The 55470-nt window shown below is 68.9% G+C and carries 51 protein-coding genes and 1 other RNA gene (1 of these 52 running past the window's edge); 34 read left to right on the plus strand and 18 right to left on the minus strand.

Annotated elements, in window-relative coordinates; translation table 11 throughout:
* Positions 1-296 carry the final stretch of a DUF1013 domain-containing protein gene (locus AC1PZ7_RS06780; protein ID WP_482358729.1) on the plus strand. Its footprint begins 412 nt before the window's first position, so only the last 296 of its 708 coding nucleotides appear in the window; its start codon lies off the left edge, out of view; the stop codon is at positions 294-296.
* A gap of 122 nt (positions 297-418) precedes the next feature.
* On the opposite strand, the gene AC1PZ7_RS06785 is transcribed toward AC1PZ7_RS06780, so the two are convergent.
* On the minus strand, positions 419-2347 hold the full coding sequence (locus AC1PZ7_RS06785; protein ID WP_482358730.1) for a propionyl-CoA synthetase: 1929 nt from the start codon (positions 2345-2347) through the stop codon (positions 419-421).
* A 220-nt stretch (positions 2348-2567) separates the two neighbouring features.
* Entirely contained in the window at positions 2568-2744 is a 177-nt protein-coding gene (locus AC1PZ7_RS06790) for a YdcH family protein (RefSeq protein ID WP_482358731.1), read from the minus strand.
* Between the two features lie 214 nt (positions 2745-2958).
* Between AC1PZ7_RS06790 and AC1PZ7_RS06795 the strand changes: the two genes are divergently transcribed.
* Positions 2959-3165, plus strand: coding sequence for a YdcH family protein (locus tag AC1PZ7_RS06795; protein WP_482358732.1), 207 nt, complete (start codon positions 2959-2961; stop codon positions 3163-3165).
* A 126-nt stretch (positions 3166-3291) separates the two neighbouring features.
* On the opposite strand, the gene AC1PZ7_RS06800 is transcribed toward AC1PZ7_RS06795, so the two are convergent.
* Positions 3292-3777 carry a redoxin family protein gene (locus tag AC1PZ7_RS06800; RefSeq protein WP_482358733.1) on the minus strand — a complete coding sequence of 162 codons (486 nt, stop codon included), beginning with the start codon at positions 3775-3777 and terminating at the stop codon, positions 3292-3294.
* Between the two features lie 137 nt (positions 3778-3914).
* On the minus strand, positions 3915-4748 hold the full coding sequence (locus AC1PZ7_RS06805) for a protein-disulfide reductase DsbD domain-containing protein (protein WP_482358734.1): 834 nt from the start codon (positions 4746-4748) through the stop codon (positions 3915-3917).
* Positions 4749-4894: 146 nt separating this feature from the next.
* On the opposite strand from AC1PZ7_RS06805, the gene AC1PZ7_RS06810 reads away from it, so the two are divergent.
* Entirely contained in the window at positions 4895-5521 is a 627-nt protein-coding gene (locus tag AC1PZ7_RS06810) for a YqgE/AlgH family protein (protein WP_482358735.1), read from the plus strand.
* A gap of 78 nt (positions 5522-5599) precedes the next feature.
* Here the strand turns inward: AC1PZ7_RS06810 and AC1PZ7_RS06815 are convergent, their stop codons facing one another.
* The 3 genes from AC1PZ7_RS06815 to AC1PZ7_RS06825 form a co-directional block, all read right to left on the minus strand.
* Positions 5600-8878: an EAL domain-containing protein gene (locus AC1PZ7_RS06815; protein ID WP_482359585.1), complete on the minus strand. Its 3279-nt coding sequence runs from the start codon at positions 8876-8878 to the stop codon at positions 5600-5602.
* 217 nt (positions 8879-9095) lie between these two features.
* Positions 9096-10058 (minus strand): tetratricopeptide repeat protein, encoded by a 963-nt coding sequence (locus AC1PZ7_RS06820; RefSeq protein WP_482358736.1) that lies wholly within the window; start codon positions 10056-10058, stop codon positions 9096-9098.
* Positions 10059-10189: 131 nt separating this feature from the next.
* Positions 10190-11080: a thiamine phosphate synthase gene (locus tag AC1PZ7_RS06825; RefSeq protein WP_482358737.1), complete on the minus strand. Its 891-nt coding sequence runs from the start codon at positions 11078-11080 to the stop codon at positions 10190-10192.
* Between the two features lie 43 nt (positions 11081-11123).
* Here AC1PZ7_RS06825 and AC1PZ7_RS06830 point away from each other — a divergent pair, with 43 nt between their 5' ends.
* Positions 11124-13622: a carbohydrate-binding family V/XII gene (locus tag AC1PZ7_RS06830; protein ID WP_482358738.1), complete on the plus strand. Its 2499-nt coding sequence runs from the start codon at positions 11124-11126 to the stop codon at positions 13620-13622.
* A gap of 190 nt (positions 13623-13812) precedes the next feature.
* Here AC1PZ7_RS06830 and AC1PZ7_RS06835 read toward each other — a convergent pair whose 3' ends face one another.
* From AC1PZ7_RS06835 to tkt, 4 genes are all read right to left on the minus strand, one after another.
* Positions 13813-14838, minus strand: a complete 1026-nt coding sequence (locus AC1PZ7_RS06835) for a class I fructose-bisphosphate aldolase (protein ID WP_482358739.1) — start codon at positions 14836-14838, stop codon at positions 13813-13815.
* A 133-nt stretch (positions 14839-14971) separates the two neighbouring features.
* Positions 14972-16171 carry a phosphoglycerate kinase gene (locus tag AC1PZ7_RS06840; RefSeq protein WP_482358740.1) on the minus strand — a complete coding sequence of 400 codons (1200 nt, stop codon included), beginning with the start codon at positions 16169-16171 and terminating at the stop codon, positions 14972-14974.
* Positions 16172-16250: 79 nt separating this feature from the next.
* Positions 16251-17261: a type I glyceraldehyde-3-phosphate dehydrogenase gene (gap, locus tag AC1PZ7_RS06845; RefSeq protein ID WP_482358741.1), complete on the minus strand. Its 1011-nt coding sequence runs from the start codon at positions 17259-17261 to the stop codon at positions 16251-16253.
* A gap of 157 nt (positions 17262-17418) precedes the next feature.
* Complete coding sequence (gene tkt, locus AC1PZ7_RS06850) at positions 17419-19410, minus strand: transketolase (RefSeq protein WP_482358742.1); 1992 nt, start codon at positions 19408-19410, stop codon at positions 17419-17421.
* 349 nt (positions 19411-19759) lie between these two features.
* Between tkt and AC1PZ7_RS06855 the strand changes: the two genes are divergently transcribed.
* From AC1PZ7_RS06855 to AC1PZ7_RS06880, 6 genes are all read left to right on the plus strand, one after another.
* On the plus strand, positions 19760-20056 hold the full coding sequence (locus tag AC1PZ7_RS06855) for a DUF4164 domain-containing protein (protein ID WP_482358743.1): 297 nt from the start codon (positions 19760-19762) through the stop codon (positions 20054-20056).
* Between the two features lie 9 nt (positions 20057-20065).
* Positions 20066-20449 carry a cell division protein ZapA gene (locus tag AC1PZ7_RS06860; protein ID WP_482358744.1) on the plus strand — a complete coding sequence of 128 codons (384 nt, stop codon included), beginning with the start codon at positions 20066-20068 and terminating at the stop codon, positions 20447-20449.
* Between the two features lie 243 nt (positions 20450-20692).
* Positions 20693-21484 carry an inositol monophosphatase family protein gene (locus AC1PZ7_RS06865; RefSeq protein ID WP_482358745.1) on the plus strand — a complete coding sequence of 264 codons (792 nt, stop codon included), beginning with the start codon at positions 20693-20695 and terminating at the stop codon, positions 21482-21484.
* 132 nt (positions 21485-21616) lie between these two features.
* The gene (locus tag AC1PZ7_RS06870) at positions 21617-22672 is read left to right on the plus strand and encodes a flagellar motor protein MotA (protein ID WP_482358746.1); all 1056 of its coding nucleotides are present in this window, start codon (positions 21617-21619) and stop codon (positions 22670-22672) included.
* Complete coding sequence (locus AC1PZ7_RS06875) at positions 22672-23706, plus strand: peptidoglycan -binding protein (RefSeq protein ID WP_482358747.1); 1035 nt, start codon at positions 22672-22674, stop codon at positions 23704-23706. The genes AC1PZ7_RS06870 and AC1PZ7_RS06875 overlap by 1 nt, the downstream gene beginning before the upstream one ends.
* A 10-nt stretch (positions 23707-23716) precedes the next feature.
* On the plus strand, positions 23717-24202 hold the full coding sequence (locus AC1PZ7_RS06880; protein ID WP_482358748.1) for a GNAT family N-acetyltransferase: 486 nt from the start codon (positions 23717-23719) through the stop codon (positions 24200-24202).
* A gap of 17 nt (positions 24203-24219) precedes the next feature.
* Here the strand turns inward: AC1PZ7_RS06880 and AC1PZ7_RS06885 are convergent, their stop codons facing one another.
* Positions 24220-26037 carry an ABC transporter transmembrane domain-containing protein gene (locus tag AC1PZ7_RS06885; protein ID WP_482358749.1) on the minus strand — a complete coding sequence of 606 codons (1818 nt, stop codon included), beginning with the start codon at positions 26035-26037 and terminating at the stop codon, positions 24220-24222.
* Positions 26038-26139: 102 nt separating this feature from the next.
* On the opposite strand from AC1PZ7_RS06885, the gene rpmE reads away from it, so the two are divergent.
* Entirely contained in the window at positions 26140-26364 is a 225-nt protein-coding gene (rpmE, locus tag AC1PZ7_RS06890) for a 50S ribosomal protein L31 (protein WP_482358750.1), read from the plus strand.
* Positions 26365-26507: 143 nt separating this feature from the next.
* On the opposite strand, the gene AC1PZ7_RS06895 is transcribed toward rpmE, so the two are convergent.
* Positions 26508-26996, minus strand: a complete 489-nt coding sequence (locus AC1PZ7_RS06895; protein WP_482359586.1) for a DUF1465 family protein — start codon at positions 26994-26996, stop codon at positions 26508-26510.
* Positions 26997-27348: 352 nt separating this feature from the next.
* Positions 27349-27552: a DUF1192 domain-containing protein gene (locus AC1PZ7_RS06900; RefSeq protein WP_482358751.1), complete on the minus strand. Its 204-nt coding sequence runs from the start codon at positions 27550-27552 to the stop codon at positions 27349-27351.
* 155 nt (positions 27553-27707) lie between these two features.
* Between AC1PZ7_RS06900 and AC1PZ7_RS06905 the strand changes: the two genes are divergently transcribed.
* The 5 genes from AC1PZ7_RS06905 to AC1PZ7_RS06925 all read left to right on the plus strand — a co-directional run bounded on the left by AC1PZ7_RS06905 (position 27708) and on the right by AC1PZ7_RS06925 (position 31266).
* Positions 27708-28688 carry an NAD(P)H-quinone oxidoreductase gene (locus AC1PZ7_RS06905; RefSeq protein ID WP_482359587.1) on the plus strand — a complete coding sequence of 327 codons (981 nt, stop codon included), beginning with the start codon at positions 27708-27710 and terminating at the stop codon, positions 28686-28688.
* Between the two features lie 126 nt (positions 28689-28814).
* Positions 28815-28971: non-coding RNA, 6S RNA (ssrS, locus tag AC1PZ7_RS06910), on the plus strand.
* A 10-nt stretch (positions 28972-28981) separates the two neighbouring features.
* Positions 28982-29587 carry a 5-formyltetrahydrofolate cyclo-ligase gene (locus tag AC1PZ7_RS06915; RefSeq protein WP_482358752.1) on the plus strand — a complete coding sequence of 202 codons (606 nt, stop codon included), beginning with the start codon at positions 28982-28984 and terminating at the stop codon, positions 29585-29587.
* Between the two features lie 3 nt (positions 29588-29590).
* Positions 29591-30406, plus strand: coding sequence for a TIGR00282 family metallophosphoesterase (locus AC1PZ7_RS06920; RefSeq protein ID WP_482358753.1), 816 nt, complete (start codon positions 29591-29593; stop codon positions 30404-30406).
* Positions 30407-30519: 113 nt separating this feature from the next.
* Positions 30520-31266 carry a YebC/PmpR family DNA-binding transcriptional regulator gene (locus tag AC1PZ7_RS06925; protein WP_482358754.1) on the plus strand — a complete coding sequence of 249 codons (747 nt, stop codon included), beginning with the start codon at positions 30520-30522 and terminating at the stop codon, positions 31264-31266.
* A 130-nt stretch (positions 31267-31396) separates the two neighbouring features.
* Here AC1PZ7_RS06925 and AC1PZ7_RS06930 read toward each other — a convergent pair whose 3' ends face one another.
* Positions 31397-32143, minus strand: coding sequence for a sulfite exporter TauE/SafE family protein (locus AC1PZ7_RS06930; protein WP_482358755.1), 747 nt, complete (start codon positions 32141-32143; stop codon positions 31397-31399).
* A gap of 233 nt (positions 32144-32376) precedes the next feature.
* On the opposite strand from AC1PZ7_RS06930, the gene AC1PZ7_RS06935 reads away from it, so the two are divergent.
* From AC1PZ7_RS06935 to glmM, 16 genes are all read left to right on the plus strand, one after another.
* Entirely contained in the window at positions 32377-33306 is a 930-nt protein-coding gene (locus tag AC1PZ7_RS06935) for a DMT family transporter (protein WP_482358756.1), read from the plus strand.
* Between the two features lie 114 nt (positions 33307-33420).
* Complete coding sequence (ruvC, locus tag AC1PZ7_RS06940; protein WP_482358757.1) at positions 33421-33936, plus strand: crossover junction endodeoxyribonuclease RuvC; 516 nt, start codon at positions 33421-33423, stop codon at positions 33934-33936.
* Positions 33933-34550 carry a Holliday junction branch migration protein RuvA gene (gene ruvA, locus AC1PZ7_RS06945; RefSeq protein ID WP_482358758.1) on the plus strand — a complete coding sequence of 206 codons (618 nt, stop codon included), beginning with the start codon at positions 33933-33935 and terminating at the stop codon, positions 34548-34550. The genes ruvC and ruvA overlap by 4 nt, the downstream gene beginning before the upstream one ends.
* The gene (gene ruvB, locus AC1PZ7_RS06950; RefSeq protein WP_482358759.1) at positions 34547-35584 is read left to right on the plus strand and encodes a Holliday junction branch migration DNA helicase RuvB; all 1038 of its coding nucleotides are present in this window, start codon (positions 34547-34549) and stop codon (positions 35582-35584) included. Before ruvA ends, ruvB begins: the two co-directional genes overlap by 4 nt.
* Positions 35585-35641: 57 nt before the next feature.
* Positions 35642-36277, plus strand: coding sequence for a TetR/AcrR family transcriptional regulator (locus tag AC1PZ7_RS06955; RefSeq protein ID WP_482358760.1), 636 nt, complete (start codon positions 35642-35644; stop codon positions 36275-36277).
* Positions 36278-36423: 146 nt separating this feature from the next.
* A complete protein-coding gene (locus tag AC1PZ7_RS06960; RefSeq protein WP_482358761.1) occupies positions 36424-36840 on the plus strand; it encodes a DUF2852 domain-containing protein in 417 nt (138 codons plus the stop codon).
* Between the two features lie 88 nt (positions 36841-36928).
* Positions 36929-37438, plus strand: coding sequence for a tol-pal system-associated acyl-CoA thioesterase (ybgC, locus tag AC1PZ7_RS06965; protein ID WP_482358762.1), 510 nt, complete (start codon positions 36929-36931; stop codon positions 37436-37438).
* A gap of 422 nt (positions 37439-37860) precedes the next feature.
* Entirely contained in the window at positions 37861-38538 is a 678-nt protein-coding gene (tolQ, locus tag AC1PZ7_RS06970) for a protein TolQ (protein ID WP_482359588.1), read from the plus strand.
* 5 nt (positions 38539-38543) lie between these two features.
* Entirely contained in the window at positions 38544-38999 is a 456-nt protein-coding gene (gene tolR, locus AC1PZ7_RS06975) for a protein TolR (RefSeq protein ID WP_482358763.1), read from the plus strand.
* A 5-nt stretch (positions 39000-39004) separates the two neighbouring features.
* On the plus strand, positions 39005-39979 hold the full coding sequence (locus AC1PZ7_RS06980; protein ID WP_482358764.1) for a cell envelope biogenesis protein TolA: 975 nt from the start codon (positions 39005-39007) through the stop codon (positions 39977-39979).
* A gap of 26 nt (positions 39980-40005) precedes the next feature.
* On the plus strand, positions 40006-41376 hold the full coding sequence (tolB, locus tag AC1PZ7_RS06985) for a Tol-Pal system beta propeller repeat protein TolB (protein WP_482358765.1): 1371 nt from the start codon (positions 40006-40008) through the stop codon (positions 41374-41376).
* Positions 41377-41533: 157 nt separating this feature from the next.
* A complete protein-coding gene (pal, locus tag AC1PZ7_RS06990) occupies positions 41534-42028 on the plus strand; it encodes a peptidoglycan-associated lipoprotein Pal (RefSeq protein WP_482358766.1) in 495 nt (164 codons plus the stop codon).
* A gap of 177 nt (positions 42029-42205) precedes the next feature.
* Entirely contained in the window at positions 42206-43135 is a 930-nt protein-coding gene (gene ybgF / locus AC1PZ7_RS06995; RefSeq protein ID WP_482358767.1) for a tol-pal system protein YbgF, read from the plus strand.
* Entirely contained in the window at positions 43122-44147 is a 1026-nt protein-coding gene (tilS, locus tag AC1PZ7_RS07000; protein ID WP_482358768.1) for a tRNA lysidine(34) synthetase TilS, read from the plus strand. The genes ybgF and tilS overlap by 14 nt, the downstream gene beginning before the upstream one ends.
* Positions 44148-44301: 154 nt before the next feature.
* Positions 44302-46221 (plus strand): ATP-dependent zinc metalloprotease FtsH, encoded by a 1920-nt coding sequence (ftsH, locus tag AC1PZ7_RS07005; RefSeq protein ID WP_482359589.1) that lies wholly within the window; start codon positions 44302-44304, stop codon positions 46219-46221.
* Between the two features lie 233 nt (positions 46222-46454).
* Entirely contained in the window at positions 46455-47798 is a 1344-nt protein-coding gene (gene glmM / locus AC1PZ7_RS07010; RefSeq protein ID WP_482358769.1) for a phosphoglucosamine mutase, read from the plus strand.
* 161 nt (positions 47799-47959) lie between these two features.
* Here glmM and choV read toward each other — a convergent pair whose 3' ends face one another.
* The 3 genes from choV to AC1PZ7_RS07025 form a co-directional block, all read right to left on the minus strand.
* Positions 47960-49156 (minus strand): choline ABC transporter ATP-binding protein, encoded by a 1197-nt coding sequence (choV, locus tag AC1PZ7_RS07015; protein WP_482358770.1) that lies wholly within the window; start codon positions 49154-49156, stop codon positions 47960-47962.
* A gap of 4 nt (positions 49157-49160) precedes the next feature.
* The gene (choW, locus tag AC1PZ7_RS07020; RefSeq protein WP_482358771.1) at positions 49161-50012 is read right to left on the minus strand and encodes a choline ABC transporter permease subunit; all 852 of its coding nucleotides are present in this window, start codon (positions 50010-50012) and stop codon (positions 49161-49163) included.
* A 206-nt stretch (positions 50013-50218) separates the two neighbouring features.
* A complete protein-coding gene (locus tag AC1PZ7_RS07025) occupies positions 50219-51178 on the minus strand; it encodes a choline ABC transporter substrate-binding protein (protein ID WP_482358772.1) in 960 nt (319 codons plus the stop codon).
* Positions 51179-51638: 460 nt separating this feature from the next.
* On the opposite strand from AC1PZ7_RS07025, the gene betB reads away from it, so the two are divergent.
* Together betB and betA are read left to right on the plus strand one after the other, a co-directional pair.
* A complete protein-coding gene (gene betB / locus AC1PZ7_RS07030; RefSeq protein ID WP_482358773.1) occupies positions 51639-53789 on the plus strand; it encodes a betaine-aldehyde dehydrogenase in 2151 nt (716 codons plus the stop codon).
* On the plus strand, positions 53789-55459 hold the full coding sequence (gene betA / locus AC1PZ7_RS07035; protein WP_482358774.1) for a choline dehydrogenase: 1671 nt from the start codon (positions 53789-53791) through the stop codon (positions 55457-55459). The genes betB and betA overlap by 1 nt, the downstream gene beginning before the upstream one ends.
* Positions 55460-55470 lie beyond the last annotated feature (11 nt).

Genomic DNA, 55470 nt, shown 5'->3' on the forward strand with positions numbered 1-55470 from the left:
TCAAGGAGCGCACCCACTGGAACGCGCCCAACCTGACGCCGATGGACCCCGTGACGCTCGGCCTGTGCTCGCAGATCGATCTCGACATCGAGGTGCAGCGCGCTTCCAAGGACCGTCCGGCCGCCGCGCCCGGCGCCGACAGCGGCGTCACCCTGCTTCCGGTCGACGTTTCCACCGGCGTGGCGCCGGAGCCCTTCGTGCCCGCTCGCAAGCCGCGCGAGGAGGCGATCGACCTCGAGACCGTGTTCGCCAAGCTCGGCGGCTCGCGCAAGAGCGAGGCCGAGGACGAGGAATGAGCCATCGGTCGGCTCGTCTCCATCGGCGCTGAGCGCCGGAGACGAGCCCATCGCAGACACACGAAAAAGCCCGGAGCGGACGCCGCTCCGGGCTTTTCAATTTCCGGCCGCTTGCGATGGGCCTATGCCGCCGACGCCTTGGCGAGCCCGCGTGCGCCGAGGGCGACGGCGATCTCGTCCAGCGAGGCGGGATCATCGATCGTCGCCGGCATGTTCCACGGCTCGGCGTCGGCGATCTTCTTCATCGTGCCGCGCAGGATCTTGCCGGAGCGCGTCTTGGGCAGGCGGTTCACGGTTATGGCGAGGCGGAACGCCGCCACCGGGCCGATGCGCTCGCGCACCAGCGCGACGATCTCGGTCTCGATGTCGGCAGGAGAGCGCGCGACGCCCGCCTTCAGCACCACGAAACCGCAGGGCACCTCGCCCTTGAGCTCGTCATGGATGCCGATCACCGCGCATTCGGCGACATCGGCATGGGCGGCGAGCACTTCCTCCATGCCGCCGGTGGAGAGGCGATGACCGGCGACATTGATGATGTCGTCGGTGCGACCCATGATGAAGAGCTGGTCGCCGACATCCTTGAAGCCGGCATCCGCCGTCTTGTAGTAGCCGGGGAATTCCACGAGGTAGCTCTCGAGGAAACGCTCGTCCTGCCGCCACAGCGTGGGCAGGCAGCCGGGCGGCAGCGGCAGCTTGATGGCGATGGAGCCCATGCGGTCGGCGCCGACGGGGTGCCCGCCCTCATCGAGGATGTCGACCTGGTAGCCGGGCATCGGCACGCCGGTCGAGCCGACGCGGATCGGAAGGGCGCCGAGGCCGACCGGATTTCCGGCGATCGCCCAGCCCGTCTCCGTCTGCCACCAGTGGTCGACCACCGGCACGCCGAGCTTGGCTTTCGCCCATTCCACGGTGTCGGGGTCGGCGCGCTCGCCGGCAAGGAACAGCGTGCGCAGGCTGGAGCGGTCGTAATCGCGCATCAGCAGCCCTTCCGGGTCTTCCTTCTTGATGGCGCGGAGCGCGGTCGGCGCGGTGAACAGCGCCGCGACCCGGTATTCCTCGATCACCCGCCAGAAGGCACCGGCATCGGGCGTGCCGACGGGCTTGCCCTCATACAGCACGGTGGTGCAGCCGGCGAGCAGCGGCGCGTAGATGATGTAGGAGTGACCGACCACCCAGCCGATGTCGGAGGCGGACCAGAACACCTCGCCGGGCTCCACGCCGTAGAGCCCCTCCATCGACCAGCGCAGCGCCACCATGTAGCCGCCCGTGTCGCGAACGACGCCCTTCGGTTTCCCGGTCGTGCCGGAGGTGTAGAGGATGTAGAGCGGATCGGTCGCCTCGACCGGCACGCAGTCGGCCGCGGTGCCCTCGGCGATGATCCGCTCGCGCATCTGTGCCCAGTCACGGTCGCGGCCGGGCTGCAGCTTGGCTTCCACCTGCGGGCGCTGGAAGATCACGCAGGCGTCGGGCTGGTGCTTCGCCATGGTGAGGGCGAGGTCGAGCAGCGGCTTGTAGGTGACGATGCGCGAAGGCTCGATGCCGCAGGAGGCGGAGAGCACGACCTTGGGCTGCGCGTCCTCGATGCGGCTGGCGAGTTCCGCCGCGGCGAAGCCGCCGAACACGACCGAATGGACGGCGCCGATGCGCGCGCAGGCGAGCATGGCGAACACCGCCTCGGGGATCATCGGCATGTAGACGACGACCCGGTCGCCCTTGCCGACACCGAGTTCGCGCAGCATGCCGGCGAGCACGCTCACCTCATCCTTCAGTTCGTCAAAGGTGACGGTGCGCTTCGCCCCGGCGACCGGGCTGTCGTAGAAGATCGCCGGCTGCGCGCCGCGTCCGGCCGCGACGTGGCGGTCCACCGCATTGTGGCAGACATTGGTGGTCCAGCCGGGGAACCAGCGTCCGTAAACGCCGAGGTCTTGGTCGAATACCCTCCGGCCTTCCTCCATCCAGTCGATGGCACGGGCGGCATCGCGCCAGAAGGCCTCCGGGTCACGGATCGACTGGGCGTAAATGTCGGGGTAGCGGCTGCCGGAAGCGGTCATCGCTGGCGTCTCCCAAGGATATCATTTTTGTTATCCGCGACATTCCCGTGTCTCGGGCCGCGTTGCAAGAACGCTCAATTGCTTACGTCCTTCGTCGAGTGCCGTGTCTCGCAAGGATCGAGGATTTCAGGGGCCCGAAATGCGAACCGCCGGCGTAACGCCGGCGGCCGAGGATCGTCCCGGTTGATGCGGTCGACCCGGAGTGTCCGGATGGCCCGGCCTAATGGAGCGTCGCCCCTTTCAGCCGCGCGATTTCATCCTTGAGGTGCAGTTTGCGCAGCTTGAGGTCGGCGACGCGTACGTCATTGGTCGACGGTCGGGTGACCTCGTCACGTAGTTGCTTCTCCAGTGCCTGGTGGCGTCGTTCCAACTCCGCAACATGCGACTGCATGGACATGGACACGATCTCCTGTCTTCCGAAGTGAACGTCATCAGTCTGTCACGAGCGCACCCGGCTGTCGACGAAACGATGCGCTGCGCTGCACCATGGTAGCCGATGGTAGGGCGGGTGGTGACGGGCGGTTGCAGCCGGCCATCAGCGCGGCAATACTCTCGCCGGCTCCCGCAATGGCCGGGGCGAGTCGGGGTTTTGGGTCGAGCGTTTGACACAGATGACGGCGGATGAGGAACGCGAGTTCCTGGCTCTTCTCGAGCGCCTGCGGCAGGAACATCGCGATCTGGATGTCGCGATCGAGGCGTTGCAGGAAATGCCCGGCAGCGACCAGTTGCAGCTCGCGCGGTTCAAGAAGCGCAAGCTGCTGCTCAAGGATCGCATCGGTTATATCGAAGACCAGATCTGTCCCGACATCATCGCCTGACGGCGCTGGCCGCGGCTCTTGCTGCTTCATTCCGGACGGCTGCAGGCCGGTCAGGCATTGCTCCGCGGACGCAGAACGATCCCGGCGCGACGGCTGCGCCGTCGGCCGGGATGATGATTGACCGGCTCAGAACTGCGTGAGCAGCACGTCGGCATTGGTCTTGTCGGCTTTGCTGGGCACGTCCTCGACATTGAGGATCAGCACCTCGCCGTCGTCGACCAGCATGGAATAGCGCTTGGAGCGCACGCCGAGACCGGCGGCCGCGGCATCGAAGTCGAGGCCGAGCGCCTTGGCGAACTCGCCATTGCCGTCGGACAGGAACACGATCTTGCCGCCGGCGTTCGACGCCTTCTCCCACGCCTCCATGACGAAGGGATCGTTCACCGCCGTCACCGCGATGGTGCTGACACCCTTGGCGAGAATTTCTTCCGCGCGGGCGATGAAGCTCGGCAGGTGGTTCTTGTGGCAGGTGGGTGTGAAGGCGCCGGGAACCGCGAACAGGACGACCTTCTTGTTGTTGAAGATCTCCTCGGTGGATTTCGGCACCGGGCCGTCCGCGGTGGCGACGCGGAAGGTGACGCTCGGCAGCTGGTCGCCGACCTTGATCGTCATGGGATGTTTCCTTTCATACGCTGTAAATCGGGCGGGAAACGGAGCCCGCCGCATGGCCGCGCGGAAAGGCGCCCACCGCGACCGGCGGGCCCGGTCGAGGGGTAGAATAGCCATTTCCCGCGTATCGGGAAGCCGTGTCAGCGTGCGGAAAGGGGGGCATCCACCTCGATCGCACGGTCGCCGTCGACGAGGGTGAAGCGCAGCCGTGCGCCGGCGATATCCGATCCCTTTGGCACGCCATCGACGGGAAGCCGGAAAGTCGTGAGCCCGTCCGGGCCGGTCTCGCGCTCCGGCAGGGGCAGCGCCCAGTCCTCGTTGGGGCCCTCGATGAAGAGGTCGGCCTTGCCGGCGTCGAGGACCTGCGTCTCGACGCGGATCGACGGGCCGTTCTCGCCCTGGCTGAGCACGGCGGCAGAGATCCCCGGCTCGCCCGCCTTGCCGAGCGCGGCGCGGCGCGGCACCGCGGCCAGTGCCTCGGTGAGCGCGGAAGGGGAGGTCGCGGCGCCTTCGGCCGGAAGGTTCAGCGCGAGCGAGGCATTGGCCGGCTGGCAGATCTTGCCGCAGACGGCGAAATCGAGATTGAGCTTGAGCTCGACCGGCTTGCCCGGATCCTTCGGCGTGATGCGCAGCGGTAGCACCACGTCCTTCTTGTAGCCGATGGAGAAGGAACCGCCATCGTCGAAGCGTATCGGCGCCGGCCACAGGACCTCGATGTCCGCGACGTTCTGCGAGCCGGCCCAGTCGAAATGCGGCGGCACGCCGCTGTCGCCGGGATAGCGCCAGTAGGTCTTCAGGCCAGGTGTAAGCCGGATTTCCACGCCGCCGAGCAGCGTCCCGCCGTCGGATGCGCCGGCAACGAGCCGCGCGGCGGTGCCGCCGGGCGAGGACCAGTCCGACATCGGCTCGGCCCAGGCAGCGCTCACGCCCATCAGGGGCGCGGCGGCAAGCGTGCAGACGGCGAGGGATCTCAAGCACAAAAGCATGGCAATGCCGTAGCGCCTCGCGGCCGGATGGGAAAGCGCTCGCGGTCGCACTTTCATGTGAGGCTGGCCGTGCGATCGAGGCTGCGAGTCTGAGCGGGCTTGAAAATGCCTCGGCGGGGGGTAGGTTTTCCCTTATGTGGATCGGACGAGAACGTTGCATGGGTTCCGGTGACCAGTCGGGCGGGACTTTTCTCGACGGACAGATGCTGGTTGCCATGCCGGGCATGCGCGACGAGCGTTTTGCCCGCGCCGTGATCTATCTGTGCGCGCATTCCTCGGAAGGCGCGATGGGGATCGTCGTCAACCAGCCGGCGCATCATGTGAGCTTCTCCGACCTTCTGGTGCAGCTCGACATCATCCCGCAGGATCAGCGCATCCATCTGCCGCGCGATGCCGGCGGCGTGAAGGTGCTGCGCGGTGGGCCGGTGGAGACCGGGCGCGGCTTCGTGCTGCACAGCGCCGATTTTTTCATCCAGGATTCGACCCTGCCGATCGACGACGGTATCTGCCTCACCGCGACGCTCGACATATTGAAGGCGATCGCCACCGGCGACGGCCCGGCGAGCGCGGTTCTTGCGCTCGGCTATGCCGGCTGGGCGCCGGGTCAGCTCGAGAACGAGATCCAGCAGAATGGCTGGCTGCATTGCCCGGCCGATTCGGCGCTGGTGTTCGATGCCGAGGCGAACGAGAAATATGATCTCGCCCTGCGCAAGATCGGCATCGATCCGGGCATGCTCTCGACCGAGGCCGGCCACGCCTGATCGGGCGGGCACCGGGCCTCCTTGAGCCGCCATCTCCAGGAAATTCCGGGCCGCCCCGTGCCGCCCCGTCAGGGGCGGCTACGTGTCTGACGTCGGTGTCGTGGAAGCCGGCGCCGTGGAGGCCGGCGTCGTCGGCGCGAGGGGCCGCGGCGCGGCCGGGCGCGGCATTTGCGATGCCTGCCGGGCGAATTGCTGCGGCTGGGCGCCTGATGGGCTCCCGGCCTGCTGCATGCGGGCCATAGCCGCACTCTCCGACGCCCCGGCCGGTGCCGCCTCGGACCCCGGAGCCGCGGTATCGGCGGCGTCGGCTCCAACCGCCTCACGGACCGATTCCGCCGGCCTGGCGGCGGCCTTGGCGGCGGCGCCGGTCAGGGGGGCGGCCGCCGACGTCACGGCGGCGCGCGCGCCGCGCGAGAGCTGGCGCCCGCGCTCGAGCAGCGAGGTCGGCGCCTGCTCGGGCTGAAGACGCTTGCGGGCGTCCTCGGCGCTCATCGGCTCGCCGAACAGCCGGCCCTGCCCATAGCGGCAGCCGAGCTTGCCGAGAGCGGCGGCGACCTGCTCGGTCTCGATTCCCTCGGCGATGATGTCCATGCCGAGGTCGTGCGCCATGTTGATGATGGTGCGCAGGATGATCGGCCGCTGGGATTTGTTGCCGCTGCGCCCCAGCGCCTTCATGAAGGTGCGGTCGACCTTGATGCTGTCGAACGGGAAACGCTGGAGATAGGCGAGCGAGGAATAGCCGGTGCCGAAATCATCGAGCGTCAGCCCGGCGTCGAGCTCGCGGATGCGCATCAGGATCTGCGAGGCGTATTCCGGGTTCTCCATCGCCAGCGATTCCGCCAGTTCCAGCTTGAGCGTGCCGGGCGCCACGACATTGCGGGCGAGGACCGCCTTGAGGTCCTGCAGGAGGTCGTGGCGCAGCATGTGCCGCGAGGAGATGTTGACCGAGACGAAGATCGGCTCGCCGCGCAAGGTGCGCTGCCACACGCCGAGCTGGCGCGCGGCGGTGTCGAGCACGAAGAGGCCGAGATCGACGATCAGGCCGGTTTCCTCGGCGAGGCCGAGGAAGTCGTCCGGCCCGAGCGTGCCGAGCGTGGGGTGCTGCCAGCGCACCATGGCCTCGAATCCGGCGATGGCGCGGGTCGTGAGGTCGACGACCGGCTGGTAGATCACGCTGATCTCGTTGCGCTCCAGCGCCTGTCGCAGGTCCGCTTCCATCGTCAGGCGGTCGAGCTTGTGGGTGCGCATGGAGGGACGGAACACCTCGATGCGGTCGCCGCCGACACGCTTGGCGAAATACATCGCCAGTTCCGCGTCCTTCAGCATCTCGTTCGGGGTGCGCTTCTGGCCGTCGGCCAGCAGCAGCCCGATCGAGGCGGTGATGAAGATCTCGCGGTCGCCGAAGGTGATGGGTGCCCGCAGCGTGCGCCGCAGCGTGTCGGCGAAGGCGGTGATGCGCTCGGGGTCGCGCTCGGACAGCAGGATCAGCGCGAAATGGTCGCTGCCGAGGCGGGCGAGCGTGTCCTGCTGCTTGACGAGACGCATCAGCCGGCGGGCGACGGTCAGCAGGATGGAATCGCCGGCCGGCATGCCGAGGCTGGCATTGACCTGCTTGAAGCGGTCGAGATCGATCAGCATCACCGTTGGGCGGATCTGCTCGTCGGTGCGGGCGAGGCCGTTGGCGGCGGAGAGGCGGTCGAGGAACAGCTCGCGATTCGGCAGGCCGGTGAGATTGTCGTGCACCGCGTCGTGCAGCATGCGTTCTTCGGCGGTGCGGCTGTCGGTGACGTCCGACAGCGTGCCGATGCAGCGCACCACCTCGCCATCCGTGCCGACCACCGGCCGGGCACGCAGGTTGAACCAGAGATAATGGCCGTCATGGGCGCGCAGCCGGAAATCCTGGTCGATGCGCCCGCGCCGCTGGTCCAGCAGCCCGTCGAGCGTGGCGCGGAAACGGTCGCGGTCGCCGGGATGGATGATGTCGAGCCAGCCGGCGGCCTCGGTCTCCAGCGTGCCCTGCTTGAGACCCAGCATGTGCTCGGCCTCGGGGCTGACATGGATGCGGTCGGTATCGACGTCCCAGTCCCACACGATGTCGCCCGAGCCCGCCACCGCGAGCGCGCGGCGCTCCAGCTCCTGCGCGCTACCGGCTATCGAGCCGATGCCGGCGAAGGCGTGCTGCATCACGGTGAAGCCGATCAGCATGACGATCAGCACGAGGCCACCGAGCAGAGCCGGAGCGACGAGATCGTTGCCGATGCGGCCGGAGACCGCCATGCCGGCGGTGATCACCCACACGACCAGCAGGAACAGGGTCGGGATGATCAGGACCGCGCGGTCGTAGCGGTGCAGCGCCAGCCACACCACCACGCCGAAACCCATGAAGGACACGATGAGCAGCGAGGGGCGGGCGATGCCCGCCGCCGCCGAGGGATCGAGCAAGGCGAGGCCGACGATGGCGGCGAGGAAGACCAGCCAGCCGGCGGTGACATGGGCGTAGCGCACATGCCAGCGGTTGAGGTTGAGATAGGCGAACAGGAACACCACCAGCGTCGCAGCGAGGATCGCCTCGCCCGCCGCGCGCCAGAATTGCTGCGCCAGCGGCGAGATGCCGAACACCTTGCTCCAGAAGCCGAAATCGAGGCCGATATAGCCGAGCACCGCCCAGGCCAGCGCCGCGGCGGCCGGGAACATCGCGCTGCCCTTCACCACGAACAGGATGGTGAGGAACAGGGCCAGAAGGCCGGCGATGCCGATGACGATGCCGTTGTAGAGCGTGAAGCTGTTGACCTTGTCCTTGTAGGCTTCCGGCTCCCACAGATAGAGCTGCGGCAGGCCGCCATCGCCGAGCTCGGCCACCAGGGTCACCGTGGTGCCGGGGTCGAGCGTGATGAGGAAGACATCCGCGTCCGGTGCGTTCTGGCGCTCGGGGCGGAAGCCCTGGCTCGCCGTCACGTTGAGGATGCGCCGGTTGCCGAGGTCCGGCCAGAACACGCCCGAGCCGACCATGCGGTAGTGCGGCGCGACGATCAGCCGGTCGACCTGTTCGTCGGTGTTGTTGGCGAGGGCGAAGATCGCCCATTTGCTGCCGTCCGGTCCGGGCGCCACCGAACGTACCTCGATGCGACGGACAATGCCGTCCGCGCCGGGCACGGTGGAGACCTGGATACGGTCGGTGTCGCTGGTGCGGCGCTCCACGGCAGGTGCGAGATCGACAACCAGCGCGTCAAGCCGGATCGCCACCGCTTCCAGTGCCTGGGCCTTGGGCGCGCCGAGCAGCAACGTCGCCAACAGCAGCGTCGCCACCACCGCGAAAAGCCGGGAAAAATCCGGCCGGACGGGGGCAAGGCGCAGCATTTCCCGCGACGAGACTGGACGAACGATGGCCAAGCGACTTCCTCTGAATGCTGCTCTTGAACGCCCCCTGGAGGCCGCGTCGCCGGCTCCCCACGACGACGCGCCCCGATGAGTAACGGCGCCGCGCGGCCGGAGCAAGGCATGGCCGGCACCGCCTGCCGGCAGCACCGATGCCCGGTTGCCGCCGCTAGGCAGCTAATCCTCTGGAATTGGGTCGTTATTTGGACGCTTGCACCGGCAGCCAATAGGGCTCGGGGGGAGACCAAATTTTGACCCGGGCCTGGGCTTCGGCGCGTTGCTCCGGTGTCAGGCCGGCGACAAGCTTGTCGAGCATCGGGTCGTCGAGATTCTGCGCCTTGGCCGCGAGGTGCCACGCGGCGGCGGAGACCACGTCCTTGGGCGCGCCGCGGCCGGCGGAAAGGATGCGAGCGTAGCGGTTCGCGGCGATGGCGTTGCCATGCAACGCCGCCTTCCGGAACAGCTCGGCGGCGCGTTCCTCGTCCTTCGGCACGCCCATGCCGTTGAACACCGCGATGGCGAGTTCGGTGGTGGCGACGGCATTGCCGACTTCGCTGGCACGCTGCAGCAGCCGGGCCGACTCGATCAGGTCCTTCGGTACGCCATTGCCGTCGCGATAGAGCGAGGCCAGCGCATAGAGCGCGTCCGGCTGGTCGCGATCGGCGGCGCGCCTGAACCACTCGGCGGCGATGGCGGGCTCCTTCGGGGCCACCTGCCCCTGCAGGTAGATCAGGCCGAGATTGTAGGCCGCGCGCGCGCTGTCCTGCTCCGCCGCCTTGCGGAACATGTCAACGGCCTCGTCCTTGTTGGTCACCGAGGGTGAGGTCATCAGGATCGAGCCGAGGACGAAGAGTGCGTCCGGATTGCCCTTGCCCGCCGCGGCCTCGTACCACTGGCGCGCGGCGTCGGGGTTCTGGCGCACGCCGTAGCCCTGCGAGAGCAACTCGCCCGCCAGCACCATGGAAACGGCGTCGCCCTGTTCGTTGGCACGCTGCACGGCGAGGTCGAGCGCTGTCCTGTAGTGGCCACGCTGATAGGCGGCATAGGCCGGATCCGGCACCGGCGCGGCGCCAGTGGCCTCGGCGGGCTTGGCCGCGTCCCGCTTGGCCGCGCCCGGCTTGGCCGCAGTCCCCGGCTTGGCTTGCCCGGCCGGTTTGGGCACCGCGGGCTTCGGTGCTGCGGGGGCGGGTTGCTCCGGAGATTGCGCCGTCGCAGGCGCGGCGAGGGCCGCGAGAAGGCCGAGGATTCCCGCCAGTCTGACGGCAGCCGCGCCGACGGTGTGCGGCTCGCGCATCAGACGTCCCCGCTCGCGGCAAGGCGCTGGGCCAGGGCGCGGGCGCCTTCGCCCGGCGCGTCGAGCACGAGGTTGTCGACGGCGATGAAATCCGCGCCGGCCTCGACCAGCGCGTCGATCTCCTCCAGCGTACGGGCATAGGCGACGCAGGGCGGCTCGAAGAGCTGTGCCCACCATTCCGTGCGTTCCAGCGTCGCCTCGAAGGCCGGCCGGCGGCCCTCCGCGTCGGGCTCGCCGAACATCACATAGTCCGTCCCGTTCTCCGCCGCCGTCATGGCGTCGTGCTTGCTGCGCAGTCCGCCCGCCCCGACGATCCCGTGCGGGCGCAGGGCGGATGCTGCGGATTTCAGTGCGGCGACGCCTTCCAGGTGCGCGCCGTCGGCGCCGATGGCGACTGAAAGCGCGGCGTTGCCGTCGATCAGGCAGGCGGCGCCGACTGCATGGCATGCTGCCACCAACGGCTGCAGCTTCGCCCCTTCGGCGGCTGCAACACCGGGACGGAGCAGCACGGCGGCGACGTCGACCACCCCCCCGACGACGCCCAGCGCCTCGGCGCGCGCGGTGATGTCGGCCTCCGTCTCGCAAGGCGGTACCAGCACATAGAGCCGCGGCGCGGATCGCGCGGATTCGGTTTCGTGTCGGACGGGCGTACGAGCCATGAGAATCCAGCCAAGTGACGAGCTAAGAGGAAGCCATTCCGCAGGATGGCGGCGAAAGCGCGGCACGCCGCGTTTCTCTAGCGCGTCCGCCCCTCGCCGGTCCAGAGATTGCGCCGCTTCCGTCCCGCCCCAATGCGGTACTATTTTGATGTCAGGAATCGATCCCGCCGTTTTGCGAACGGTGCCTGTCTTATCGCCGTGAAGTGGCGGTGATATGGATTTGATGCCCATCCTGCCGGCTGTCGTCCGGCCCTCGCCGCCTGTTGGGGGAAATATGCTCCTTCGTCCTGCCCGATTTGCCCTTCTCACGGCCGCCGTCGCCATCGCCGCCACGCCGGTGCTCGCGCAGCAACCGGCCGCTCCTGCGACGCAGGCCGGCACGGCCACGTCGTCGTCGGCCATCCCGCCCGCGCTCGCCTGGCCGCGCAGCTTCGACCTCGGCGACAAGCTGCTGCAGGTCTACCAGCCGCTGATCGAGCAGTGGAACGGCGACCAGCTTTCCGGCCGCGCTGCCGTCGCCATCGGCCTGAAGCCGACCGGCTCGGCCTCGACCACGCCGACCTACGGCATCGCCCGCTTCACCGCGCGGGTGGCGGTCGACAAGCCGTCCAAGCTGGCGCAGCTCAGCAACATCGTCATCACCTCGGTCGACGTGCCGACCGATCCGTCGCAGGACGCGGTGCTGCTGAACGCGCTGCAGTCGCGCATCTCGCCGCAGGGCATGACCTTCGCGCTCGACCACCTGCTGACCAGCTACGCCGCCACCAAGCAGCTGGACAAGGAGATGACGCAGCCGGTCGAGAACACCCCGCCGCGCATCATCTTCGCCAACAAGCCGACCCTGCTGGTGCTGGTCGCCGGCAAGCCGGTGCCGCGCGCCATCGACGGCGTGCAGGGCTTCCAGCGCATCGTCAACACGCAGGTGCTGATGCTGGTCGACAGTGCCGGCCTCTATCATCTGCAGGCCGCCGGTACCTGGTACCAGGCGCCCGCCGTCGAGGGGCCGTGGACCGTCACCGCCCAGCCCGATCCCTCGCTCGAGGCGGCCGGCGGCACGGCGACCTATGAGGAGCCGGCGCAGACCATGCTGCCGGCGAACGGCCAGAAGCCGGCCACGCCGCCGGCGATCGTGGTTTCGACCACGCCGACCGAGCTGGTGATCACCGCCGGCGAGCCGCAGATGGTGCCGGTGGGCGGCACGGCGCTGCTGCGTGTCAGCAATGCCGACCACGCGATCATCCTCGATCCCACGAACAACCAGTATTACGTGCTGATCTCCGGCCGCTGGTTCCGCGCCGCCGGCTATGCCGGGCCGTGGAGCTTCGTGCCCGGCACCAGCCTGCCGGCGAGCTTCGCCAAGATCGCGCCGACCGATCCGGCCGCGAATGCCCTGGTGTCGGTGCCCGGCACGCCGCAGGCCAAGGAGGCGGTGATCGCCGCCTCCGTGCCGCAGACCGCGACCATCAAGCGCGATACCAAGCTCACCATCCAGTATGATGGCGGCGCGCCGAAATTCGAGCCGATCAAGGGCACCATACTGAGCTATGCGGTGAACACCCGCACGCCGGTGATCCAGCTCGACGCCACGCGCTACTACGCGCTGTTCCAGGGGGCGTGGTTCGTCTCCGGGACGCCGTCCGGCCCGTGGTTCGTCGCCGATGTGGTGCCGGCCGCCATCTACACCATCCCGGTGTCGTCGCCGCTGCACTACGTCACCTATGTGCGGGTCTACGCCTCGACCGCCGACGTCGTGACGGTCGGCTACACCCCTGGTTACATGGGCGTGGTGATCGAGCCGGGCGGCACGGTGGTGTACGGCACCGGCTACAACTGCATCGGCTATGTCGGCACCTACTGGTATGGCTGCCCCGCCACCTATGGCTATGACGCGGCCTTCGCCTGGACGACCGGCTTCGCCTTCGGCTACGACGCGGCCTTCGGCTGGGGGGCGATGTATCCCTGGTGGGGGCCGTACTGGCGTCCCGGCCCGTGGGGTGGCCCCTGGGCCGGCGTCGACCTCGCCCGGACCAACATCTACGGCGCCTGGGGCGGCGCGGCCACCTGGGACCACGCCTGGGGCGTCGGCCCCTATGGCACGGCCTGGGCCGGCAACGCCGTGCATGGCGTGACCGGCTGGGGCACCGGTTTCGCCGGCCGTTCGGGCGCGGCCTTCAACCCGTGGACCGGCAATTACGCCGCCGGCCGCTCGGCCGCGTTCTTCAACCCCTATACGGGCGCGCATGGCGAGGCGCGCGCCGGCGTCGAGGGCAATGCCTATACCGGCAACGCCGTCGCAGGCCGGGAATCGGCCGGGTACAACCCGACGACGGGTGTTGGCCATGCCTCGCAGACCGGCGTGAGCGATGTCGACGGGCATGTGCAGGCCGACAGCCGTGGCGTCGCCGGCGATGCCAAGACCGGCAATGCGGTGGCGTGGAACAACGGCCACGTCTACACCGACCACGACGGCAGCATTCACCAGTACGACGCCAATAATGGCTGGCAGCACCAGTCCATCGACGGCTGGAAGGGCGATACCGATGCCGACCAGGTCGGCCGGCTCGACCAGCAGCGCCAGTTCCAGGGCTATGGCGACCAGCGCGCCGACAGCTTCGCCCGCGCCGGCGGCTATGACAGCTTCGGCGGCGACCGTTTCGGCGGTTATGGCGGCGGCTATGGTGGCGGCTTCCACGACGATTTCGGCGGCGGTGGCGGCTTTGGCGGCGGCTTCCGCGGTGGCTTCGGGGGAGGCTTCGGCGGCGGGCGCCGCTGAGCCGGCTTTCCCGGTCGCCGGACGATCACGAGCGCCGCCCTTCGGGGCGGCGTTCTCTTTTCCGGTGCGTGCCGTGCTCGCGCCCGCGGTTCGGCGGCGGCGTCGCCGGTCCGGAGCGGGCGGCACCAACAAAAACGCCGCCCCGGAGGGCGGCGTTTCCATCTTGGGGTACCCGAAAGACGATGGCGGCTCAGGCCGCCTTCTTCTGCTCCAGCTCGGGCGTCCACTGACCCAGCGCCGCCAGATAGTTCATCTTCGCGCGGTGGGTGAAGGCGGCCTGGCCGGCGGCGATGTTCTCGGGCTTGCCGGACCATGCCTTCTGCGGCGCCGCCTGCAGGGCGCGGCCATAGGAGAAGGTGAGGTTCCAGGGCAGCCCGCCGCCGCGGATCATGGCGTCGAGATGGGCCGTGGCCTCCTCGTCGGACTGGCCGCCGGAGAGGAAAGCGACGCTCGGAATGGCGGTCGGCACGCAATTCTTGAGGCAGCGCACGGTCTTTTCCGCGACTTCCTCGACCGAGGCCTGCTTCTGCGACTTCCGGCCGGCGATGACCATGTTCGGCTTCAGCACGGTGCCTTCGAGCTTCACGCGGCCGTAGAAGAGCTGCTGGAACACCTCCTTCAGCACCCATTCGGTCACGTCGTAGCAGCGGTCGATGTCGTGGTCGCCGTCCATCAGCACTTCCGGCTCGACGATCGGCACGATGCCGGCCGCCTGCGCCAGCGCCGCATAGCGGGCGAGCGCCTGCGCATTGGCGAGGATCGAGGTGTAGCTCGGGATGTGGCTGCCGATGTCGATCACCGCGCGCCACTTCGCGAAGCGGGCGCCGAGATCGTAATATTCCTTGAAGCGCTGGCCGAGGCCGTCGAGGCCCTCGGTGATGGTCTCGCCCGGGCAGCCGGGCTGCGGCCGGGCGCCGAGATCGACCTTGATGCCCGGAATGGAGCCGGACCGCTCGATCAGCTGGACCAGCGTGGTGCCGTCCTGGGCCTGCTGGCGAATGGTCTCGTCGAAGAGGATGACGCCGGAGATGTACTGCGACATCGCCTCTTCGGACCGGAACAGCATCTCGCGATAGTCGCGCCGATTCTCGAAGGTGGACTCGACCCCGATCGCGTCGAAGCGCTTCTTGATCGTGCTGGCACTCTCGTCGGCGGCGAGGAGGCCCTTGCCGCCCGCCGCCAGCTTGTACGCAACCTCTTCGAGGCTTGCCGTCATATCTCTCTCCCGCGCGAAACAGACCGGACGGCTCCGCGGCCGGATCGAGCGCGGGGCCGGACCAGTCGGATGTATAGCACCCGGGCGGCGAAATCCCGAAACGCGGGACGGCGCGTCGCCCGGGTGCGGTTCTTCAGCGTCTCAGGGCTTCGACCCCCGGCAACGCCTTGCCTTCCAGCCATTCGAGGAAGGCACCGCCCGCCGTCGACACATAGGTGAAGCGGCCGGCGACGCCGGCATGGTTGAGCGCCGCCACCGTGTCGCCGCCGCCGGCAACCGACAGAAGCCGGCCGGCGTCGGTGAGTTCCGCCGCCGCCTTGGCGACCGCCACGGTGGCGGTGTCGAAGGGCGGCAGTTCGAAGGCGCCGAACGGGCCGTTCCACACCACCGTCTTCGCCGTCTTCAGCCGGGCGACGACGTTGGCGACGGAGGCCGGGCCGGCGTCGAGCATCATCTCGTCGGGCTTGATGTCGTCCACCGAGGCGACGCGGTGCGGGGCGTTGGCCTTGAACTCGGTCGCCGCCAGCGCGTCGACCGGCAGCACGATCTCGCAGCCCGCAAGCGTGGCCTTTTCGAGGATCTCGCGCGCCGTGCCGGCGAGGTCGTGTTCGCACAGCGACTTGCCGACATTCTTGCCCTGCGCGGCGAGGAAGGTGTTGGCCATGCCGCCGCCGATGACGAGGATGTCGACCTTGGCGACGAGATTGCCGAGCAGGTCGAGCTTGGACGAGACCTTGGCGCCGCCGACCACGGCGAGCACCGGACGCTCCGGCTTCTCCAGCGCCCTGGCCAGCGCCTCAATCTCCTCCTGCATGCAGCGGCCGGCATAGGCCGGCAGCTTGTGCGCGAGGCCCTCGGTCGAGGCATGGGCGCGGTGGGCGGTGGCGAAGGCGTCGTTGACATAGAGGTCGCCGAGCCGGGCCAGCGCCGCGACGAAGTCGGGATCGTTCTTCTCTTCCCGCTTGTCGAAGCGGGTGTTCTCCAGCAGCAGCACCTCGCCGGGCTGGAGCTTCGCCACGGCGGCCTCGGCCACCTCGCCGATGGTGGCGGGGGCGAAGGCGACGGGCTTGCCGAGCCGGCTCGCCACTTCAGCGGCGATGGGGGCCAGTGACAGCGCCGGGTCCTCGCCCTTGGGGCGGCCGAAATGCGCCAGCAGGATCACCTTGCCGCCCTTGTCCGAAATCTCGCGGATGGTGGGCAGCACGGCCTGGATGCGGGTGTCGTCGGTGACGCGGCCGTTGTCGACGGGAACATTGAGGTCGACGCGCACGAGCACGCGCTTATTGGCGACGTCGGCGTCATCGAGCGTACGAAAGGCGGAAGCCTCGCTCATGGTCTTCTCCCTTGGATTGTTGATCTTGGATGCGAAACGGCCGGACCTCCTTGGCGGGAGGCCCGGCCGGGCCGAATGTTCAGATCAGCTTTCCGAGGGCGACCGCCGTGTCGGACATGCGGTTCGAGAAGCCCCATTCATTGTCGTACCAGGACAGCACCCGGACGAAATTGCCTTCCAGCACCTTGGTCTGGTCGAGGTGGAAGATCGAGGAATGCGGGTCGTGGTTGAAGTCGGTGGAGACGTTGGGCTGGTCGGTGATGCCGAGGATGCCCTTGAGCGGGCCGCTCGCGGCCGCCGCCTTGATCGCCTCGTTGATCTCCTCCTTCGTCACCTTCTTCCGGGCGACGAACTTGAAGTCGACCACCGAGACGTTCGGGGTCGGCACGCGGATCGAGGTGCCGTCGAGCCGGCCGGCGAGTTCCGGCAGCACGAGGCCCACCGCCTTGGCGGCGCCGGTGGTGGTCGGGATCATCGACAGCGCCGCGGCGCGGGCGCGGTAGAGATCCTTGTGCATGGTGTCCAGCGTCGGCTGGTCGCCGGTGTAGGAGTGGATCGTCGTCATGAAGCCGTGGTCGATGCCGACGGCGTCGTTCAGCACCTTGGCCACCGGCGCGAGGCAGTTGGTGGTGCAGGAGGCGTTGGAGACGACGAGGTGGTCCTTCGTCAGCTTGTCATGGTTGACGCCGTAGACGACCGTCAGGTCGGCGCCTTCCGCCGGGGCGGAGACGAGCACGCGCTTGGCGCCGGCGGTCAGGTGCGCGGCGGCCTTGTCGCGCGCGGTGAAGATGCCGGTGCATTCGAGCGCGATGTCCACGCCCAGCGCCGCGTGCGGCAGTTCGGCCGGATTGCGCACCGCCGTCACCTTGATCGGCCCGCGGCCGACGTCGATGGTGTCGCCGTCGACCTTCACCTGGCCGGGGAACCGGCCATGGACACTGTCGAAGCGGAACAGGTGCGCGTTGGTCTCGACCGGACCGAGGTCATTGATGGCGACGACTTCGATATCGGTGCGGTCGGACTCGATGATGGCCCGCAGCACATTGCGACCGATGCGTCCGAAGCCGTTGATGGCGACCTTGAGCGTCATGCGTTTTTCCCCAGGTAAGCTGTCTCATCACGATCCGCGCGAGGGCCTCATAGCGCGGCGGACGCTACGACACCAGTCGCACTTTTGACGCTGCTAGCTGGGCGCAGAGCTGGCGCATGTTGCATGCGCCAGCTGCATGGCTTGTCTTCGGAACGGCTCAGCGCTTCAGGCGGCTGAGCGCGGTCGCGACGACGGCTTCGGGGGTGATGCCGAAATGGGCGAACACCTCGGGCGCCGGGCCGGAGGCGCCGAAGCCCCTCATGCCGATGAAGGCGGCGTCCGAACCGACGATCTCGTCCCAGCCCTGGCGGATCAGCGCCTCGATGGCGATCTTCACCGGCGCCTTGCCGACCACCTGGCGGCGGCTCTCCTCGGGCTGGTTCAGGAACAGCTCGAAGCACGGCACGGAGACCACGCGGGTCGGCACGCCCTGCGCCTCGAGGGTCTCGCGCGCCTTCATGGCCAGCGAGACTTCCGAGCCGGAGGCGAAGAGCGAGACCTGCGCCTCGTCGGAGGCGCTCGCCAGCTCATAGGCGCCGCGCGCGGTGAGGCAGCGTTCGGTCTCGTCGGTGCGCAGCAGCGGCAGGTTCTGGCGGGTCAGCGCCATCACGCTCGGGCCGGTCTTGTGCTCCAGCGCCAGCTTCCATGCCTCGGCCGTCTCCACCGTGTCGCAGGGACGGAACACCAGCAGGTTCGGAATGGCGCGCAGCGCGGCGATCTGCTCCACCGGCTGGTGGGTCGGGCCGTCCTCGCCCACGCCGATCGAATCATGGGTGAAGACGTAGACCACCCGCACGCCCATCAGCGCCGCGAGGCGGATCGAGGGGCGGCAATAGTCGGAGAAGACGAGGAAGGTGCCGCCATAGGGGATGAAGCCGCCATGCAGGGCGATGCCGTTCATCGCCGCCGCCATGCCGTGCTCGCGAATACCCCAGTTCACGTAGCGGCCGTCATATTTCGGCGGCTCGACATAGACCGAGGTCGCCTTGGTCTTGGTGTTGTTGGAGTGGGTGAGGTCGGCCGAGCCGCCCACCATCTCCGGCAGCGCCTCGGTAAGGGCTTCCAGCACGATCTCCGACGACTTGCGGGTGGCCACCGCGCCGCCATCGGCACGGGCCTTGGCAATGACGGCGGCAACCGTCTCGCCGAGCTTGGAGGGCAGGTCGCCGCGCACGCGGCGCTCGAACTCGCCGCGCAGGGCGACGTCGGCCTCGTTCAGCCGCTGGTTCCAGTTCTTGTGCGCCTGGCGCGCGCGCAGGCCGGCGAGGCGCCACGCGTCGAGCACGTCGCTGGGAATGACGAAGGGCTCGTATTCCCAGTTCAGGAAGGCGCGGGCGGCGGCGATCTCGGCGGCGCCGAGCGGGGCGCCATGCACGGCATTGGTGCCGCCCTTGTTGGGCGCGCCATAGCCGATGGTGGTGCGGCAGGCGATCAGCGTCGGCTTGTCGCTGGTCTTGGCGCGCTCCAGGGCGGCGAGGATGGCGTCGGGATCATGGCCGTCGATGCGGGTCGCGTTCCAGCCCGACGCCTCGAAGCGGGCGAGCTGGTCGGTCGCCACCGACAGGGCGGTCGAGCCGTCGATGGTGATGTGGTTGTCGTCCCACAGCACCGTGAGCTTGTTCAGCTTCTGGCGGCCGGCGATCTCGATCGCCTCCTCCGAGAGGCCTTCCATCAGGCAGCCGTCGCCCGCGATCACATAGGTGTGGTGGTCGACGAGGTCGGCGCCGAACTGGGCGGCGAGCATGCGCTCGGAGAGCGCGAAGCCGACCGAGTTGGCAAGGCCCTGGCCGAGCGGGCCGGTGGTGGTCTCGACGCCGACGGTGTGGCCATATTCCGGGTGACCCGGCGTGCGCGAGCCGAGCTGGCGGAAATTCTTGATGTCGTCGATCGTCATGCCCTCATAGCCCGTGAGGTAGAGCAGGGCATAGAGCAGCATGGAGCCGTGGCCGGCGGAGAGGATGAAGCGGTCGCGGTCCGGCCAGTGTGGATCGGCCGGATCGTATTTCAGGACCTTTCCGAACAGGACAGTGGCCACGTCGGCCATTCCCATGGGCATGCCGGGATGGCCGGACTTGGCGGCTTCGACGGCGTCCATGGCCAGTGCCCGAATGGCATTGGCCATGCGATCGTGCTTCTCGCGGTTCGACATGAGGGCGGATGTCTCCGAGGGGAATGCGTTGACGTTCTTCTAAAGGTGCGGCGACGTGTAGGGCCGCGCGGGCCGAGCGGCGATGCTCCGAGGGCTGACCTGCTCAGCATGCGGGCAGAGGGCGCGCGAGTGATAGCACCACCCGGCGCGGTGTCAAAGGCGTCGCCCGGGAGCGTGGCCGGCGCGGCGCGCGTGGCCGGGAGCGGCTCGCGCCGCGCCGCGCGGTTGACGCTATGTCGGGCGGCAGGCTCAATATCGCCGGAATCACTTGGCGATATCGTCCGTTAAACATTCTATTGAACAGTCTGTTTGACGGTCTTCTGGACAGATCGGGACGAGCGGAGAGGCCATGAACGCGCCGGCAGCGGGCGAGCTGACAGTACTGGAAGCCGCGCTCAGGCGCTTCGATGGCGCGGTCGACGCGCTCGAAGCGGCGGTCGAGCGGCGGCTGGAGGTCGAACGGCAGGAAGCCGCGCTCGCCCAGCAGCTCCACGTGCTCGGGGCCGACCGGTCCCGCCTCGCCGATGCGCTTGACGGCGCGCAGGCGCGAGCGGAGCGGCTGGAAGGTGCCAATGAGGAGGTCGCGCGCCGGCTCGGCAGTGCCATGGAAACCATCCGCGCGGTGCTCGCCGCGCATGAGCGCTGAGGGGCGACAATGGCCTATGTGACCATCAGCATCGGCGGGCGCGCCTACCGCATGGCGTGCGACGACGGCCAGGAGGACCACCTCAGCGGCCTCGGCGAGGAGGTCGATGCCCGCATCGACCAGCTGCGCGCGGCCTTCGGCGAGATCGGCGACCAGCGCCTGGGCATCATGGCGGCCATCACCATCGCCGACGAACTCAGCGAGGCGCGCCGCCGCCTGCGCGCGCTGGAGCAGGAGGTGGCCTCCGAGCGCGCCGCCCGCAGCGTGGCGACGCAGCGCCTGGGCGAGACCGAGTCGCGGGTCGCCGGCGCCGTGCTCTCCGCCGCCGAGAGGCTGGAACGGCTTTCCCGCGAGCTCGGCACGAGTCCCTCCGGCGGAGTGGGGATGGGCTGAGGTCGGCTGCGGCCGGTCTTGCCAACCCTTCCCGCCATCCCGTCCCCGGCGCCGGCGCGGCGGGCCGGCGCGGTCCGATCCGGCGGATGACTCTGGCATGAATTATCACGGCGGCCCGGCCGGACGAGGCGCGCCGCCGACGGCCGCCGCGGGGGCGCTGCGCACTTGACGTGGCCAGCCGCGCGGCGCACAGGAGCACTCCATCTTTCGTTGCTCCCGCCCGCGCCGCATCTGGAATCCGACATGATCCGCACCGCCCTGATGACCGTCATGGTCCAGGCCGTCCGCAAGGCCGGCCGCTCCCTGATCCGCGATTTCGGGGAGGTCGAGAACCTGCAGGTTTCACTGAAGGGACCGGCGAATTTCGTCTCCAACGCCGACCGCAAGGCCGAGCGCATCCTGCAGGAAGAACTCACCAAGGCGCGGCCGAACTACGGCTTCATCATGGAGGAGAGCGGCGAGATCGACGGCGCCGACGAGAGCCATCGCTGGATCATCGACCCGCTCGACGGAACGACCAACTTCCTGCACGGCATCCCGCTGTTCTGCGTCTCGCTGGCGCTGGCGCGCGACGGCGTGCCGGTGGCGGGGGTGATCTACAATCCCGTCACCGACGAATTGTTCGTGGCCGAGAAGGGCGCCGGCGCCTTCATGAACGACCGTCGCATCCGGGTGGCGGCGCGGCGCAACCTGGCGGACAGCGTCGTGTGCTGCGGATTGCCGCATATGGGGCGCGGCGACTTCGGCCAGTTCGGCCGCGAATACGCCACCATCGCCCCGAAGGTGGCGGGCCTGCGGCGCACCGGATCGGCCGCGCTCGACCTCGCCTGGGTGGCCGCCGGCCGCTTCGACGCGTTCTGGGAGCGGGGGTTGAGCCCCTGGGACATGGCCGCCGGAATCGTGCTGGTGCGCGAGGCGGGCGGCTATGTGTCGGACCTCGAGGGCGGCGACAAGATGCTGGCCAAGGGCGACATCATCGTCGGCAACGAGACGGTGCGGCGCGACCTGCTGACACTGGTCAACAAGGCCCAGTAGGCGACGCGGCGGTAGAGAGATGACGTCGCCCGCGCGTGCCCCTGCGTTCCATTTCCGTCCGGCTGTGGCATAGTCCGGCGCGAAGGGCGGTCACTCGGGCCATCGCCACCCTTCGCAGGGACGGCCACCGGTATGAACGCGACGGATTCGTTTCATAAATTGTCATCGCCCCGCATCTTCCTGGTGCGGATGTTCGTCTTCATATTGCTCTGCGTGGCACTCGCCTCCGTCCTGCACGAGCCGATCTGGCGGGCCTTCCTCAACAATCCCGGACTGAACGGCGTCATCTTCGGCGTGCTGCTGATCGGCGTCATCTTCGCCTTCCGCCAGGTGGTGCGCCTGCTGCCGGAAGTCGAATGGGTGAACAGCTTCCGCATTGCCGATCCGGGCATCGAGGTGCCGCGCGCGCCGGTGCTGCTGGCGCCGATGGCGGCGCTGCTCGGCGACCGCGTCGGCCGCATGTCGATCTCCCAGGCGACGATGCGCGGCATTCTGGAATCAATCGGCACCCGCCTCGACGAGGCCCGCGACCTGCTGCGCTATCTCACCGGCCTGCTCGTCTTCCTCGGCCTGCTCGGCACGTTCTGGGGCCTTCTGGAGACGGTCAGCTCGATCGCCCGGGTGATCAGCTCGCTCGATGTCGGGCCGGAATCGGCATCGGTGCTCGATACGCTGAAGACCGGCCTTGCCGCGCCGCTCGGCGGCATGGGCATCGCCTTCTCCTCCTCGCTGTTCGGCCTTGCCGGTTCGCTGGTGCTGGGCTTCCTCGACCTGCAGGCCGGGCAGGCGCAGAACCGCTTCTACATCGACCTGGAAGACTGGCTCTCGACGACGGTCGAGGATCTCGGCACGGAGGCCGCCCGCACCCGCGGGCCGGTTCCGGTGCCGTCTCACACGATGCCGATCGGCCCCCTGCCGCTGCCGCCACCGCCGGCCCCGGCGCCGGATTTCAGCGATCTTTCCGCGGCGATCGCGCGGCTTGAGCGCACCATGACCGAGGCCGGCTCGCAGCGCGTCACCACCGCCATGGCGCATCTGGCCGAAAGCCTGCAGGGCCTCGTGCAGCACATGCGCAGCGAGCAGCAGATGGTGCGCGACTGGGTCGAGGCCCAGGCTGAGCAGCAGAGCGACATCAAGCGCCTGCTAGAGCGCATCGCCGAGGGCCAGTCGGATCGCGAGCGCGCCTGATGGCACTGGGACGCTCCCGCCGTGGCGACCGCCACATCGACTACTGGCCCGGCTTCGTCGACGCGCTGTCGACCCTGCTGCTGGTCTTCGTCTTCCTGCTCTCGGTCTTCGTGCTCGCGCAGTTCGTGCTCACGCAGGAGATCGGCTCGAAGGACAACGCGATGGCGCGCCTGCAGGCGCAGATTCGCGAACTGACCGACCTGCTGGCGCTGGAGCGCGCCAACGATTCCGAGTCGGAGAGCCAGATCGGCGCCCTGCGCGCGAGCCTGCTGCGGCTCGAACAGGAGCGCGACGTGCTGCGCGACGCCGCGACGGCGGTCGCCGCGCCGGAGGACATCGCCGCCGCCCAGAGCCGCAGTGCCGAGCTCGCCCGCGAGCTGGGGCAGGAGAAGGACGCCACCGCGCAGGCAGCCTCGCAGATCGCCATCCTCAACCAGCAGATCGCCGCGCTGCGCCGGCAGATCGCGGCGCTGGAGCAGGCGCTGGAAATCTCCGACCAGAAGGACAAGGAAAGCCAGTCGCGCCTCGCCGATCTCGGCCGCCGGCTGAACGTCGCCCTGGCCCAGCGCGTGCAGGAGCTGACGCGCTACCGCTCGGAATTCTTCGGGCGGCTGCGCACCATTCTCGGCGAGCGGCCCGACGTGCGCGTGGTCGGCGATCGCTTCGTGTTCCAGTCGGAGATCTTCTTCGACCTCGCCTCGGCGGAGCTGCGCCCGGATGCGCTGCCCGCGCTCGACAAGCTTGCCGCCGCGCTGGTGCAGCTGGAAAAGGAAATCCCGCCCGATATCGCCTGGGTACTGCGGGTCGACGGCCACACCGACAACCGGCCGATCTCGACGCCGCTGTTTCCCTCGAACTGGGAGCTTTCCGCGGCGCGCTCGATCGCCGTGGTCGAGTATCTCGCCCGCAACGGCGTGGCGCCCCAGCATCTCGTCGCCGCCGGCTTCGGCGAGTACCAGCCGATCGATCCGGGCGAGAGCGACGAGGCACGGGCCCGCAACCGCCGCATCGAACTGAAGCTGACCGAGAGATGATCGCACGGCGATGAACGCTCCGCTGCCTGCCGTGCTGACGGGGTTCGACTGGAGCCGCATGCCGGCCATGACCGACCTGTGGGTCGAATCCTGGCAGGAGGCGATGCCGGAAATCGACTTCGAGGCGCGGCGCGGCTGGCTGTGCCACCGCATCGGCACGCTGATCGACGAGGGCGCCGTCATCGAGCTGGCGCTGGAAGCCGGCGAGGGCGGGGCGCCCGGGCGGCTGCTGGGCTTCGTCTCGGTGCATCCGTCCACCGGCTATGTCGACCAGCTCGTGGTGCACCCCGACCATTGGGGCGAGGGTGTCGCCAGCCGCCTGGTCGAGGCCGCCGCGCTCCGCTCGCCCGCGCATCTGTCGCTCGACGTGAACGAGCAGAACGAGCGGGCGGTGCGCTTCTACGAGAAGGCCGGCTTCACGGTCGTCGGGCACGGGATGAACCCGACCTCCGGCCGCCCCACCCTGCGGATGGAGCGGACGGGCCCGAAGGGCTGAGCGGCCCGCGCCTGGCTTCAGGCGCCGCGGTTCTCGCCGAACTGCAGCGCCGCGAGCCGGGCATAGAGGCCGCCCTGCGCGACGAGGCTGGCATGGGTGCCCTCCTCGACGACGCGCCCGCCTTCCATCACCAGGATGCGATCGGCCGACAGCACGGTGGCGAGCCGGTGCGCGATGACGAGCGTGGTGCGGCCCTGCATCGAGCGGTCGAGCGCGCGCTGCACCAGCGTCTCGCTCTCGGCATCGAGCGCGGAGGTGGCCTCGTCCAGCAGCAGGATCGGCGCCCGGCGCAGGATCGCGCGGGCGATGGCGATGCGCTGGCGCTGGCCGCCCGACAGCGTCACGCCGCGCTCGCCGACCGGCGTGTCCCAACCCGCGGGCAGGCGGGCGACGAACTCGTCGGCAACCGCCAGACGCCCGGCCTCCTCGACCTCGGCGTCGCTGGCGTCGGGCCGGCCGAGGCGGACATTCTCGCGGATCGAGGTGGCGAAGATGGCGACGTCCTGCGGCACCAGCGCGATGCGGGCGCGCACCGCCTCCGGATCGGCGCTGGCGATGTCGACGCCGTCCACCGTCACCCGGCCGGAGACGGGATCGTAGAAGCGCAGCAGGAGCTGGAACAGCGTGCTCTTGCCGGCGCCGGACGGGCCGACCACGGCGACGCGCTCGCCGGGCTTGACCGCGAAGCTCACGCCGTCGAGGGCGGTCACATCCGGCCGCGCGGGATAGGCGAAGGCGACCTGCTCGAAGGCGACGGCGCCCAGCGCCGGCTCCGGCAGTGGCACGGGCAGGGCGGGGCGCGTCACCTTCGGGCGCTCGTGCAGCAGTTCGGCGATGCGCTCGGTGGCGCCGGCGGCCTGCGAGATTTCGCCCCAGACCTCGCCGAGCTGGCCGAGCCCGCTCGCCGCCAGCACGGCGTAGAGCACGAACTGGCCGAGCGTGCCGGCGGTCATGGAGCCGGCCAGCACGGCATTGGCGCCGGCCCACAGGATGCCGACCACGCTGGCGAAGACGAGGAAGATGCCGAAGCCGGTGAGCCAGGCGCGCGCCCGCACCGCCTGGCTGGCCGCGCTGAAGGCCAGCTCCACCTCGCCGGCGAAGTGGCGGGAGGCGGCGGCCTCGGCGGTGTTGGCCTGCAGGCTGCGCACCGCGCCGATGGCCTCGGCGGCATAGGCGGAGGCTTCCGCCAGCGTGTCCTGCGCGCCGCGCGAGCGCCGGCGCACGCCCCGCCCGGCGCCGAGCAGCACCGCGACGATGACCGGGATGGCGATCAGCAGCGTGGCGGAGAGCCAGGGGCTGGTCACCACCATCATCGCCGCCGCGCCGAAGAACAGCACGATGTTGCGCAGCGCGATGGAGGCGGAGGCGCCGACGGCGGACTTGATCTGCGTGGTGTCGGCGGTGAGCCGCGAGATCAGCTCGCCCGACTTGGCGCCGTCATAGAAGGCGCCGTCGAGGGTGAGCACATGGGCGAAGAGCTGCGAGCGCAGGTCCGCCACGATGCGCTCGCCCAGCGTCATCACGAGGTAGTAGCGGGCCGCCGAGGCGACCGAGAGCACGGCCACCACGCCGATCATCACGCCGAAATAGCGGTCGATGAAACCGGCATGGCTCTCGTCGAAGCCGTAATCGATCATTCGCCGCACCGCGATCGGCACCACGAGCGTGGCGATCGCGGCGACCAGCAGCGCCATGAGCGCGGCCAGCGCCCGGGCGCGATAGCGCAGCAGGTGCGGCCAGAGCGCCATGAGCGGCCTGAGGCGCGGGCGCCGTGCGCCGGTCTTGTCCGGCGAAGGAGTCGTGGAAGGCTGGGAGGCGGCTTGTGTCACAGGCATGTCTCGGTTATAGAGCCGCTCGGATTTCCGGCAGGATCGTTTTGTAGATCGCCGCGTGGCTCCCGCGAGGGGCCGGCCGTGCGGCGGCTGAGGATGCTACCCATGAAGAGCGACATCCATCCCGACTACCACTTCGTCAAGGTGGTGATGACGGACGGCACCGAGTACACGACCCGGACGACTTGGGGCAAGGAGGGCGATGTCCTCCAGCTCGATATCGATTCGACCTCGCACCCGGCCTGGACCGGCGGCACCGGGCAGCTGCTCGACCGCGCCGGCCGCGTGTCGAAGTTCCAGAAGAAGTTCGCGGGCTTCCTCAAGGCCTGATCGGCCCTGCGGAGCGGCGTCTGGCCGACCCCTGCGGGCCGGTCCGGCGATTTCGGCGAAGCGACGACATCGACCCTCGCGCCGGGCTCGGCCTTGCGCGAGGTTTTTCGTTTGCGCGCCCGGGCTCGTCTGCGCGCCCCGGTTCATCGCGGTTCGAACGCGCTGCGCAGCCGGCCGATCTGCCCGGCGACGGCGTTCGGCCGCAGCTCGGCCGGCGAGGCGGGCATCGGCGCGGCGAGCGCGGCGTCGAGCTGGCCGATCTGCCGCTGCAGTTCGTGGCTGCGCACGATGAGTTCCACGAGGTCGGCCGGCAGCAGGGCTTCCTCGTCCATATCGCGCGGCGCGCCGCGAAGGTCGATCTTGCCGGCCTCGCGGCGGGCGGTGTCCTGCGCCATTTCCCCCTCCGCCACGGCACGCCGCAGCAGGAGCCAAGAGGCGAGCTGCATCAGCCGCGTGGAGAGCCGCATGCTCTGCTGGGCGTAGGCGGCGAGCGCCGGACGGGAAAGCGCGCGGCTGGCCGCACGTCCCGCGCCGTCGAGATAGGCGGCGGTCTCGTCGACCAGATCCATGCCTTCGCGGAACAGCGTGGCGAAGGCGGGCGAGGCCAGGCGGCGTTCGGCGAGCCGGATCATCTGCCCGCGAGCCGCGCCGGCGCCGGCGTCGCCGCCAGCATTGCCGGTGGCCTCGTCCTCGCCCGAACCTTCCCGGAAACTGCCCATCGCCTCGACCACGCACACTGCACCGCGCCGGCGATACGCGCCGGCACCCCAGTCTGTCGCGCAGCGCGGACGTGCTGTCCAGTCGCCTCGGCCCGGAGCGGCGTGGGATTACGGGGAAGAAAAAAGAGCCGCCCGGATGGGGCGGCTCGAAAAGTGATAGACAGGGATGCGTCAAACAGAGTGGACAGAAGCCACTCGCGGTCAAAACTGGACCGGCCACAGTAATAGTTCGGAAAGCTTAATGCCGGGTTAAGTCGTCGGCTGCTCAACGCTTGAAGAAGTTCTCGGCGGCGGTGCGCGAGGAGCGCTTGGCCTCGAGTGCCACCTTCAGCCGCTCGATCTCGGCGGCGAGCTGGCCGATGCGCTCCTCGATCTCGGTCTCCGACAGGGTGGAAAGGTCGGTGCCGACCGCATGCCCCAATGGTTGCCGGACGGGGGCCGAGGGAAACAGATCGTCGTCGATCGCCATGGCGTCACTCCTGTTCAGGTTCTGCACGCCTGTTCCAATCTAGTGTCTGCCGGCGCCGGTTGCCAGCCGTGACGGCTTGACCTACGACGGGCCGACATCTTCGACAGGACGAGGAAGACGCCGTGACCGAGCTGCCCGTTGAGCTGCCTGCCACCATGACCGCCATCGGCCTGCCGACCCCCGGCGGCCCGGAAGCCCTGGTTCCCGAGCAGCGCCCGGTGCCAAGGCCCGGCGCAGGCGAGATCCTGGTCAAGGTGGCGGCGGCCGGCGTCAACCGGCCGGACGTGATGCAGCGCAAGGGGTTCTATCCGCCGCCGCCCGGTGCCTCCGACATTCCCGGCCTGGAGATCGCCGGCGAGGTGGTCGCCCTCGGCGAGGACGTCACGCGCTGGAAGATCGGCGACAAGGTGTGTGCGCTGGTCTCCGGCGGCGGCTACGCGCAGTACTGCCTCGCCGACGAAGGCGCGGCGCTGCCGGTGCCGGCCGGGCTTTCCATGGTCGAGGCGGCGGCGCTGCCGGAGACCTTCTTCACCGTCTGGACCAATGTGTTCGACCTCGCTGGGCTGAAGGCGGGCGAGCGCTTCCTGGTGCATGGCGGCACCTCCGGCATCGGCACGACGGCGATCCAGCTCGCCAAGGCCTTCGGCGCCACCGTGTTCGCCACGGCCGGCAGCGCCGAGAAATGCGAGGTCTGCCGCCAGCTCGGCGCGGACGTCGCCATCGACTACAAGAGCGAGGATTTCGTCGCCGTGGTGAAGGAGAAATCCGGCGGCAAGGGCGTCAACGTCATCCTCGACATGGTCGGCGGCTCCTATATCGGCCGCAATTACGAGGCCGCCGCGCCGCTCGGGCGCATCGTGCAGATCGCCTTCATGGAAGGCTCCAAGGTGCAGATCGACTTCATGCGGCTGATGCTGAAGCGCCTCTCGCATATGGGCTCGACCCTGCGCTCGCGCCCCAAGGCGGAAAAGGCGCTCATCGCCGCCTCGCTCCTGGAGAAGGTCTGGCCGCTCCTCGAGGCGGGCACGATCAAGCCGGTGCTGGACCAGACCTTCCCGCTGGCGAAGGCCAGCGAGGCGCATGCCCGCATGGAAACCAGCGCGCATATCGGCAAGATCATGCTCACGGTGGGGTGAGCTTTCCCGAACCCCGTAATCGCGGCCAGCCTTTCGGCCGGGATGACGATGCCCGCTCACCGAAAGCTGTTCACCTGCGCCCCGGTCCCTCTGGTAATCCCGCCCGTCGCGTCCTAGATTTAGCGTGCGGTGCTGCAAGGTTCGTCAGGAGAACATATTCCCCGGGGCCTTATCGATCTCAAAGGGAGCTGTCCCTGACCGGACCCGTGGGTCCGGACACACGGCGCCCACCTACGTTGTAGGTTCCCGGGATCGATCCTCCAACGGCCATTGCGGCTCCGCGCTTATTCATCATGCCCCATCCAACCGACGCGCAACTCGATAAGGCTGGCCTGCGCTCCGCGGCTCTCGCACGGCGGGCGGCGCTGGACTGCGACGCGCGCGACGCCGCCGCCGAGGCCGCGGCGATTCATGCGATGGAGTGGCTCGGCAGCGTGAGCGGCGAAGTGGTTTCCGTCTTCGCGCCGATCGGCGCCGAGATTTCCACCGACCCGCTGGTGCGCCGGCTGCGAGCGGTGGGTGCCAGCGTCGCGCTGCCGGTCGTGCTGATGTGCGGCAAGCCGCTGATCTTCCGCCTGTGGGAACCGGGCGAGGAACTGGTGCCTTCCGCCGGCCCCGGCCGCTTTTCGATCCCCGCCCCGCCGGAAACCGCCCCGGCCGTCTCGCCGGACGTGCTGGTGGTGCCGCTCGCCGCCTTCGATGCGCGCGGCCACCGGCTCGGCTATGGCGCCGGCTTCTACGACCGCACGCTGGCGCTGCTGCGCCGGGCCAAGCGCATCGAGGCGCTGGGCTATGCCTTCGCCGTGCAGGAGCTGGCCGCCGTGCCGGCCGAGCCGCATGACGAACGGCTCGACGCCATCGCCACGGATGCCGGCATCGTGCGCCCGGCAGAGGAATAGCTCATGCGCCTTCTCTTTCTCGGCGACGTCGTGGGGCGCGCCGGACGTCAGGTCGTGCTCGAACACCTGCCGCGCCTGCGCGCGGCCTGGTCGCTGGATTTCGTGGTGGTGAACGGGGAGAACGCCGCCGGCGGCTTCGGCATCACCGAGGCGATCTACGAGGAATTCGTCGAGGCCGGCGCCGACGCGGTGACGCTCGGCAACCATGCCTTCGACCAGCGCGAGGCGCTGGTCTTCATCACCCGCGCCTCGCGCCTCGTGCGTCCGGCCAATTTTCCGCCCGGCACGCCGGGACGCGGCGCGGCGCTCGTGGAGGCCCGCAGCGGCGCGCAGGTGCTGGTCGTCAACATGATGGGCCGCGTCTTCATGGACCCGCTGGACGACCCCTTCGCCGCCATCGACCGTGAGCTCGACGCGGCCCCGCTGGGGCAGGTGTCGGACGCGGTGATCGTCGATTTCCACGCCGAGACGACCAGCGAGAAGCAGGCCTTCGGCCATTGGTGCGACGGGCGCGCCAGCCTCGTGGTGGGCACCCATACCCATGTGCCGACCGCCGACCACCGCATCCTGCCGGGCGGCACCGCCTATCTCACCGATGTCGGCATGTGCGGTTCCTATGACGGGGTGATCGGCATGGACAAGGAGGAACCGTTGCGGCGCTTCACCCGCAAGATCGGCTCCTCGCGCTTCGAGCCGGCCACCGGTCCCGGTACGCTGTCGGGTCTCGCGGTGGAGACGGACGCGGCCGGCCGGGCCGTGGAGGTCGCGCCGGTGCGCCTGGGCGGCGTGCTGGAGCCGGTGGTGCCGTCCTTCTGGTAGCGCCCCCGCTTTACGCGTGCCCGCCCTCTCGCCTATAAGCCGCGCACCCTTTTGTTTCAGGCATTCGGACAGGGCCGGGCCACAGGCCCGCCCGGTGTGACGTGGAGGCGGCCATGGCCGGGCATTCGCAATTCAAGAACATCATGCACCGCAAGGGCAAGCAGGACGCGGTGCGCTCCAAGCTGTTCTCCAAGCTGGCGCGTGAAATCACCGTCTCCGCCAAGCTCGGCATGCCCGATCCGGCGATGAACCCGCGCCTGCGCGCCGCGGTGCTGGCCGCCCGCGCGGAAAACATGCCCAAGGACAATATCGACCGCGCCATCAAGAAGGCGCTGGGCGGCGATTCCGAGAATTACGACGAGATCCGCTATGAGGGCTACGGCCCGGGCGGCGTCGCCGTCATCGTCGAGGCGCTGACCGACAACCGCAACCGCACCGCCTCGGAAGTGCGCTCCTACTTCACCAAGTCCGGCGGCGCGCTGGCCGAGACCGGCGCCGTCTCCTTCATGTTCGACCGCATCGGCACCGTCGAGTTCGACGCCGCGAAGGCCTCGGCCGACGACATGCTGGAAGCCGCCATCGAGGCGGGCGCGGACGACGTGACCTCGGACGAGCACGGCCACGAGATCGTCTGCTCGGTGGAGAACCTGCACGAGGTCGCCCGCGCGCTGGAAGCGAAATTCGGCGAGCCGCGCAAGTCCGGCCTCGTCTGGCGCCCGCAGAACACTGTGGCGGTGGACGACGAGGTGGCCGAGAAGCTGATCCGCCTCGTCGACAACCTCAACGACAATGACGACGTGCAGAACGTCTATGCCAATTTCGAGCTGTCCGACGCCTTCGTCGCCAAGATGAGCGACTGAGCCTTCATCGTGGAATGAACCTCATCCCGGACGGCCGAAGGCCGATCCGGGATCGCGGGCAGGGGGCACATCGCGCGATCCCGGCTCTCGCCGCGCTCGGCCGGGATGACCGTATCGTGAAGAAGCGTCTTCAGCGCCCGAGCAGCATGTCGAACAATGGCAGGCTGAGCACCGCCGCGCTGGCGATCACCCAATAGGCGGCGATGCGGTAGGCCCGGTCCGAGGCGCCGCGGAAGGCGCGCGCCCCGGCATACAGGCCCAGCGCATAGGCCGGCCCGAGCAGCAGGCTGAGCCGGCCGACCTCGGCGGTGAACATGCCGCTCACCGCATAGGCGGCCCCGCTCGCCAGCGTCACCAGCGCGAAGAAGCCGAAGAGATTGGCGCGCACCAGTCCCGAGGGCTGGCCGCTGCCGAGCCAGTAGGCCACCACAGCCGGCCCCGACATCTGCGCCGCGCCGCCGCAAAAGCCGGCGATGGCGCCGACGCCGAGCGTGGTCGGCAGGTTGTGCCGGCCGGTGTGGCGCCAGCCGGACACCAGCAGCACGAGCAGGCCGAGGCCGAGCAGCGCCAGTCCCCAGCGCAGCACCAGCGGATCGGTATGCTCCAGCACCCACACGCCGGCAGGCACCGCCAGCACCGCGCCGGCCGCGAGCGGCGCCACCTGCCGCCAGATGCAGGCCCGCAGCGCCGGAAGCAGGAAGGGCAACGTCATGAGGGTGTCGATCACCAGCAGCGACGGCGCCGCTACGCGCGGGCCGTAGGCGGCGCTGACCAGCGGCACGAAGATCAACGCGCCGCCGAAGCCGGAGAAGCCGCGGGTGACGCCGGCGATGAGCGCGGTGAGCAGGGCCCAGACGAGGGCCGGATCGAACGGCATGGGGGAACCGGGGAGGGCGGCACGTCGTCGTGGCGTGCGCGGCGAGACCTAGCTCCGCCGCCATGGGTCGTCAACACGGTTGGCGATCGAACGCGCCGATCCATCATCTTTCGCGAACGTGGCCATTCGCAAAACGCATTTGCGCTCACGGGTCGCGGGCGCCACATTCAGCCCGACTCGGCCGCCCGGCGGCCCCTCTCTCTTTGCGCCGCCACGGCGGCCGGAATCCGATCATGGACAAGCCCATCTCCCAGGCCGCGCTCGGCGCCGCGGATGTTCCTCGCTTTTCCGACCGCGTCGTCGGCGCTGCCTGCGCGCTGCTCGCCATCACCATCTGGGGTGGCTGGATCGTCTCGACCCGCCATGCCGTGCACGGCCACCTGTCGCCGGCGACGGTCGGCTGGTTGCGCTTCGTGGTGCCGGCGGTCGTGCTGGCGCCCGCCTGGTGGCAGGTCGGCGTCATTCCCCGAAAGGGGCTGAAGCCGTTCCTCGTCTGCTTCATGGGGCTGGGGGCGTTCTTCTTCCTGATCGTCGGCAACGCCATGCGCTTCGTGCCGGCGGCGGATGTCGGGCCGCTGCTGCCGGGCACCATGCCGCTGATCGTGGCGCTCGTCTCCGTCGTGTTCCTGCATGAGCGGCTGGGGTGGCTGCGGGCGCTCGGCTTCGCCGCCATCGCGCTCGGCGTGCTCACGCTCGGCGGGCGCGGCGTGCTGTTTCCGCAGGACGATGCCTGGCGGGGGCATCTCCTGCTGGTGACGGGCGCGACGCTCTGGGCCTTCAGCACCGTCGTCTTCCGCAGCACCGGCATGAAGCCCACGCAGATCGTCGGGCTCGCCGGGCTGTGGTCCGTCGTCCTGCTCACGCCCTGGGGTCTGCCCGGCGTGATCGGGGCGGTGGCGAGCGGTTACGGCCGGGAGGTGCTGTTCCAGCTCCTCATGCAGGGGCTGCTGTCCGGCGTCATCGCGCTCGTCGCCTATGGCGTCGCCATCGAACGGCTCGGTTCCTCGCGCGCGGCCGCCTTTACCGGGCTTGTGCCGGCGCTGGCGGCGCTGCTGGCCGTGCCGGTGCTCGACGAGCATCCCGACACCGCCGCCATTATCGGCGTGGTGGCGACCGGCATCGGCGTGGTGCTGGCGAGCGGCGCGCTCAGCGGGCGGCGCTAGTCCGGCGGCGCCGTCAATGCTTCGTCAACCATGAATGGCATCCCGGCCCCGCCGGGCCATCCCGTGCCGCTTCGCCCCTAGGCGTTCGTCCTTTGTTCGGGTACGCCCTAGGGGATGGCGCCGTCTCCGATTCGCATTCTCGGGCTTGATCCGGGCCTCCGCCGCACCGGCTGGGGGGTGATCGAGTCCGTCGGCACGCGGCTCACCTACATCGCCTGCGGCACGGTGATGCCGCCGGAGGAGGGCGGGCTCGCCGAGCGGCTGGCCTGTCTCCACACCGAATTGATGGCGGTGCTGCGCCGTTTCGCGCCGGACGAGGCGGCGGTGGAGGAGACCTTCGTCAACGTCAACCCGGCCTCGACGCTCAAGCTCGGCCAGGCGCGCGGCGTGGTGATGGTGACCCCGGCGCTGGCGGGGATTCCGGTTTCCGAATATGCGGCGCTGCTGGTCAAGAAGACCGTGGTCGGTGCCGGCCGCGCCGAGAAGGCGCAGATCCGCATGATGATGAAGGTGCTGCTGCCGCAGGCGGATTTCGAGACCGACGACGCGGCGGACGCGCTTGCGGTCGCCGTCACCCATGCGCAGCATCGCGGAATGGCGGCCATGAAGGCGCGGGTGGGCGTGCGATGATCGGAAAGCTCAAGGGGGTCGTCGACAGCTATGGCGACGACCATGTGATCCTCGACGTGCACGGGGTCGGCTATCTCGTGCACTGCTCGGGGCGCACGCTGCAGGCGCTGCCGGCCGCCGGCGAGGCGGCGACGCTGTTCATCGAGACCTTCGTGCGCGAGGACATGATCCGCCTCTACGGCTTCGTCTCGCCGGCCGAGAAGAGCTGGTTCCTGCTGCTGCAGAACGTGCAGGGCGTCGGCTCCAAGGTGGCGCTGAACGTGCTCTCGACGCTCTCCCCGTCGGAACTCGCCAATGCGGTGGCGCTGGGCGACCGGGCGATGGTGGCGCGCGCCAACGGCGTCGGCCCCAAGGTCGCGGCGCGCATCGTGGCGGAGCTGAAGGACAAGGCGCCAGGCTTCGCCGATGTCGATCCGGCGGTGGCCAGCCTGTCCGCCCAGCTCGAGGATCGCAAGGCCCCCGCGCCGGTGGCGGACGCGGTCTCGGCGCTGGTCAATCTCGGCTATGCGCCGCTCCAGGCGAGCGCCGCCATCGCCGGCGCGCTGCGCGAGGCCGGTGAAGAGGCCGATACCGCCCGGCTGATCCGGCTCGGGCTCAAGGAGCTGGCGAAGTGAACGCCAAGCGCCTCGTCGCCCCGGACAAGCGCGAGGAAGACCTCGCGGAGGCCTCGCTGCGGCCGCAGAACCTCGCCGAGTTCGTCGGGCAGGAGCAGGCGCGCGCCAATCTCGACGTCTTCATCCGGGCGGCGAAGACGCGTGGCGAGGCGCTCGACCATGTGCTGTTCGTCGGCCCGCCGGGGCTCGGCAAGACCACGCTGGCGCAGATCGTGGCGCGCGAGCTGGGCGTCGGCTTCCGCTCGACCTCCGGGCCGGTGATCGCCAAGGCCGGCGACCTCGCGGCGCTGCTGACCAATCTCGAAGAACGCGACGTGCTGTTCATCGACGAGATCCACCGGCTCAACCCGGCGGTGGAGGAAATCCTCTATCCGGCGATGGAGGACTACGAGCTCGATCTCATCATCGGCGAGGGCCCGGCGGCGCGCTCGGTGAAGATCTCGCTGTCGAAGTTCACCCTGGTCGGGGCGACGACGCGCTCGGGGCTGCTGACCACGCCGCTGCGCGACCGTTTCGGCATCCCGATCCGGCTCAATTTCTACACCGTCGACGAGCTGGAGCTGGTCGTCACGCGCGGCGCGCGGGTGCTCAACATCCCTATCTCGAAGGACGGCGCGCGCGAGATCGCCCGCCGCGCCCGCGGCACGCCGCGCATCGCCGGGCGGCTGCTGCGCCGGGTGCGCGACTTCGCGCTGGTGGGCGGCAGGGACATCATCGACCGCGCCGCCGCCGACCATGCGCTCGGCCATCTCGAGGTCGATGGGCTGGGGCTCGACCAGATGGACCGGCGCTATCTCACCGTCATCGCGATGAATTATGGCGGTGGTCCGGTAGGGGTGGAGACCATCGCCGCCGCGCTCTCCGAACCGCGCGACGCCATCGAGGAGATCATCGAGCCCTATCTGGTGCAGCAGGGCTTTCTCCAGCGCACGCCGCGCGGCCGGGTGCTGACCGCCCACGCCTTCAAGCATCTGGGCATGGCCGCGCCGTCGAGCGTCAACCAGATGCCGCTGTTCGACGAGGGCGAGGATTAGACCCTTTGCGCGCCGCGCCATCGACGCGGCCTCCGGCGTGATGTAAGTCCCCTTCACATGAGCTGGTCCCGGAACGGCGGAGAATCGCGCGGCTATCATCACGGCAACCTGCGGGAAGCCCTGATGAAGGCGGCGCTCGAGCTGATCGCGGAGAAGGGCGCCGTCGGCGCCACCTTCGCCGAGGCGGCGCGCCGCGCCGGGGTCAGCCCGGCCGCGCCCTACCGGCATTTCCGCGACCGCGACGAATTGCTGGCGGCGGTGGCGGCGGATGGTTTCGAGCACTTCGCCAAGGCGCTGGAGGCGGGCTGGAACGAGGGGCGGCCGACGCCGGTCGAAGCCTATGAGCGCATGGGGCGGGCCTATCTCGCCTTCGCCCGCCAGCACGCGGCGGAATATGTCGCCATGTTCGAATCCGGCCTGCCCAGCGAAGCCCATCCGGCGCTGTCGCAGGCCAGCCAGCGCGCCTTCGGCGTGCTGCGCGAGGCGGCCGATGTGCTGGTCGCCTCCATGCCGGCGACGGGCCGCCCGCCGGCGCTGATGGTGGCGCTGCACACCTGGGCGCTGGCGCACGGCGTCGCCTCGCTGTTCGGCCGCCCCGACGGCTCGCGGCGCAAGCTGCCGATGGAGCCGGACGACCTCCTTGAGGCCGCATTCCTCGTCTATCTCCGGGGCCTTGGCGCGCCCGCGGACTGAGGCGGCGCCCAGGCGGCCGATGGCGGCATTCCGATTTTGATGGGTGGATTATTGACAAGCGGCGGGGCTGTACCTACCTATGTAAATGTATTTAACATTAACCGACGCGGCCTCGGCCGTCCGGTTTGAACCCAGGAGCGGACGCCATGGAGCTTGCGCAAAAGCTCGACAGTTACGGCAAACCCGCCTGGATCGCCCTCACGGTCCTCGGCTTCATGGCCTGGTGGCCCCTGGGCTTGGCGATCCTGGCTTTCACCATAGGGAGTGGACGGATGTTTTGCGGTGGCAGGCGCGGCTTCGGCCGCTGGCAGGAGGAGGGCGCGGGCGCCCTTCGCAATTTCGGTGGCCGCTTCGGCCGCGGTTTCCCCCCGAGCGGCAATCGCGCCTTCGACGAATATCGCGAGGAGACGTTGCGCCGGCTCGAGGACGAGCAGAAGGATTTCAGGTCCTTCCTCGACCGCCTGCGGCAGGCCAAGGACAAGGCGGAGTTCGATCAGTTCATGACCGATCGCCGCAACCGCCCCGCGCCTGCGCCCGAGCCGTCCGCCGACCCGCAGAGCTGAGCGATTTCGACGCTTTCCGGCCGCGCCCCTTGGTTCGCAAGGGGCGCGGTTCTTTTTTTGCGGCGCGGTCTCGTTTATGAGGGGCGCCATGAACGAGCGCCCCGATCCCCTGTCTCCCGATGTCCTGAAAGCCGATCCCTTCCTGCATCTGGCGGGACGGCTGGTGCCCGGTGGCCATGTGCTGCCGGTGCGGGTCTATTACGAGGACACGGACTTTTCCGGCATCGTCTACCACGCCAACTACCTGAAGTTCATGGAGCGGGCCCGCTCCGACCATCTGCGCCTGATCGGCGTGGTGCAGGGCGAACTGTTCGGCGAGGCGCTGGCCGAGGCGCCGGGCTTTGCCTTCGTCGTGCGCTCGATGGAGCTGCAGTTCGTGCGCCCGGCGCGCATCGACGACGTGCTGGAGGTTCACACTAGCCCGGTCGAGGTCGCCGGCGCCTCCATCACCCTCGCCCAGAAGGTGAAGCGCGGCGAGGAACTCATCGTCGAGGGCAGGGTGAAGGTGGCCTTTGTGGCGCAGGGGCGCGCCCGCCGCATTCCCGACGCGCTGCGTGCCGCCATGAAGGCGGCGCAGGGGGAGGCGCCGCAGCCCTGAGGCGCGGCGTCGGTAGCACGGCACCCTCTATTTCTGTTGCGATGCGGCAACGCTAACCCGGCATTAACCTTAATACGGTGTTGTATCGGGCGGCTGCGGGAGCGGTCCGACGTCGATCGCCCAAGTTTGGACAGAGTCGGTCGGTTGATGACGGACGCGTCCCCTCAGCAGCCATGCTGGGCATTCGCCGCTGTCTCGCAGCCGATGCGCGGCGGTATTGCGACCCTTAGTGATCTGGCAGGATTGGCCTAATGACGCTGAAGAAGCTTCTATTCGCGGTGATGCTGTTTTTCGCGGCATCGGCGTCATTCGCTTACGCCCAGAACGCGCCGGCGCCCGTCAACGGCGCGCCGACGGCGCAGGTCGACGCGGCCGCGGCGCCGGCCCCGAGCGGCGCGCCGGTGGCGTCCGCGGGCGCTGGGATGGGCAGCGCCGATCTCTCGCTGATCGGACTGTTCCTGCAGGCCCATCTGGTCGTGAAGTTCGTCATGGCGGGCCTCGTCCTCGCCTCTGTCTGGGTCTGGGCGATCATCATCGACAAGACGATCCTGTTCCAGCGCATGAAGAGCCAGATGGACCGTTTCGAGACCACCTTCTGGTCCGGCCAGAGCCTGGAGGAGCTGTACCGCTCGCTCTCCTCGCGCCCCAATCACGCGATGGCGGCCATCTTCGTCGCGGCGATGCGCGAGTGGAAGCGCTCCTATGAGGGCGGCGCGCGCTCGCTGACCGGCCTGACGCAGCGTCTCGACAAGGTGATGAACGTGACCATCGCCCGCGAGGTCGAACGGCTGGAGAGCCGTCTGCTGGTGCTGGCGACCGTCGGCTCGGCCGGCCCCTTCATCGGCCTGTTCGGCACGGTGTGGGGCATCATGACCGCCTTCCAGTCGATCGCGGCCTCGAAGAACACCAGCCTCGCGGTTGTGGCGCCGGGCATCGCGGAAGCCCTTTTCGCGACGGCAATCGGCCTTATCGCCGCCATTCCCGCGACGATTTTCTATAACAAGTTCATCTCGCAGGTGAATCGGCAGGCGGCACGACTGGAAGGCTTCGCCGACGAGTTCTCGGCCATCCTGTCGCGCCAGATCGACGAGCGGGGCTGACACGCATGGGGATGTCCTCAGGAGGCGGCGGAGGCGGCTGGCATTCACGGCGTTCGCGTCGCCGTGGCGGCGGCGCCGTCATGTCCGAGATCAACGTCACGCCGATGGTCGACGTGATGCTGGTGCTGCTCATCATCTTCATGGTCGCCGCGCCGATGCTCACCGTCGGCGTGCCGCTCGACCTGCCGCAGACCGAAGCCAAGGCGGTGCCGCAGGAGAACGAGCCGCTGGTGATCAACATCAACAAGGACGGCAAGCTGTTCCTGCAGGAGACCGAGATTCCGATCGACGAACTGGTCCCCAAGCTGCAGGCCATCGGCAAGGCGGGCTATGAGGAGCGCATCTTCGTCCGGGCGGACAAGAGCCTCGACTATGGCACCGTCATGCGCGTGATGGGCCGCCTGTCCGGCGCCGGGTTCAAGCGCGTCGCGCTGGTCTCCGAAGTCGAGCAGGGGGGCTGAGGCGCATGCGCGCGGGTTTCCTGTCCTCGGCCGCTCTTCATGTCGGCATCATCGGCTTCATGGTCGTGTCGTTCTCCTCGCCCAATCCGTTCGAGGCGACGCCGACCGAAGCCATGCCGATCGACATCATCTCCGATGCCGAGATGTCGAAGATGATGGCCGGCAAGAAGGATGCTCCGAAGGAGAACCCGAAGCCCGTCGTCGAGAAGGTCGATACGCCCAAGCAGGCGGAAAACCTCGATTCCAAGGTCTCCGAGAAGCCCGAGGTAAAGGCCGCCAACGAGCCATCCGCCCCGCCCCCTCCGCCGTCGGCGCAGGCCAAGCCGGCCGAGCCGAAGCCGCCGGCCGCGCAGGCCGAGGCCAAGCCGGTGCCGCCGCCGCCGAAGGATTCCGAGGCGCTCGCCGCCAAGCCGCCCGAGCCGCCGAAGGAGCAGCCCAAGCCGCCGGAGACCGCGCAGGCGACACCGCCGCCTCCCGCGCCGCCGAAGAAGCCGAAGAACATTCCGCCCAAGGTGGCGCAGGAGCCGGCTCCAGAGCGCGACTTCAACCCGAACCAGATCGCCGCCCTGCTCAACAAGCAGGACCCGCGCCGCATGGCCGCGCTCGGCGACACGATCAACAACACCGCCTCGCTCGGCGCTTCGCGCGGGACGGCGAGCTCGTTGTCGCAGACCGAGATCGACGCGCTGCGCGCCTATATCAGCCGCTTCTGGAAACTGCCGTCCGGCGCCGTCAACGCCGAGCAGGTGACGGTGGTGTTCAAGATCGTGCTGAGCCCGGATCGCCGGATGGTCGGTGCGCCGCAACTGGTCGAGGTGCAGGGCGCCGGCAACCCCTATGCCCCGATCGTGCGCGAAACCGCCCAGCGCGCGCTGTTCGAGATTTCCAACCAGGACAATCCGTTTCCGATGCTGCGTGCCGACCGGTACGACACGTGGCGCGAATTGGAGCTGGGCTTCAACCCGGCGATGCTTAATTGATGAATGTTCTTTCCGAGGTGCGCAGAATGTCGCGGCGTTTTTCCCTTGAAGCCAACGGCCTTGTCGGCCGCCGGTCGGTTCTGCTCGGCATGGCGGCTCTCGGCGGGGCAGGGCTTGGCGGGACGGGGCTCGCGCCGGACCTGGCGCAGGCCGCCGTCCGCCTCGACATCACCTCCGGCACCGTGCAGCCGCTCCCCATCGCCATCACCGATTTCGTCGGCGGCGGCAGCCCGCAGGACATCGAGGCCGGCAAGGGCGTGACGCAGATCATTTCGGCCGATTTGCGCCGCTCGGGCCTGTTCGCGCCGATCGATCCGGCCGCCTTCGTCGAGAAGATCGCCAATCCGGATGCCTCGCCGCGCTTCCAGGACTGGCGCGTGATCAACGCGCAGGCTCTGGTCACCGGCCGCATCACCCGCCAGCCGGACGGGCGCGTGAAGGCCGAATTCCGCCTGTGGGACGTGTTCGCCGGCCAGCAGCTCATCGGCCAGCAATATTTCACCCAGCCGGAGAACTGGCGCCGCGTGGCGCACATCATCGCCGACGCGATCTATGAGCGGCTGACCGGCGAGAAGGGCTATTTCGACACGCGCATCGTCTTCGTCGACGAGAGCGGGCCGAAGGAGAAGCGCATCAAGCGCCTCGCCATCATGGACCAGGACGGCGCCAACGTGACGTATCTGACGCGCGGCGACGATCTCGTGCTGACGCCGCGCTTCTCGCCGACCAGCCAGGAAATCACCTATATGAGCTATGGCCACGGCGAGCCGCGCGTCTATCTGCTCAACATCGAGAACGGCCAGCGCGAGGTGGTCGGCAACTTCCCCAACATGAGCTTCTCGCCGCGCTTCGCGCCGGACGGGCAGCGCGTGATCCTCAGCCTGCAGCAGGGCGCCGATTCCAACATCTTCGTCATGGACCTCCGGTCCAAGGCGACGACCCGTCTCACCGACACCGCGGCAATCGACACCGCCCCCTGCTACTCGCCGGACGGCACGCAAATCTGCTTCGAGAGCGATCGCGGCGGCGGTTCGCAGATTTATGTGATGAACCCGGACGGCTCGAACCAGCACCGCATCTCCTTCGGCGAGGGGCGTTATTCGACGCCGGTCTGGTCGCCGCGCGGCGACGTCATCGCCTTCACCAAGCAGGCGCAGGGGCGCTTCGCCATCGGCCTGATGCGTCCGGACGGCTCGGGCGAGCGCATCCTGACCGAGGGCTATCACAATGAAGGCCCGACCTTCGCGCCGAACGGCCGCGTCATCATGTTCTTCCGCGATCCCGGTGGGAACGGCGGGCCGCAGCTCTACACGGTGGACATCACCGGCTATAACGAGCAACGCGTGCCGACCCCGAGCTACGCCTCCGATCCGGCCTGGTCGCCGCTGCGCTCATAGGGCCGGCGGTTAGGGAACGGTTAACCATAAGCGACAGTTTACGACACGGTCGCGAAATCGACGCAATTCAGCAAGGTTCCGTAAAGCACGACGGAACATTGATTGACGCAAACAGCCAGATCGGAACGCCGGTCGGGGAATTCAGGAGTCAGCGGTTATGATCCGTATGTTGCGGCATCTGGGCGGCGCGCGCGTCGCTTTCATCGTCGGGTTCGCGATGCTCGCGGCCGCCTGCGCCAAGAACCCGATGGACGGCGCCGGCGCGGCGCTGGGCTCGGCGCCTCCCGGCAGCCCGCAGGAGTTCATCGTCTCGGTCGGCGATCGCGTCTTCTTCGAGAGCGACCAGACCAGCCTGACGCCGCAGGCGCAGGCGACGCTCGACAAGCAGGCGCAGTGGCTCAACCACTATGCCAAGTACAGCTTCACCATCGAAGGTCATGCCGACGAGCGCGGCACGCGCGAGTACAACATCGCCCTCGGCGCCCGCCGCGCCCAGAGCGTGCGCGACTACCTCGTCCAGCGCGGCGTCGCGGCAAGCCGCATGCGCACCATCTCCTACGGCAAGGAGCGCCCGGTCGCGGTCTGCAACGACATCTCCTGCTGGTCGCAGAACCGCCGCGCCGTCACGGTGCTGAACGCCACAGGCTCCTGATCGCGCTTCCCCGATCGCGCATGGCCCGACCCGCTCCCCGCGGGCCGGGCTTTCCTTTTTTGGCCCGCTTCCGTGACGCTGGGTCAAATTTTGGACGTGATCGGTCCGGTATGCTCATAATGACATCGCGCGGCCGGGACGGCCGCGTCGCGTAGCCCTCTGTTGTTCATCGCAGCCATGACCGTTCGCTTGCCCCGCCTTGTCGCCATCGCCCTGTCCGCCGCCGTCGCGATCTCGCTCGTTCCCGTCGGGGCGGCGCACGCACAGGCGGACAACAATTTCTTCGGCAACCTGTTCAAGCCCCCCGGGCAGGTGCGCTCCAACGACAGCCAGGCCGTCGAGGCCGACGAGGCCGGCACCGTCACCACGCGCATCGAGCGGCTGGAGAATCAGCTTCGCCAGCTGACCGGCCAGATCGAGCAGCTGCAGTACCGCAACCAGCAGCTCGAGCAGCAGGTCCGGCTGCTGCAGGGGGATGCAGGCTTTGCTGCCGGCGCGGCCCCGCGCCCGGCGCCATCGGCCGGCGGCGGCGTTCCGCCGGCGGCCGATGCGAATGGCGGGCGCCGTTCCGATGCGTTCGATCCTTCCGCGCCGTCGGCGGTGCCCGGTGCGCCGCGCCCGCTCGGCACCACGGCGCCCTCGGGCCCAGCCACCGGCGCGCCGATGGATCTCGGCACATTGTCTGGCACTGTCGCGGCCGGCGGCGGCACACAGCCGCCGAGCAACAGCCCGAAGGACCTGTTCGATCTCGCCTTCGGCTACATGCAGCGTCAGGACTATGTCCTGTCGGCGCAGACCTTCGACCAGTTCCTGAAGCTCTACCCGAACGACCGGGCAGCGCCCGACGCCTATTACTGGCTCGGCGAAACCCAGTTCCAGCGCAAGACCTACAAGGAAGCGGCGCAGAACTTCCTCAAGGTCTCGACCGACTACCCCAACGCGGTGAAGGCGCCGGACGCGCTGCTGCGGCTCGGCCAGTCGCTCGCCGCGATCGGCGAGAAGGACGCCGCCTGCGCCACGCTCAACGCGGTCGGCAACAAATATCCGCGCGCTTCGGCCACCATCAAGCAGGGGGTGGAGCGGGAGCAGAAACGTGCCGGCTGCTGAGGCCGTCCCCGAACCTGCCGCCGGCCTCCCCGACGAGGCCGCCCTCGCCACGCTCTTCGCCCCTTTCGCGCGCCATGCGCGGGTGCTGCTCGCCGTTTCCGGCGGGCCGGATTCGACGGCGCTGATGCTGCTCGCCCATCGCTGGCGCACCGCCGCCGGTGCCGCCACCGAGCTTCATGTCGCCACCGTCGACCACGGCCTGCGCCTCGAAGCGCGGGCCGAGGCCGAGGCCGTCGGCGCGCTGGCGGCGAGGCTCGGCCTGCCGCACGCCGTTCTCGCCCTGCCGGCGCCGCTGCCGAAAGCGCGCCTGCAGGAGGCGGCGCGGGAGGGGCGCTATGAGGTGCTGGCCGCCCATGCCGCTGCAATCGGCGCGCCGGCGATCGCCACCGCCCACACGCTGGACGACCAGGCCGAGACGGTGCTGTTCCGGCTGATGCGCGGCTCGGGCCTGGGAGGACTGGCCGGGATTCCGGCGGGGCGTCCGCTCGGCGGCATCCAGTTGCTGAGGCCGCTGCTCGGCGTGCCCAAGACCGCGCTGATCGCGCAGTGCCGCGATGCCGGCGTCGCCGTCGCCGAGGACCCCTCGAACCGGAACCCGCGCTTCGCCCGCACGCGACTGCGCGCGCTGCTGCCATCTCTAGCTGCAGAAGGGTTCGACGCTGCAGCGCTCGCGCGCCTTGCCGGCCGCATGGCCCGCGCCGAGGCGGCGCTGGAGGCCGCGACCGATGCCGCCGGCGCCCGGCTGTGGCCGGACGAGGGGCCGATCCGCTTCGCGCGCGACGGCTTTGCCGCCTTGCCGGACGAGATCGGCCTGCGCCTGCTCGGCCGCGCCATCCGGGCCGTCGCCGGGGGCGAGGTGGAACTGGGAAAGCTCGAGGCGCTCCATGGCTGGGTCGCCGGCCTCGACCCGCTGGGACATGGCGCGCGCACCCTCGCCGGGGCGCTCATTCGGGTGAACCGGCATGGCGTTCTGGTACAGGCGGCGCCGGCGCGCCGGCTGCCGCTGCGTTAATTCTGACGTCAATTTGCACGAATGGGGCGAAACGCCTTGCCCGGGCCATCTTGGCAAGGATCAATGCGCCACCTAAATTACCAAGCGACAAGGGAGGACCGCCAGCGCCGGCGGTGCCCGCGCGTCGGTGGTCACCGACGCCGAAAGGGACATGATGAACGCCAATATTCGGAATTTCGCCCTCTGGGTGATCATCGTTCTTCTGCTTCTGGCGCTTTTCTCGCTGTTCCAGAATCCGGCGCAGCGCCAGGCGACGAACGACATCAGCTTCTCGCAGCTGCTCAACGAGGTTGATCAGGGCCGCGTGCGCGACGTCGTGATCCAGGGACCGGAGATCACCGGCGCCTTCACCGACGGGCGCGCCTTCCAGACCTATTCGCCCAACGATCCCTCGCTGGTGCAGCGCCTCTACGGCAAGGGCGTGTCCATCACCGCCAAGCCGCTGACCGACAACGTGCCGTGGTTCGTCAGCCTGCTGATCTCCTGGCTGCCCTTCATCGCGCTGATCGGCGTGTGGATCTTCCTGTCGCGCCAGATGCAGGGCGCCGGTGGCAAGGCGATGGGCTTCGGCAAGAGCCGCGCCAAGCTGCTGACCGAGGCGCATGGCCGCGTCACCTTCGAGGACGTCGCGGGCATCGACGAGGCCAAGAGCGACCTGACCGAGATCGTCGAGTTCCTGCGCGATCCGCAGAAGTTCCAGCGGCTCGGCGGGCGCATCCCGCGCGGCGTGCTGCTGGTCGGACCGCCCGGCACCGGCAAGACGCTGCTCGCCCGCGCCATCGCCGGCGAGGCGAACGTGCCGTTCTTCACCATTTCCGGCTCCGACTTCGTCGAGATGTTCGTCGGCGTAGGCGCCAGCCGCGTGCGCGACATGTTCGAGCAGGCGAAGAAGAACGCGCCGTGCATCATCTTCATCGACGAAATCGATGCGGTCGGCCGTCATCGCGGCGCCGGCCTCGGCGGCGGCAATGACGAGCGCGAGCAGACGCTGAACCAGCTCCTCGTCGAGATGGACGGCTTCGAGGCCAATGAGGGCATCATCCTCATCGCCGCGACCAACCGCCCCGACGTGCTCGACCCGGCGCTGCTGCGTCCCGGCCGCTTCGACCGCCAGGTCATCGTGCCGAATCCGGACGTGGTCGGCCGCGAGCAGATCCTCAAGGTGCATGCCCGCAAGATCCCGGTGGCGCCGGACGTGAACCTGAAGGTGATCGCCCGCGGCACGCCCGGCTTCTCCGGCGCCGATCTCGCCAATCTGTGCAACGAAGCCGCCCTGATGGCCGCGCGCCGCAACAAGCGCATGGTCACGATGAGCGACTTCGAGGACGCCAAGGACAAGGTGATGATGGGCGCGGAACGCCGCTCGCTCGTCATGACCGAGGACGAGAAGATGCTGACCGCCTATCACGAGGGCGGCCATGCCATCGTCGCCCTCAAGGTGCCGGCGACCGACCCGGTGCACAAGGCGACCATCATTCCGCGCGGGCGCGCGCTGGGCATGGTCATGCAGCTGCCCGAGCGCGACAAGCTCTCCATGTCCTATGAGCAGATGACCTCGCGCCTCGCCATCATGATGGGCGGCCGCGTCGCCGAGGAGCTGATCTTCGGCCACGACAAGGTCACCTCCGGCGCCGCCTCCGACATCGAGCAGGCCACCCGCCTCGCCCGCATGATGGTCACGCGCTGGGGCTTTTCGGACAAGCTCGGCAACGTCGCCTATGGCGAGAACAATGACGAGGTGTTCCTCGGCATGTCGATGCAGCGCCAGCAGAACGTCTCCGAGGCGACGGCGCAGACCATCGATAGCGAAGTGCGCCGCCTTGTCGACGAGGGCTATGCCGAGGCGACGCGCATCCTGACCGAGAGCAAGGACCAGCTCGAGGCGCTGGCGCGCGGCCTGCTCGAATACGAGACGCTGTCCGGCGACGAGATCATCGGTCTGCTCGACGGCAACGCGCCGGTGCGCGACACCACCATCGAGCCGGCGCATACGCGCGGCTCGGTCGTGCCGAGCGCGGGCAAGAACCGCCCGCCGCGCCCCGATGCCGGCATGGAGCCGCAGCCTCAGGCCTGAGGCCGGCCCGACCGTTCCTGAAAGGGGGAGGCTCGCGCAAGCGAGGCCTCCCCCTCTTCGTTTCGGCGGCGTCATCGCCACGATGGCGGTGGATGGGGCGTACGCGCGAAAGGAATGCTTACACTTTGTGAAACCCTCGCGTGCATAGTCGATGCTAGAGACATCGTACGGCGACGTTCCGCCGCCGCCGGATTCGCCTCAGGCTGCCGGCGGATTTCTGCATGAGGTCCGTCATGGCACGTAAACTCTTTGGGACGGACGGCATTCGTGGCCGTGCCAACGGCACGATCACGCCGGAACTGGCGCTGCGGGTCGGCATGGCCGCCGGCCTCGTCTTCCAGCGCGGCGAGCACCGCCATCGCGTGGTGATCGGCAAGGACACCCGGCTGTCCGGCTACATGATCGAGAACGCGCTGGTCGCCGGCTTCACCTCGGTGGGCATGGACGTGCTGCTGCTCGGGCCGGTGCCCACGCCCGCCGTCGCCATGCTGACCCACTCCATGCGCGCCGATCTCGGCGTCATGATCTCCGCCTCGCACAACCCCTATGACGACAACGGCATCAAGCTGTTCGGGCCGGACGGCTACAAGCTCTCCGACGAACTGGAGGCGCGGATCGAGGGACTGATCGCCGGCGACATGTCGGGCATGCTCGCCAATCCCGGCGATATGGGCCGCGCCAAGCGCGTCGAGAGCGTGCACGCCCGCTATATCGAGTTCGCCAAGCGGACGCTGCCGCGCAACCAGTCCTTCGACGGCCTGCGCGTCGTGGTGGACTGCGCCAACGGCGCCGCCTATCGCGTCGCGCCGGAAGCGCTGTGGGAGCTGGGCTGCGAGGTCATCACCATCGGCGACAAGCCGGACGGCTTCAACATCAACCACGAGGTCGGCTCGACCGCGCCGGAAGCGCTGACCGCCAAGGTGCGCGAAGTGCGGGCCGATATCGGCATCGCCCTCGACGGCGACGCCGACCGCGTGCTGATCGTCGACGAAAAGGGCCATCTCGTCGATGGCGACCAGCTCATGGCGGTGGTCGCCGAGAGCTTCCACGAGGACGGGCGGCTGGCGGGCAACGGCATCGTCGCCACGGTCATGTCCAATCTCGGCCTGGAGCGCCACCTCGCCGGCCTCGGCCTGTCGCTGGAGCGCACGCCGGTCGGCGACCGCTACGTGCTGGAGTGCATGCGCGCCAAGGGCTTCAATGTCGGCGGCGAGCAGTCCGGCCACATCATCCTGTCGGATTATTCGACGACCGGCGACGGCCTCGTCGCTGCGCTGCAGGTGCTCGCCGTGGTGCAGCGCCGCCAGCGGCCGGTTTCCGAAGTGTGCCACCGCTTCGATCCGCTGCCGCAGATCCTCAAGAACGTGCGCTACAAGAGCGGCCGGCCGCTGGAGAACGACGCCGTGCTCAAGGCGATCGCCGCCGCCGAGCTGAAGCTCAACAGCCAGGGCCGCCTGCTCATCCGCCCCTCGGGCACCGAGCCGGTGATCCGGGTGATGGGCGAGGGCGACAATCGCGATCTGGTGGAGGCGGTGGTCAACGACGTGGTGACGGCGGTCGGTCTGGCCGCGGCGTAGGCGCTGCGCCGGGGGCTGACCGGCGGGCCTTTCCGCCGTCATCCCGGACGCCGCGTTGCGGCGAGCCGGGATCGTGCGCCGAATAGCCCTTCCTTCACGCGATCCCGGATCGGCCGTCGGCGGTCCGGGATGACGCCTGTCGGAGAGCGGCGCGGGGTGCTTCAGCCATCCAGCCGGCGCAGCAGGCCGCGATAGATCTCGTCATCGTCGCACAGGCCGGCGAGGCGGCCCAGGCTGTCGACCAGCAGGATCGGCAGGTCGGTGTGCCGCTTGAGCTCGATCGCCGCCTTCAGCTTGAGGTCGACCGGCGCGACGATGCAGTCGGCGTCGTGCGCCAGCTTGTCGTCGATCAGGCCGGCTTCGCCATCGGCGGTCGCGAGCAGGCCGGCGCGGCCGTCGACATCGAGCGAGATCGGCCGCCCCTCGGCGTCGACCTTCACCCTCACCCGGCCGCCCTTGTCGAGCACGACGCAATCCCCCTCGCGCGACAGGCTCGCGGCCGGGCGCATCACCGCCGTGCCGCGCAGCACGTTGAGCGGGTTCATGTGCTTCACGAACTCGGCGACATAGGCGTTGGCCGGGCGCAGCAATATGTCCTCCGCCGTGCCGGCCTGGACGATGCGGCCGCCTTCCATGATGGCGATCTTGTTGCCGAGCTTGAGCGCCTCGTCGAGGTCGTGGCTGACGAAGACGATGGTCTTGTGGATGCGCCGCTGCAGATCGAGCAGCTCGTCCTGCAGCTTGTCGCGGATCAGCGGGTCGAGCGCGGAGAACGGCTCGTCCATCAAAAGGATGTCGGCGTCGGTGGCGAAGGCGCGGGCGAGGCCGACGCGCTGCTGCATGCCGCCGGAGAGCTCGTTGGTGTATTTGCCGGCCCAGTTGGTGAGGCCGACCATGGCGAGCTTCTCGTCGACGATGCGGTTGCGCTCGGCCGCGCTCATGTCGCCGCGCAGTTCCAGCCCGAAGCCGACATTGTCGCGCACCGTGCGCCAGGGCAGCAGGCCGAACTGCTGGAACACCATCGAGACGGTGTGCATGCGGATGTCGCGCAGCGTGTCCTCGCTGCAGCGGGCGACGTCGACGGCCTGGCCCTTGTGCTCGACCAGCACCTCGCCGCGCGCCACCTCGTTGAGGCGGTTGATGGCGCGCAATATGGTCGACTTGCCGGAGCCGGACAGGCCCATCAGCACGCAGATCTCGCCGCGCTCGATGGAAAGGCTCACCCCCGCCGCGCCGAGCACGGCGCCGGTGGCGGCGAGGATCTCGTCGCGCGAGCGGCCTTCGTCGATCAGCTTCAGGGCGTTCTTCTGGTCGGCGCCGAAGACGATGTCGATGTTGCGGAATTCGACGGCGGACATGTTCTCACCCCTTCCGCGAGCGCCGCTCGGGCCGCTTGCAGACGCGGTCGAGCACGATGGCGAGCACCACGATGGCGAGACCCGCCTCGAAGCCCATGGCGATGTTCACCGAGTTCAGCGCCCGCACCACCGGCTTGCCGAGGCCGTCGGCACCGACCAGCGCGGCGATGACCACCATGGACAGGCTGAGCATGATGCACTGGGTGATGCCGGCCATGATGGTCGGCAGGGCGTAGGGCAGCTCCACCTTGAACAGCAGCTGCGTCTTGGTGGCGCCGAACGCCTTGCCGGCCTCGTAGAGCGCCGGCGGCACCGAGGAGATGCCCAGATGGGTGAGGCGGATGGGGGCGGGGATCGAGAAGATCACCGTCGAGATCAGCCCCGGCACCGCGCCGAGCCCGAACAGCACCAGCGTCGGGATCAGATAGACGAAGGTCGGAATGGTCTGCATCAGGTCGAGGATCGGCCGGATGGCGGTATAGAGCCAGGGCCGGTGGGCGGCGGCGATGCCGATGGGCACGCCGACCACGACGCAGACCAGCGTGGCGCAGATGACGAGGGAGAGCGTCTCCATCGTCGCCGACCAGTAGCCGAGATTGGTGACCAGCAGCAGCGAGCCGACGATGAACACCACCAGGCCGACGGAGCGGTGGACCAGCCAGGCAGCCACCGCGAACAGCGCGATCAGCAGCAGCGGCGGCACCCACAGCAGCGCGGCGGTGAAACCGCCGATCAGCGAGCCGAGGACGAGGGAGATGAAGTCGAAGAAGCCCTGACCATGCGTGGTGAGCAGGTCGACGAAGTCGCGGAGCCAGATTCCCAGCGGAATCTTGTGCTCGGTCAGCCAGTCATACATGGGCGCTCCTCGGTGGGGTGAGTGAGGGCGGACGCCGCCTGCCGGTCAGGGGCGCTCGGTGTCACCATCCTTCGAGGTCCGACTGCGCCGGGCGCCTCAGGATGACGGTCATCGCGGAACAACGTCATCCTGAGGTGCGAGCAGAGCGAGCCTCGAAGGATGGCCGGAGAGAGCGGCCCCTCATCACATGGGGGGCCGCTCTTCGCTCAGAGCTTCAGGGCCTTCTTGACCGCCGGAACGGCCGGCTTGCCGTCGATCGTGGTCACGCCGGCGAGCCAGGGCTCCCACACGGTCGGATTGGCCTTCAGCCACTTTTCGGCGGCCTTGCCCGGCTCCATGCTGTCGAGCAGGATGTAGCCCATCACCACATTCTCGGTGTCGAGCGAGAATTTCAGGTTCTTGATGAAGGTGCCGACATTCGGGCACTCGGTCGTGTAGCCGGCGCGGGTGTTGGTGTAGATGGTCGCGCCACCGTAATTGGGCCCGAACACGTCGTCGCCGCCCTCGAGGTAGCTCATCTTGTACTTGGCGTTCATCGGGTGGGGTTCCCAGCCGAGGAAGACGATGGCTTCCTTGCGCCGGGAGGCGCGCTCGACCTGCGCCAGCATGCCCTGCTCGCTGGATTCGACGAGGTCGAAGCCCTTGAGGCCGAACTTGTCGTCCTTGATCATGTCGAGGATCAGGCGGTTGCCGTCATTGCCCGGCTCGATGCCGTAGATCTTAGCCCCGAGCTTGTCCTTGAACTTGGCGATGTCGGCGAAGGACTTCAGGCCCTCGTCATAGAGATAGGTCGGCACCGCCAGCGTGTACTTGGCGCCTTCGAGATTGACGCCGATCACCTCGACCGTCTTGTCCTCGCGGTAGGGCTTGAGGTCGGCTTCCATGGTCGGCATCCAGTTGCCGAGGAAGACGTCGATGTCCTTGGTCTGCATCGACTTGTAGGTCACCGGCACCGACAGCACCTGCGTCTTCGTGGTGTAGCCGAGTGCGTCGAGGATGGTCGAGGCGAGGGCGGTGGTGGCGGTGATGTCGGTCCAGCCGACATCGGCGAACCGCACCGTCTTGCAGGCGGCCGGCTCGGCGGCGCGGGCCGCGTCGCCGATCATCGGAGCGACGCCGAGCACCAGCCCGAGGGCGGCGGCGGCCACGAATTTGAACGTGCGCATCGTTTCTGTTCCCGTTGGCATCCTGGCAGGATCATGGAACCGGTGCGGCCTGACGCCAAGCCCGGCACGACCGGAATCGACAAGTCGGGGACGGCGTCGTTCGGAAGACGCGCCCGGGGGGCACGCCCGCCCTCATGCGTCCGCAGCGGACGCCGGATGGCGCTTGAACGTCATCGACCCTCTCGGCACCTGCGGCGCTCTTAACACCCGATACCGGATGCGGCCTCTGGAGGCTTCTTTTGAATGGTCATTCAAAACGCGATCAGACGTTTTGTCACGCGTATTTTTTGCCCAAAACCGTGAATTTACGGCCGAGTTTCGGGCAGTTTGACGAAATCCGCCATGCCGGCAGAAGCATTGCGACGCACGGCGTTGCGGCAGGCGAGGGGCTTTTCGGTTTCTATTGACCGATGTATTGTACGAGCATTCAATAACTCATCGCGTCGATCAGGAGGTGCCGGTGGCAAGGGCGAATGCGCAGGCGCAAGTCCATTCCGATCCGGACCGCTCCGCCGCCTCCGACGAGGAGACGCGCCGGCGCGAGCCCGAGGACGTGCGACGGCGCCAGCTCATCGACGCCACCATCGATTCCCTCGCCGAGATCGGCTTCAACGCCTCGACGCTGGCGCAGATCGCCCGCCGCGCCGGGGTCTCGCCGGGCCTCGTCGCGCATTATTTCGGCGACAAGGACGGGCTGCTGGAAGCGACGCTGCGCCACCTTTCGCTGCGGCTCTACCGCGCCACGGCGCAGCGGCTGGGCGAGGCGAAGGGCGCCCGCGCCCGCGTGCAGGCGCTGATCGACGCCAATCTGGCGCCGGAAGAGTTCGACCAGCGCACCTCCAGCGTCTGGCTGGCCTTCTGGGGTCAGGTGCTGCACTCGGAACGCCTGCGCCGGGTGCAGCGCATCTACCAGGCCCGCATGCTGGCCAATCTGCGCCACGACCTGCGCGGCCTCGTGGCGCCGGCCGACGTGCACCGCGTCGCCATCACCATCGCCGCCGTCATCGACGGCCTGTGGCTGCGCTCCTCGCTTTCCGCCGCCGGCGAGACGGATTCGGTGAGCGCCCGCCAGGTCGCCTCCCTCTTCGTCGACGCCCAGATCGCCGCCGCCGCGCCGGCCCTTTCCCTCACCGGATCTTCCTCCATGAACACCCGTCCCCCGCTGCACGCCAACCATATCGGCGGCCGTTACCGTCCGACCGGCGGCGCCACCTTCACCACCAGCAACCCGGCCACCGGCGAGGTGCTCGCCGAGATCGAGATCGCCGGCGAGGCCGAGGTCGAGGCGGCGGTGGCGGTCGCGCGCAGGGGCCAGAAGCTGTGGGGCGCGATGACCGGGGCCGAGCGCGGGCGCGTGCTCAAGCGCGCCGCCGACCTGCTGCGGGCGCGCAATGACGAGCTGGCGCGGCTGGAGACGCTCGACACCGGCAAGCCGATCCAGGAGACCAGCGTCGTCGACGTGCTCTCGGGCGCCGACTGCCTCGACTATTATGCCGGCCTCGCCGCCGGGCTCGCCGGCGAGCATGTCGATCTCGGGCCGAGCGCCTTCGGCTATACGCGCCGCGAGCCGCTCGGCATCGTCGCCGGCATCGGCGCCTGGAACTATCCCCTGCAGATCGCCTGCTGGAAATCCGCCCCCGCGCTTGCCTGCGGCAATGCGATGATCTTCAAGCCGGCCGAGCTGACCCCGCTCACCGCGCTGAAGCTGGCCGAGATCTATGCCGAGGCCGGCGTGCCGGAGGGCGTGTTCTCGGTGGTGCAGGGCTTCGCCGATACGGGGCGGCTGCTCACCCGCCACCCCGGCATCGCCAAGGTGTCGCTCACCGGCGAGGTCGGCACCGGCAGGAAGGTGATGGCGGATGCCGCCGGCACGCTGAAATATGTGACGCTGGAACTCGGCGGAAAATCGCCGCTCATCGTGTTCGACGATGCCGATCTCGACGATGCGGTGTCCGGCGCCATGCTGGCGAATTTCTACTCGGCCGGCGAGGTCTGCTCCAACGGCACCCGCGTCTTCGTGCATGAGAGCGTGCGCGCGGCGTTCCTGGAAAAGCTGGTGGCGCGCGTCGAGAAGATGGTGGTCGGCGATCCGCTCGACCCGGCGACGCAGGTCGGCGCGCTGATCTCGCCCGATCACATGGAGAAGGTGCTGTCCTACATCGCCAAGGGCAGGGCCGAGGGCGCGAAGGTCCTGGTCGGCGGCGGGCGTGTCGCCACCGGCGCTCTCGCCAGCGGCTGCTTCGTCGCCCCGACCGTGTTCGACGGCTGCGGCGACGGCATGAGCATCGTGCGCGAGGAGATCTTCGGGCCGGTGATGGCGGTGCTGTCCTTCACCGACGAGGACGAGGTGATCGCGCGCGCCAACGACACCGATTTCGGCCTCGCGGCCGGCGTGTTCACCCGCGACCTCGCGCGCGGCCACCGGGTGATCGCGCAGCTGGAAGCCGGCACCTGCTGGATCAACGCCTACAACATCACGCCGATCGAGCTGCCCTTCGGCGGCGCCAAGCAGTCCGGGCTCGGGCGCGAGAACGGCAAGGCGGCGATCGAGCACTACACCCAGCTCAAGAGCGTCTACGTCAATCTCGGCCGCGTCGAGGCGCCCTACTGATGCTGAACGGATCGCAGGAGCTGTTCGACTACGTGATCGTCGGCGCCGGCTCGGCCGGCTGCGTGCTGGCCGACCGGCTGAGCGCGGAGGGGACGAACCGCGTGCTGGTGCTGGAATATGGCGGCTCTGACCGCTCCGTGTTCATCCAGATGCCGAGCGCGCTCTCCATCCCGATGAACATGAAGAAATACAACTGGATGTATGAGAGCGAGCCCGAGCCGGGGCTCGGCGGGCGGCGCATGCACTGCCCGCGCGGCAAGGTGATCGGCGGCTCCTCCTCCATCAACGGCCTCGTCTACATGCGCGGCGCGCCGGCGGATTTCGACCGCTGGCAGGAGGAGGGCGCGCGCGGCTGGTCCTATGCCGACGTGCTGCCCTATTTCCGCCGGGCGGAAACGCGTCGCGACGGCGGCGACGCCTATCGCGGCGCCGAGGGGCCGCTCGCCACGCGTTACGGTACGCTGGAGAACCCGCTCTACGGCGCCTTCGTAGAGGCGGCGCGGCAGGCCGGCTATCCCGTTACCGACGATGTCAACGGCTTCCAGCAGGAAGGCTTCGGCCGCATGGACATGACCGTCAAGGACGGCGTGCGCTGGTCGGCGGCCAATGCCTATCTCAAGCCGGCGATGAAGCGCGCCAACCTCAAGGTCGAGACCCATGCCCGGGTCGAGCGCGTCCTGTTCGAGGGGCGGCGGGCGGTCGGCGTCGTCTGGTCGCGCGGGGGACGCAGGCACGTCGTGCGTGTGGCTCGCGAGGTGATCCTTTCCGGCGGGCCGATCAACTCGCCGCAGATCCTGAAGCTCTCGGGCATCGGCAATGCCGACGAGCTGCAGGGGCTCGGGCTCGACGTCGTCGCGCATCGGCCGGGGGTGGGCGAGAACCTGCAGGACCACCTCGAATTCTATTTCCAGGTGGCCTGCACGCAGCCGATCACGCTCTATTCGCAGATGGGCCTGTTCGCGCGCGGGCTGATCGGCGCGCGCTGGCTGCTCACCCGCAAGGGGCTGGGGGCGACCAACCATTTCGAGACCTGCGGCTTCATCCGCTCGCGTGCGGGCATCGCCTCGCCCGACATCCAGTATCATTTCCTGCCGCTGGCGGTGACCTATGACGGGCAGGGGCTGGCCAGCGAGCACGGCTTCCAGGCCCATGTCGGGCCGATGCGCTCGAAGAGCCGGGGCTGGGTGCGGCTCAACTCGGCCGACCCGGCCGACGCGCCGCGCATCAAATTCAACTACCTCTCCCATCCCGACGACATGGTGGAGTTCCGCGCCTGCGTGCGGCTGACGCGCGAGATCTTCGCGCAGAAGGCCTTCGATCCCTATCGCGGGCGCGAGATCCAGCCGGGCGCGGAGGTGAGCAGCGACGAGGCGATCGACGCCTTCGTGCGCGAGAAGGTGGAGAGCGCCTATCACCCCTCCTGCACCTGCCGCATGGGCGCGCCGTCCGATCCCATGGCCGTGCTCGACCCGCAGATGCGGGTGATCGGGGTCGAGGGCCTGCGGGTGGTGGATTCCTCCGCCATGCCCTCGATCACCAACGCCAATCTCAACGCGCCGACCATCATGATGGCGGAGAAGGCGGCCGACCACATTCTCGGCCGCCCGCTGCTGGCGCCATCCAACGCGCCCTATTACGTCGCCCCCGACTGGCAGGCGGCACAGCGCTAGGATTCTCTCCG

It is taken from the genome of Ancylobacter sp. TW_SC_1, from assembly GCF_056836805.1.

What these genes read in the sequence shown, in the direction of transcription:
- AC1PZ7_RS06930 (WP_482358755.1), bottom strand. Translation starts at nt 32,143, where the DNA reads ATGCCGTTCGATCCGGCCCTCGTCTGGGCCCTGCTCACCGCGCTCATC.
- AC1PZ7_RS06840 (WP_482358740.1), bottom strand. Translation starts at nt 16,171, where the DNA reads ATGAGCGAGGCTTCCGCCTTTCGTACGCTCGATGACGCCGACGTCGCC.
- AC1PZ7_RS06925 (WP_482358754.1), top strand. Translation starts at nt 30,520, where the DNA reads ATGGCCGGGCATTCGCAATTCAAGAACATCATGCACCGCAAGGGCAAG.
- gap (WP_482358741.1), bottom strand. Translation starts at nt 17,261, where the DNA reads ATGACGCTCAAGGTCGCCATCAACGGCTTCGGACGCATCGGTCGCAAT.
- AC1PZ7_RS06835 (WP_482358739.1), bottom strand. Translation starts at nt 14,838, where the DNA reads ATGACGGCAAGCCTCGAAGAGGTTGCGTACAAGCTGGCGGCGGGCGGC.
- choW (WP_482358771.1), bottom strand. Translation starts at nt 50,012, where the DNA reads ATGTATGACTGGCTGACCGAGCACAAGATTCCGCTGGGAATCTGGCTC.
- AC1PZ7_RS06855 (WP_482358743.1), top strand. Translation starts at nt 19,760, where the DNA reads ATGAACGCGCCGGCAGCGGGCGAGCTGACAGTACTGGAAGCCGCGCTC.
- ruvC (WP_482358757.1), top strand. Translation starts at nt 33,421, where the DNA reads ATGGCGCCGTCTCCGATTCGCATTCTCGGGCTTGATCCGGGCCTCCGC.
- AC1PZ7_RS06870 (WP_482358746.1), top strand. Translation starts at nt 21,617, where the DNA reads ATGAACGCGACGGATTCGTTTCATAAATTGTCATCGCCCCGCATCTTC.
- AC1PZ7_RS06830 (WP_482358738.1), top strand. Translation starts at nt 11,124, where the DNA reads ATGCTCCTTCGTCCTGCCCGATTTGCCCTTCTCACGGCCGCCGTCGCC.
- choV (WP_482358770.1), bottom strand. Translation starts at nt 49,156, where the DNA reads ATGTCCGCCGTCGAATTCCGCAACATCGACATCGTCTTCGGCGCCGAC.
- AC1PZ7_RS06865 (WP_482358745.1), top strand. Translation starts at nt 20,693, where the DNA reads ATGATCCGCACCGCCCTGATGACCGTCATGGTCCAGGCCGTCCGCAAG.
- AC1PZ7_RS06915 (WP_482358752.1), top strand. Translation starts at nt 28,982, where the DNA reads ATGCCCCATCCAACCGACGCGCAACTCGATAAGGCTGGCCTGCGCTCC.
- rpmE (WP_482358750.1), top strand. Translation starts at nt 26,140, where the DNA reads ATGAAGAGCGACATCCATCCCGACTACCACTTCGTCAAGGTGGTGATG.
- AC1PZ7_RS06895 (WP_482359586.1), bottom strand. Translation starts at nt 26,996, where the DNA reads ATGATCCGGCTCGCCGAACGCCGCCTGGCCTCGCCCGCCTTCGCCACG.
- betA (WP_482358774.1), top strand. Translation starts at nt 53,789, where the DNA reads ATGCTGAACGGATCGCAGGAGCTGTTCGACTACGTGATCGTCGGCGCC.
- AC1PZ7_RS06790 (WP_482358731.1), bottom strand. Translation starts at nt 2,744, where the DNA reads ATGTCCATGCAGTCGCATGTTGCGGAGTTGGAACGACGCCACCAGGCA.
- AC1PZ7_RS06885 (WP_482358749.1), bottom strand. Translation starts at nt 26,037, where the DNA reads ATGCCTGTGACACAAGCCGCCTCCCAGCCTTCCACGACTCCTTCGCCG.
- AC1PZ7_RS07025 (WP_482358772.1), bottom strand. Translation starts at nt 51,178, where the DNA reads ATGCGCACGTTCAAATTCGTGGCCGCCGCCGCCCTCGGGCTGGTGCTC.
- tolQ (WP_482359588.1), top strand. Translation starts at nt 37,861, where the DNA reads ATGGGCAGCGCCGATCTCTCGCTGATCGGACTGTTCCTGCAGGCCCAT.
- ybgC (WP_482358762.1), top strand. Translation starts at nt 36,929, where the DNA reads ATGAACGAGCGCCCCGATCCCCTGTCTCCCGATGTCCTGAAAGCCGAT.
- AC1PZ7_RS06785 (WP_482358730.1), bottom strand. Translation starts at nt 2,347, where the DNA reads ATGACCGCTTCCGGCAGCCGCTACCCCGACATTTACGCCCAGTCGATC.
- AC1PZ7_RS06935 (WP_482358756.1), top strand. Translation starts at nt 32,377, where the DNA reads ATGGACAAGCCCATCTCCCAGGCCGCGCTCGGCGCCGCGGATGTTCCT.
- AC1PZ7_RS06800 (WP_482358733.1), bottom strand. Translation starts at nt 3,777, where the DNA reads ATGACGATCAAGGTCGGCGACCAGCTGCCGAGCGTCACCTTCCGCGTC.
- tkt (WP_482358742.1), bottom strand. Translation starts at nt 19,410, where the DNA reads ATGTCGAACCGCGAGAAGCACGATCGCATGGCCAATGCCATTCGGGCA.
- AC1PZ7_RS06960 (WP_482358761.1), top strand. Translation starts at nt 36,424, where the DNA reads ATGGAGCTTGCGCAAAAGCTCGACAGTTACGGCAAACCCGCCTGGATC.
- AC1PZ7_RS06980 (WP_482358764.1), top strand. Translation starts at nt 39,005, where the DNA reads ATGCGCGCGGGTTTCCTGTCCTCGGCCGCTCTTCATGTCGGCATCATC.
- ruvA (WP_482358758.1), top strand. Translation starts at nt 33,933, where the DNA reads ATGATCGGAAAGCTCAAGGGGGTCGTCGACAGCTATGGCGACGACCAT.
- AC1PZ7_RS06810 (WP_482358735.1), top strand. Translation starts at nt 4,895, where the DNA reads ATGTGGATCGGACGAGAACGTTGCATGGGTTCCGGTGACCAGTCGGGC.
- AC1PZ7_RS06955 (WP_482358760.1), top strand. Translation starts at nt 35,642, where the DNA reads ATGAGCTGGTCCCGGAACGGCGGAGAATCGCGCGGCTATCATCACGGC.
- AC1PZ7_RS06880 (WP_482358748.1), top strand. Translation starts at nt 23,717, where the DNA reads ATGAACGCTCCGCTGCCTGCCGTGCTGACGGGGTTCGACTGGAGCCGC.
- AC1PZ7_RS06795 (WP_482358732.1), top strand. Translation starts at nt 2,959, where the DNA reads ATGACGGCGGATGAGGAACGCGAGTTCCTGGCTCTTCTCGAGCGCCTG.
- tolB (WP_482358765.1), top strand. Translation starts at nt 40,006, where the DNA reads ATGTCGCGGCGTTTTTCCCTTGAAGCCAACGGCCTTGTCGGCCGCCGG.
- AC1PZ7_RS06905 (WP_482359587.1), top strand. Translation starts at nt 27,708, where the DNA reads ATGACCGCCATCGGCCTGCCGACCCCCGGCGGCCCGGAAGCCCTGGTT.
- tolR (WP_482358763.1), top strand. Translation starts at nt 38,544, where the DNA reads ATGGGGATGTCCTCAGGAGGCGGCGGAGGCGGCTGGCATTCACGGCGT.
- AC1PZ7_RS06900 (WP_482358751.1), bottom strand. Translation starts at nt 27,552, where the DNA reads ATGGCGATCGACGACGATCTGTTTCCCTCGGCCCCCGTCCGGCAACCA.
- AC1PZ7_RS06815 (WP_482359585.1), bottom strand. Translation starts at nt 8,878, where the DNA reads ATGCTGCGCCTTGCCCCCGTCCGGCCGGATTTTTCCCGGCTTTTCGCG.
- ybgF (WP_482358767.1), top strand. Translation starts at nt 42,206, where the DNA reads ATGACCGTTCGCTTGCCCCGCCTTGTCGCCATCGCCCTGTCCGCCGCC.
- glmM (WP_482358769.1), top strand. Translation starts at nt 46,455, where the DNA reads ATGGCACGTAAACTCTTTGGGACGGACGGCATTCGTGGCCGTGCCAAC.
- AC1PZ7_RS06920 (WP_482358753.1), top strand. Translation starts at nt 29,591, where the DNA reads ATGCGCCTTCTCTTTCTCGGCGACGTCGTGGGGCGCGCCGGACGTCAG.
- AC1PZ7_RS06875 (WP_482358747.1), top strand. Translation starts at nt 22,672, where the DNA reads ATGGCACTGGGACGCTCCCGCCGTGGCGACCGCCACATCGACTACTGG.
- AC1PZ7_RS06825 (WP_482358737.1), bottom strand. Translation starts at nt 11,080, where the DNA reads ATGGGCATCAAATCCATATCACCGCCACTTCACGGCGATAAGACAGGC.
- AC1PZ7_RS06860 (WP_482358744.1), top strand. Translation starts at nt 20,066, where the DNA reads ATGGCCTATGTGACCATCAGCATCGGCGGGCGCGCCTACCGCATGGCG.
- ftsH (WP_482359589.1), top strand. Translation starts at nt 44,302, where the DNA reads ATGAACGCCAATATTCGGAATTTCGCCCTCTGGGTGATCATCGTTCTT.
- pal (WP_482358766.1), top strand. Translation starts at nt 41,534, where the DNA reads ATGATCCGTATGTTGCGGCATCTGGGCGGCGCGCGCGTCGCTTTCATC.